The sequence below is a fragment of the Salegentibacter lacus genome (assembly GCF_020164555.1).
Classification (GTDB): Bacteria; Bacteroidota; Bacteroidia; order Flavobacteriales; family Flavobacteriaceae; genus Salegentibacter; species Salegentibacter lacus.
Map to the genome: position 1 here is coordinate 1 of NZ_JAIQZB010000017.1, position 57,671 is coordinate 57,671.

Sequence of the window (57,671 nt, forward strand, 5' to 3'; positions counted from 1 at the left end):
TCATTCAGTGCTTTGAAACCCAGTAGGGCTATAACCAATACTAGCAGGGGGATAGAAAGAAATCGGTATTCCTAAATTCTGAGTATTATACCACCCATCTACTACTTGTAGTTGCTCGGATGGATACAAGATGCCGATGGTGAGCTAGATTTAGATGGAGAAATAGAGGCTATTACCACTTCAGAAATAGATCTTTTAGGCTTTTCTGTAGGTGCAAATTCAGAAGTAAATTTTGATATTTTATTGGTTGGATTACTGGATCTATAAAATGCCAAAAACTTAATTATTAAAACCAACTTTGGGTGGTTTTTTTGTTCTATTCAAATTTCTAAAATTTCGATTATAACTTGTGGTTAGTCTCTTTCCAGATAGTTTCATTAATCAAAAGCTGATTAATGTCAGGTTTACTTTCTTTTAGGAATAACTTAAAAGCTGTTTTCTTTTATTAACTTTATTTTTGCCGAACAATTTACATACTATGAACAAAGGAATTTATATCGCTACGCTGGAATCCCACAGCGGAAAATCTATGATCTCATTAGGCTTAATGAGGACACTTTTAGGGAAAATGGTTAAAGTAGGCTATTTCAGGCCCATTATAAACGATGTTCCAAAAGGCGAAAAAGATAATCATATTGATACTGTTTTAAGTTATTTTGATTTAAAAATCCCTTATGAAGATACTTTTGCATTTACCCGAAGTGAGGTAATTCAGAAAACGAATGATGGGAAATCGGGGGAGATTATTGATACCATAATAACCAAGTATAAAAAGCTGGAAGAGGATTTTGATTTTATCCTGGTAGAAGGCAGTGATTTTTCTGGTGATGGTAGTGTTTTTGAGTTTGATGTAAATGTGGTTATCGCTAAAAATTTAGGAATTCCGGTTATAATTGTGGTTAGCGGTCAGTTTAAGACCTGGGAAGAATTATTAGGAAACCAGCAAATGGCTTATCGTGCTTTTAGAGATAAAGAAGTTCAGGTTATTGCTATGGTTAGTAACAAAATCCAGGAAGAGAATCTGGAGCCTGCTACGAAGAATATGCGAGGATTTCTACCGCAGGAAGTTGATGTATTTGCAATTCCGTTAATCGATACGCTTAATAACCCTACTTTAAAAGAAATACTAAAGGCCCTGGATGGAACGGTTTTGTTTGGTCACGATTTTCTGGATAATCAAACCGGAAATTTTGGAGTGGGCGCAATGCAGCTTAGAAATTATCTAACAACTCTAAAGCATGAAAGTTTAGTAATTACTCCCGGTGATCGTGCCGATATTATTTTGGGTGCATTACAAGCTAATATTTCGAGTAATTATCCAAGAATTTCAGGAATTATTCTAACTGGTGGCTTAAGACCGGAAGAATCAATTTTAAAGTTAATTGAAGGTTTATCTGATATCGTTCCAATTATTTCAGTTCAGGAAGGAACTTTTGTAGTTACCAATAAAGTAGGCGCCATAAAGTCTAATATTTATGCCGATAGTATTCAGAAAATACAAACCACCATCAGTATTTTTGAACGCTACGTATCTTTTGATCCGCTGGTAGAAAAACTAACAAATTATAAACCGCAGGGTAGAACTCCCAGAATGTTTCAGTATGATTTAGTGAAACGCGCCAGACAAAGTAAAAAACATATAGTTTTACCGGAAGGAACTGATGAGCGTATCCTTTCAGCAGCAAAACGGCTTATAGATATGGACCTGGTAGATTTAACTTTGTTAGGCGATTTCAATACGATTCAGAAAACCGTGGCTAAGATTGCGCTAGATCTTGATTTTTCGAAAGTAAATATTATAGATCCTGTTAACTCTCCAAATTTTCAGGATTATGCAGAAACTTTTTATGAATTAAGAAAGCATAAGGGTGTGAATATGGATATGGCGAAAGACCGTATGAGTGATGTTTCTTACTACGGAACAATGATGATCTATAAAGGTCACGCAGACGGAATGGTATCTGGAGCGGCACATACCACCCAGCATACAATTTTACCAGCACTGCAATTCATAAAAACAAAACCAAATGTTTCAGTTGTTTCTTCTGTATTCTTTATGTGTTTAGAGGATAGGGTTTCAGTATTTGGAGATTGCGCAATTAATCCTAATCCTACTGCAGAAGAATTGGCAGAAATCACCATTTCTTCTGCTGAAAGTGCTTCAGCATTCGGTATTGATCCAAAGATTGCTATGCTTTCTTATTCATCGGGAACTTCCGGAAAAGGAGAAGATGTAGATAGGGTAAGAGAGGCCACTGAAATAGTTAAAAAACGTAGACCAGATCTTAAAATTGAAGGTCCAATTCAATATGATGCTGCTGTAGATATTAGTATTGGGAAAAGTAAGTTGCCCGATTCTGAAGTAGCAGGCCAGGCCAATGTTTTAATTTTCCCCGATTTAAATACAGGTAACAATACTTATAAAGCTGTGCAACGTGAAACCGGAGCTTTGGCCATAGGACCAATGCTTCAAGGCTTAAATAAGCCGGTAAACGACCTGAGTCGCGGATGTACTGTAGCAGATGTTTATAACACTGTAATTTTAACCGCCATACAAGCACAAGGAATTTAATTTAGAATGAAACCAGTAAGATGCTGGACTCAAAAATAAACAGATGAAGAATATTTTAATTATAAATTCAGGAAGTTCGTCTCTAAAATTTCAATTAATAAAAATGCCTTCAGAAGAAGTTTTAGCTTCGGGAATGGTAGAGCGTATAGGATTGGAAGGCTCAAAACTTCATTATAAAACAGAAAACGATTCAATTTCTGAAGAGCTTTCAGCAAAAGATCACGCCATAGCATTAAAAGCTATCACCGATCTTTTAATGGATTCTGAAAAAGGCGTTATTAAAAACGCTGAAGAAATACCTGCTATCGGGCACAGGGTTGTACACGGCGGGGATAGTTTTTCTAAAACCATAGTGATAGACGAAAAGGTAAAGGCGAAAATTAAAGAATATTTTTCCCTGGCACCATTACACAATCCGCCAAATTTAAAAGGTATTGAGGTAGCAGAAGACCTTTTTCCAAAAGCCACACAGGTTGCAGTTTTTGATACTGCATTTCATAGAAGTATCCCCGAAAAGGCTTCACAGTATGCAATTCCTACAGAATTTTTTGAAAAGCATCATATCCAGTTGTACGGATTTCACGGAACAAGTCATAAATATGTGACCGAAAGAGCAATTGAATATCTACAAAAAGAGAATTCTAAAATAATAAGTATTCACCTGGGAAATGGGTGTAGTATTACGGCTGTAAAAGATGGGAAAAGTGTAGACCATTCCCTTGGTTTTGGGCCTGTTAACGGACTTATTATGGGAACCAGGAGTGGAGATATAGACCAGTCGGTTATTTTTTATCTGGTGGAACAATTGGGATATTCAGCCCAGGAAGTAAGTGATATTTTGCATAATAAAAGCGGTATGTATGGGCTTACCGGTTATAGTGATCTTAGGGATATTGAAGAACAGGCCGAAAAGGGAAATAGGCAGTGCCAGTTGGCATTGGAAATGAATGCCTACCGAATTAAAAAATATATAGGAGCTTATACAGCTGCGATGAATGGGGTGGATGCGCTTGTGTTTACTGCTGGAATAGGTGAAAACAGCGACGTTATTCGAAGTCTGGTTTGTAAGGATATGGATTTCTTCGGAATAAAACTGAATGAAGAAAAAAACAAACAACGCCTGAAAGAATTGAGAACTATAAATGCTGAAGATTCTCAAGTCCGCGTGTTGGTTATTCCTACAAATGAAGAATTAGAAATTGCACAGCAAACTTATAAATTGAAAATATAATAAGGGGAAAGTAAAGTCTTAAATAAGATATTTACTTACCAGGTTTAATTTTTCCTGTAAAGCTTTAGATTGATGTTTGTGACTCAATAAAGTGTTTCTCAAACTTCCGTCTGTTAATAATTGAAGTGTTTGATACAGCTGTTTGAAAAACCGATTTTCCATTTCGGTGCAAATTTGTCCCGATTTAGGGTTCGTATTCATACTTAAATTTTGGTGCATTTTCAACACTTCTTTTTTACATTTTAATAGAAGATCTTCCAGATATTCCTGGTCTTTTGCATCTAAAATATGCCTGTCTAAATCATCCTTCAATGCTTTTTTATGATTGTATAATGATTTAAACAATTTCTTTAAAAAGATTTTTTTAGTCGTTAAAATACAGTGTTTATAGTATATCGCCGAAGTGTAATTAGCAATATAATATTTTTCCAGATGGTCTACTTCAGAAGGTTTCCTCAACATCATTTTCCCGCTTTCATTTTTAATACATTCCTTAATTGGAAGTATTAATTATTTGTAAGAAATTTACAGGAAAACTGGAAAAATACCTGTTAAATAAGATTAAACAATTATTAAAAATTACTTAATGTAATTGATTCGTTTTGAGATTTTAATTCAATTATATTAAATAGATATTATTGGGCTAGCGCTCTTAGTTAAATTAAAAAATAATAGCTGCCCCGGAAGTTTATTCCGGGGCAACTATTATTAAAATCATTTTAACTGGCTTTAATTTGCTCAACGAAATCTGAAAATACTTTTTTATGAAGTTCAAGATCCAAATCGGGGGATACAGATACACGGGCAATATAATCTTTGTCGTCTTCTTTGGTCGTTCCTTGCGTAGATGTTGCAGGTATCGTCCAGTAACATCCTTTTAACTGCCCATAACTCACACAATACTTACTTTCATTCGGGATATTACTAATCATCATATCGATCAGTTTTTGATTTAATGCTCGTTTATAAGCCTCTCTTTCTTCATCTGTATTTCCTTTCGTAGGAAGATCTAATGAAAAAACAGATGGTGTAAAGCCCTGTTCAGCTAATTCTTCTGATACAAAATTGATTTTCGCCGTTGGTAAAGTCTCTTTGATATAGTTTACAAATTCACGTGTGTTTTTATAAGCATCTTTAATCCTTTGATTCATAGAAGGCAATTGCTCTGCTAAAATTTGAACTTGAAGATCTGTAGCTTCGTTATCACAAATTATCAGGTGTTTTTCTATTTTATCTAACAAAGCTTCAGCTTTATCATTAGTTACACAGTAACCGGCAGTACATTTTCCGCCACTTGGAAATTTTGATCCACTAACATAAGAAATGGTCCTGATATCTGAGAGTATGCCATCATCAGCTAAGAATTGTACGTTAGGACAAAATGTTTGATCTAAAATAAATACGGGATCAATTGCAGTTTCACCGGTTGTAGTTTTACGCACTTTACTTAAAACCTCTTTTAATTTTAAAAGATCCGGAACTTCCACCCTGGGATTGGTCGGGATTTCCGCAATAATGTAAGGAACAGCATCATTTTTAGCAATTTCCTCTAATACAGAGTCAATACTTTGAACCATATCGTTATCGCCGTCAACAAGTAAATCGACTATTTCAACATTATCAATACAAGCAGCTACCCGCCGGGCCTGGTCGTTTGTTCCGCCATAACAATTTGGAGGCACAACAATTTTGATAGCCTTTCCTGGATGTTTTTCAAGAGCATCGTCTATGAGCCCCATCATGATCGCATATTGAACAGATAGCCCACAAGAACCAAGTAGCGCTGTTGTATCTGTGCCTGTAATCTTTTTAATTGAATCAATTACAATTGCTTTGTTTGTTTCAACATCAGATTTCTTTTGATTAGAAACTGATTTTCCTGTTAACTGCTGCAAGGCAGAAAAACAATCGGCCGGTGTCATTGCAATGGTCTCTCTTCTTCGCACGTGTTGTATACCGGAAACGTAACTCTCGTTTTCATTCCCATTTACTATTAAAACACTTCCCAAGTCAGGATGTATACTAACAAAAAAGTCGATATTAGGATTAAGATCAATTTTGCCAATTTCGTCTTCTTGGGAAATAAAAACAGTACTGCCGTCAAATTCAGAAATCCCTTCAGTATTCTCAATCTGCTTCAATTGAAAATTATAACCGTAAACACGTTTTATTGCATCTGCATCAAAATAATCGGGTAGTTCCCCGGTATATACGATTTGAGTCTTTTTATTGTCGAATAAATTCTTTCGTAGAACGGCTAAAGCAGGAATCGTCCTTGATGAAAAACTAATAACATTATCTGGTTCCAGGTCATTTAGTTTAGCTATTGCCCATTCCAGGATCGAGGATAAAGGATGACCTAATCGAATATAGTCGAAAGCCGTTGGTAATTTACTAAGTGGTGATGTTTCAGAATTGTTAGCTGCAAACAAGCTTTCAAACTGCTCTAAAAACTCAGTTTTAGCTAATTTTTCATTATAAATATCTAATCGATGGGTTGTTAGTTTCAACCAATCTGTTGGCATATTTTGTAATATATCATCAATATAATTTAGCACTTTATCGTCCTTCATAATCTTTACTTTTAGATAGGTCGGCAATATAAATTAATTAGATTTATTTTATAATTTTTCCGTTCGTTTTGTTGAATTCCATTATAGCTTTTGGTTATTGAAAAGTTGTGGAGGAACGAGTATCATTATTATTACATAGAGGAATTTTCAGGCTTGGATATATTGCCGTGCTGCCTTGTTTTAATTGAAGATGTAGCAGAACAAAAAACGGGGGATAAGATATTATCACCTATTGCTTTTAAAATATCTAATTATTTCGGAAAGCTTAATCTTACAATAGTAATAGGGGAGCGATAACACCAACTCTTAATTCATTTCTGTTATAGTTGGCTGCTCCCAGTGTTTCTTTGGCATAAGTTGAATAATCATAATACCGGCCAATATAAGCTAAGAAAAACCGAATGTCAATGTCTTTAAACGGACTGTAATAAATGGTTGGGATTATTCCATAACTGGTTCTCATGTGGTCATTATCGGTTTCCATATTGTCATAGGCGCTGCTAGTCATCAGGGTTAGTAAGCCTTTGAATTTTGGGCTGAAGCGATGTTCTGCTCTTAACCAGTTTTCGATATACCTAACATTTTCAGCCAAAGTACCGTCAGCGAGAAGATTGGTCATAATACCCTTGGTATCCACCTGTTCATAACTGTAATGAAAATCGTACATTAGGGTGAAATCCCGGTTTTGGTATTTATGGCCTAAGGTAAAAAAATAGGTTCCTCTGTTTTTTACTTCATTGCCATAACTAAGGCTATAAATGGTTTCTAGTTTTCCATCAAAAAAGTTTCCACGCCAATTTCCAACAACGGAAACCGGCCAGATAGGTTCCTGGATATTTTCTGCAATCACATCGCCGTAAAGATCCTCATAAAGCATAGTACGCGAATTTAATACCTGCAAGCCAAATACGTGGTTTTCAAAAGCCTGATAAGTGATTCCGGCTCCTGTGACAAATGCCAGGGCATTGCCATAAATATCATTATATTCCAAAACATACAGAGGGCTGAACTCATATTCATAACCTCCATAAAACGGATTCATTTTTCCAAGTCTAATATTAAGTAACGGACTCGCTTTAACATCTATATAGGCAATTTCGATATTGTTGCCCAGTTGGTCCAGGCTTTGCACATTCCCGCCTTTATTAAAACGGTGTCTAAACCGAAAATCCACTTTTTCGTGTAATTTGCCCGAAATTCCAAGGGCTGTAAATCCATTTTGAAACTGCATCCCGTTGTAATACTGGTCTCCGCCTCTAAATTTATATGCTCTAAACTCCATACGCATATCGAAGGTGAAATTTATATTTTTTAGGAGCTTTTTCTGGTCTACGGAAATTAAAGGTTCAGCCAGACTGTCGTTTTGTTGTGAAAATCCCAATAAGGAGATCAATAAAAACACGCTTATTAAAAATGACTTTATCATAAAATTTAAGATTTAAATTTTAGTGGAATTGTTCGCAGAAACGTAATCAATTAAAGCGTTTGGTTTAATAAGTAAACTTTATTTCTACAGTATCCTTCTAAATTTACTGAAATTAATTAAAATTAGAATAATTTTTAGAGAAGCTATTGCAGGAAAGTGCGTGTTTTAAGCCATTTTCAGAAGTTTTTGGCTACAATTTATAGTATTAATTCACCTTTTAATTCATAATGTTCGGCAGTCTTATCATACCTTTTTAAAAGTGGTTTTGCATTTTCCGGAATATAGGCTTGTTCATAATTTTTTCCGGCAAAGATCTTTACAGAATCCATTGAATCAAATTGAAGCGTTAGAAAGAATTCTACTTCATCAATTTTGTTCTTTGCAGCGATATTAACTTTTTCCAGCCCATCAACTCCGTTCTTTTTTACTGTAGGGAATACTTCATTAACTAACAGATCTTCATAAGCAGAAGCATTTTCTAAGGTAGTCCAGCCTTTCCAGGTTCTGATAATTTTTAATTTTTTATTCATTATGGTTTGATTGTGTTGTTTTCCGTTCCTGGTCCTAAAAATATTAATTCTTAAAGTGAAATGCGCTAGGAACTTTAAACCATGTTCTAATATGGTGGTTTAGTGCTTTTTCACAACATAAGTCTTTGTTAACTTATCATATAAGTTCTGATTCTTTTCGTCCCATAAGATCCAAATATTTGGAATTATTAAATAACCCGACAAATTTTTAAGAGCTTCTCTTAAGGCTCCTTCGTCGTACTTTTTAAAATCCTCGCCGTTTTCTACGGAAATAACTTTAAGTCCAAAAATCTTGTGACCAATATTCCCTATAAAGAGAGGATAGAAGATAGCTCCTAAGATTAAACTTTGAATTATTCCAAAAAGCATATCTGTTAAATCTGCATCAGAGTTTAAAACTTCAGAAATAGGAGTTCCTAAGACTGTGTAGATTAATATGAAAGCCATTAAAATAATTATGGATCTTACAATTGCAGCTACTAATCTGTCGCCTTTGGAAGCTAGCTCGTATCCGTGAACTCTTTTCATTTCTATTTTCAATTAAGATGATTTGCCGGTTTAACTGTTTTTTAATTATAATGTTAAATTAGATTTTCTCGAAAACACTCATTATTTTTCTTAATGCGACTTAAGTTAAATTTTAAAAATTTTCTTAGACTTTTCCATTCAGCCTTAATTACACTTTTGGAAATTTCTGTGATTTTTTCAATCTGTTTGTCTATAAGATTACCATCCAGTTTATTTAAGTCTTCTCGATGTAGTTGTATTGAAATTTTCTGTATTATCTCCTCTATTTTTTTATGATCTTTTTCTTCAGAATTCAGTTATAAGAATATTCTTTGTGCTAGAACATCTGATCTCATATGAGACTCAATATAGTCGGAATAATATTTTTTTGAAACAGTATAAATTTCCTCCTCGCTTTTTCCTTTGCTTTCGACTATTTGACGTTCTAAAATCATAGAGCAATGAGCGATTTCTGTTGTATAACTGCTAATATCACTTCTTAGATTTTATATCCATTTTATTCTTGAACTAGAAATTATATTACTTTTTACTTGATATAATGCAATTAAACTAGCGACTAATGCTAAAAAAATTGTGATAGCATTTGTCCAAATTTGAGAATAACCGGAACTTGCTGTCAGTTCTAGTGTATGTTGAAAATGATAAATTGAATCTTCTATTTTCAAAGTATCGGATACTATTGAATCTTGAGGTATTTTCATATTTTACTTATGCGCCACGGTGTTATATCCCGCGAAATATAAAGCTTTAATCAGAAATATTTCAGGATAATAGCAGGTTTAGACCCTTTTAGCAATAATTTGATAACTACCTAAAAAGATCCTTATACTCCACAAAGAAAGCTTCCATTTGTTCCATATTATCATTCAGGAATTTCATCGCTTCCGGCCATTGGTTTCGGTTATGGATACTCACATTGTTTAACTGAACATAAACCCGGGAGATTAATTTTCCTTCAGGAAGTTCGTATTCTTCATCAAATTCAGCTTCAGGTAAATATTCCGAAGTCAGGATTTTTTTCAGTGAAAGCAGCTTTTGAAAGTAATAGGCTCGAATCAGTGGGTCTTCATCTAAAACATCTATGGAAACCTGGGCAAATTTTCGGTTAAACGTGAATTTTAACTGTAGCTCTTTTATACCGGTATCATAAAGCAGCCATTTTCTACGAAAAACGATTCCAAAACTTGTCCAGAACTGCTGTCTTAATTTTTTGCTTTCGGCTTTGCTAAACATATTAAATAAAATAAGCCAGTAAAATTCCGCCGACAATCACCGCCAGCTTAGAAATGTTGAATTTATGATTCTTTGAAGCTTCGAATAGGATAGTGGTAGAAACGTGCAGAAAAATACCAATCACCAGCGCGTTGATGTAAATTGAAATGTCCTGAAGCAAACTGAACTGCGATTTAAAGAAACTACCAAGTGGCGTCATTAAAGCGAAAACCGCCAGAAATAATACGACTTTAAGTTTACTCAAATTAGAATGAATAAGAAAGACCGAAAGTATGGTCGCTACCGGAATTTTATGAATCACAACGCCGTGGAGAATATGATCGCCTTCATCCATTGGGAAACCCTCCAGGAAAGCGTGAATGCTTAAACTTATTAATAATAAAATCGGGAATTTATTCATCCCCTCCTGTTGATGTAAATGCCCGTGCTCAATCCCTTTTGAAACAAATTCAAGCATAATTTGCAGCAATAAACCAAGCATAATGAAAATGCCAACTTCCTCGGTTCCGTTTAAATAAACTTCGGGTAGCAATTCAAATATGGTAACTGCGAGGAGATACGCACCACTAAAACTAAGCAGCAATTTAAAACCGGTGGAGGAGGAGGGTTTTAAGAAAACAGCAATAAGGTAACCGCCAATTACAGAAATTAAGGGTAAAATATAGATCATTAATTAAGGTCAAAATAATTAGTAAACTTCCCCGGGACACACCTCAAGGCCTTGCCCGAAGCTAATCGGGATTAAAAAATAAATAAGCGACACTGGTGACGGCTATTTAAAATCTCATTAATCGAGTTAAAAAACTAAGTCGTAAATGCATCGGTTATATTTCAGCATCCCCAGCCGGCAATACCATTATTCAGCAAAATTACCCTATTTTTGTGGACTATAAAAAACCGATATGGAAAATAATTTTAAAATGATTGCCAAGACCATGTATGGTTTTGAGCCAGTTTTGGCCAAAGAATTAATGGCACTTGGCGCTATGGATGTAAAAGAAGGAACAAGGAACGTGAGTTTTGTGGGCGATCTCGGCTTTATGTATAAGGCCAATCTTTGCCTGAGAACCGCAATTAAAATCCTGAAACCATATCAAAGTTTTAAAATATTTTCTGAAGAAGATCTTTACAAGCAAATCTACGAATTACCTTGGGAAAACTTTATGGATGTGGACGATACCCTGGCTATTGATGCTACGGTACATTCTGAAACTTTTACGCATTCCCAGTATATTTCCCTTAAAACCAAAGATGCCATTGTGGACAGGTTTCGGGATAAGTTTGATAAGAGACCAAATGTAGATCTTGATTTTCCAACCTTGAGAGTCAATATTCATATTGAAAAGAATTTTTGCAATGTTTCTTTTGATTCCTCGGGGCAGTCTTTGCACAAACGTGATTATAAAACCGCAACCAATATCGCACCAATAAACGAAGTTTTAGCTGCTGGAATGTTATTGCTTTCAGGTTGGGACGGGCAATGCGATTTTCTGGATCCTATGTGTGGTAGTGGTACCATTTTAATTGAAGCCGCAATGATTGCCTGCAATATTCCGCCAAATTTAAACCGAAAGGAATTCGCTTTTGAACGTTGGAAGGACTGGGACGAAGATCTATTTGAAAAAATTGAAGTTTCTGTGCTGAAAAAAGTAAGGGAATTTCATTTTAGTATTAAAGGTTATGATACCGCTCCATCTGCAGTGCATAAAGCCATTGATAATATTGAAAATGCCAATCTTACTGAATTTATAAAAGTAAAAAGGCAGGATTTCTTTGAATCTGAAAAAGAAGGAGAAAGGCATTTACATATGTTATTCAATCCGCCTTACGGGGAACGTTTGGAAATCGATATGCCAAAATTCTATAAATCAATTGGAGACACGCTGAAGCAGGCCTACCCGGGAACCGATGCCTGGTTTATTACTTCTAATCTTGAAGCCATAAAACACGTTGGTTTAAGGCCATCCAGAAAAATAAAACTTTACAACGGTGCCCTGGAATCTAAATTGCTGAAGTACCAGATCTATCAGGGATCAAAAAAGGCGAAGTATCAGGAGTAAAATTTTGATCTGTATTCTCGCAGTTTGAGAGCTGAAGAACTTTTAAACTGCGGGAAAACTACTTTTTTATTTCTTATAAAAAGGAATCAAATAACTAATAGTGTAGCCATAACCAACCCCAATATTGCTGTCGTCGTAAGTTCGGTTAAAACCGGGAATAGCGAGATTATCGAAATTATTCGGAGTGGTTTGGAATAATCTTCTTTTTAACTGAACATTAAACGAGAGAAATAGATTATTAAGTACTTCAACCTTAATCCCTGCAATTAACTCTACCCAACTAGCAGTTAAGCCGGAATATTCAATAGTTTCAGAGCTTATATCAGGTTCAAAAAAAGGATTTGTGGTATAAATCTGGTATTCCTCAAGATCTTGAGTGAAAGTTGAAAATCCATAACGCGCACCTATAAAAATCAGGTTTTCCATTCCTGTCCAGTTTTCATAGGCATTATAATCGGCGCCGAGTTTTATATAACTTCCACGAGACGTTAGGCTAATATTATCTTCAGTATAACCAATACTTTCATTCCCTAATTCTGCGGCAGCGTAATAATTTTTATAAACTCTGTAATCTCCTAAAATCTCAAAACCCGAATAATCATCCTGAAAAGCAGTTCTTAAAAGTTTGCTTATATCAGCACCTACCCGAAGCCCGAATTTTTCACGATTGGCCAGACTATCCTGTATTTCTGTTTGTTGTACCGCCGTTTCCTGGCTCAGCAATGGCCCGGCAAGAAACAGGAAAAGTATACTAAAAATATATGTTGATATGTGATTCTGTATCATCTTCAATATTGGGTTCTTCTATAATATAAGAATCTATCCATTCGCCGTCTTCCCCGCCTTCAATAGTTAATTTTAGACTATTATAAATTACTTTATAAGCACAGGCACGATTTACATAAACTTCCTCGGTTCCATAGGTAAAGGTTAAAGTATCGGTATCTGGCGTGAATTCAGGATCTTCTTCGTCTACTTCAGCATCGAAAAGCGTGAAAGTATAGGTTGTAGTATTTTGATTAGTCCTTAATGGAATTTGAATGGAATCTCTATTTATTCTTTGATATAAAGTCTTAACAGAATCGTTTACTATAGACCTTACACTTAAATTGGTAGGTCTTTTGAAGCTTTCACGATCATCAACATCATAAAAACTCAATATCAGCATAGGCGTGGTTGGAGTGCTTTCAGGACAGATATCGTCACGTTGGCAACCCAGAAGGAGCAAAAGCAAACCAAGCAGTGGAATAGACCTTTTTAAAAAACTTTTATTCATTTATTTTCTTTCTAAGCAAACAACATTTTCTACGTGGTGAGTTTGTGGGAACATATCTACGGGCTGTACTTTGGTAACCTTATAAAATTCATCCAGCATAGAGAGATCGCGGGCTTGTGTGGCCGAGTTACAACTCACGTAAACAATGCGCTTTGGCAATATACCAATTATTTGAGCAATTACATCTTTGTGCATTCCGTCCCGTGGCGGATCAGTAATTATAACGTCTGGCTGGCCGTGATTATTGATAAATTCTTCAGAAAAAACTTTTTTCATATCGCCTACAAAAAACTCGGCATTTTCAATCTGGTTGCGTTCGGCATTTTCTTTGGCGTCAATAATGGCTTCCGGAACAACTTCAACCCCAATTACTTTTTTTGCCTTTTTCGCAACAAATTGAGCGATGGTTCCGGTTCCTGTATAAAGATCGTAAACAATTTCGTCTCCTTTTAAATTGGCAAAGTCACGGGTTATTTTATATAATTCGTAAGCCTGGGCAGAATTGGTTTGATAAAAAGACTTTGCGTTTATTTTAAACTGAAGTCCTTCCATTTGTTCAAAAATATGGTCACGCCCTTTATAACAAATCACCTCCTGATCGTAAATAGTGTCGTTTCCTTTTTCGTTAATTACATATTGAAGCGAAGTGATCTCAGGAAACATTTCGGCCACCGCATCCAATAGCAATTCCCGCTTCTCCTTGTTTTCGTGAAAAAACTGGATTAATATCATAATTTCACCGGTAGAAGAGGTACGAATCATTAAAGTTCTTAATAAACCTTCCTGTTTGCGGGCATTGAAAAAGCTTAAACCGTTAGCTGTACCAAATTCTTTTACAAAATTTCTAATGGCATTGCTGGGATCCTCCTGTAAGTGACACTTCTTTATATCAAGGATCTTATCCCACATTCCCGGAATATGAAAACCGAGGGCATTTTTATCGTCGAAATCTTTTCCACTGTTTATTTCATCAGGAGTGAGCCAACGGCTATCGCTGAAGGAAAATTCCATTTTATTACGGTAAAAGTAAATTTCTTTACTTCCTAAAATAGGAGTAACCTCGGGCAGTTCAACTTTACCTACCCGAATAAGATTATTTAAAACCTCATCTTGTTTGTATTCCAGTTGATATTCGTAACCCATATTTTGCCATTTGCAACCTCCGCAGGTTCCAAAATGCTGGCAAACCGGTTCTACACGTTTATCTGAAAATTTTTGAAATTGAATAGCAGTTCCCTGGTAGTAAGATTTTCGTTGTTTGGTGGTTTTTATGTCGGCTACATCACCGGGTACCACATTATCAATAAATATTACACGGCCATCTGGCGATTTCCCAATTCCTTTTCCTTTTCCGCCGGCACCGGTAACTTCTACGGCTTCAAATACCTTGTTTTTATTCCTTCTTCCCATAGCGCAAAAATAGAATAATTGTAAAGATTTATTCCCTGTGTTCCTAAAAATTCCGACAAACATTTAGTAATTTGCGAAAACTGAATTATTTGGATGATTTCTCTCCAAAAGTGCCTTACAGGCTTGCAAAGAAGGAATTATAAAAGTTAACAGATAAAAAACATTCAAATGCCATTAGCAGAAATTAAATCTTCAGAAGAAGCAATTAAACTGGAAGACAAACATGGAGCGCATAATTACCATCCGCTACCTGCAGTTTTAAGCAAAGGGGAGGGAGTTCACGTTTGGGATGTGGAAGGAAATAAATATTACGATTTTCTTTCGGCTTATTCCGCTGTAAACCAGGGGCACTGCCATCCAAAAATTGTAAATGCTATGTATGAGCAGGCTTCTAAGTTAGCGCTAACTTCAAGGGCTTTCCATAATGATATATTGGGAGCTTATGAGCAATATGCTACCGAGTATTTTAAATTTGATAAAATACTGCCTATGAACACAGGGGCAGAAGCCGTGGAAACCGCGATTAAAATCGCTAGAAAATGGGCTTATGAGAAAAAAGGAGTTAAAGAAACCGATGCTCAAATAATTGTTTGTGAAAATAATTTTCACGGAAGAACAACCACCATCATTTCGTTTTCCAACGATGAAGGAGCCAGAAAGAACTTTGGACCTTATACCCCAGGATTTATAAAAATAGCTTACGATGACATTGACGCGTTAGAAAGAACTATAAAAGACAACGACAATATCGCCGGTTTTCTGGTAGAACCTATTCAAGGTGAGGCTGGAGTTTACACCCCTGCCAGCGATTATATGATGAAAGCTAAAGAAATCTGTAATAAAAATAATGTTCTTTTTATGGCAGATGAGATACAAACAGGTATCGCCAGAACCGGAGCATTACTTGCGGTTTGTGGAGACTGTACATGCGAAGGCCATTGTGAGCGTCAGGAAACCTATAGTAGACCAGATTTGCTTATTTTAGGAAAAGCACTTTCTGGAGGAAATTATCCTGTTTCTGCTGTATTAGCAGACGATGAGATTATGAATGTTATTCAGCCCGGGCAACACGGTTCTACTTTTGGGGGAAACCCTGTAGCCGCTGCAACTGCGGTAGCTGCACTAGACGTAGTTAAGGACGAGAATCTTGCACAAAATGCCCGAAAACTGGGTAATTTGTTTAGAAGACTTATGAACGATTATATAAAGGACTCCAATATTGTTGAACTGGTAAGAGGTCGCGGACTTTTAAATGCAATTGTGATTAATGATTCAGAAGATAGCTCAACAGCCTGGGATATTTGTATGGCATTAAAAGAGAACGGACTTTTAGCCAAACCGACCCACGGTAATATTATTCGTTTTGCACCGCCGTTAGTGATGAACGAAGAGCAAATTAGAGATTGTGTAGATATTATTACTACTACTCTAAAGCAATTTGAGAAGTAAATTTTATTTTCAAAATACATTAACTAAAAAAGCCAGCTATTTCTAGCTGGCTTTTTGCTTTTTAAGGGAAAAACAAATTATTGATTTTGTTCAATTTCTCTTAAAATTTCTTCCTGCATTTCGTAGATTCCTTCAAAACCTCCATACATAATAAGCATTACAATAGAGCTAATTAAACTAATGGCACTCAATACAAGACCAATAATAGCAAGGATTTTTCCAGTTTTTACATTTTGATAACCGGTGTATAATTCAGGTTCGGCGTTGTAGATCTCGGTGGCGCGTTTGGCCATTACAAGAGCTATAATTCCGAAAATAATTCCCAGAACACCATAACAGCAGCATCCTATAATAGAGAGGATCCCGAAAATTAAAATTAAAGTTGAATTTGGTAGTTGTTGTCTTTCCATAAAGATTGGTTTATTGGGTTAGTTGTAAGTAATTATTCATTTTTATTAAATAGCTAATCAGCATTACTGCCCCGCTCAAAATAATAAGCGCGATTTTTATCTGAAAATCATACCTGAATTTTACAAATAGATTTACAATTAGAAAAGCGAGTAAAATTAAGATGGGATAGATTCCCGGAAACATATAAAAAGCCTGACTAAATTCTGCTTTAAATACAAGTAATAAGGCACGTTGTCCACCACAACCAAAACAATCTACTCCAAAGAGGCTTTTGTTAAGACACGGCAACATAAAATCTTCCATAACTAATTTTTAATGCTAATCTTACTGGTGAATTCTATATTGTCAGAAGAGATTAGTTTCAGGATATAGATGGCGTCCTGCAATCCCGAAGTGGGTACGGTATAGTTAACACTTCCTACTGGCATTGTTTTATTATATATCATTTGTCCGTTAAGATCATATAACAATATTTGTTTTAAATCAGATTGCACCATCTGTATCTCCAATTGCGCCTTTAGATTATTTTGAACAACCAAGGCTTCAGGAATTAAAAATTCTAATTCTTCTTCTGGCAGTTCAGATTGCAAATTATCTTCTTTTTCTTGAATAAAACTAATAAAAAATCGGTTACTATAGTTTCCTTTTGGTAAATCTATTGATAAAACACCTTCATCTAAACGATTATAGGAATCTATTTCGGCGTCAAAAAGATAAATGTTTTCTGTCTCAAATTGCCTGAAATCATTCAGGTTGAAAGTCAAATGAGAATCTTCAGATAAATTAATCAGCAACGGAATTTTATCATTCTTTCTAAACGGTCTAACCTGAATATTATAAAACGCTTCTTCAATATTCCAGCCTACATCATTTTCCAGAACCCCATAAACCTTAGCATCCATCGCCCAATCGGCATCTTTAGAAGAATCTTCCCGAAAAGCTAAAAGCAAGGGGCGGGTGTAAAGATCATTAAATGCTACATTGAGTTTTAGTAACGGGATCTCACTTCTTTGCTGATTTTTAAATTCTGAAGTTTGAGAATTCTCTTTCTGAAATCTCCGTTGGGAATTTTTAAAATGGATGAAACCGTTGTTTCTGCCTCTTACCATAAAACCTTGGGCAATGGGAGAATATTCGCGAGCAATTTCACTGCCGGTTTCCCCGGAATTTCCGGTTTCTTCTCCGCCTCCATTATAAGTTTTAAAAACTGCAGGAGCATAAGCATTAGCACCGGGAGAATAAGAGCCATAACCGCCTTCATAGTCTTTTAGATCGTGTGAGTTACCATTGGTTCTGGAATCCCAGAAATAAGCAATTCCTGTACTAACCGGATTTTCCAGTAAAAAACTTTGTAAATGCAGCGCTGAAGGATAGGGGTTGCCCACTAAAACGTTTTGGTCTTCATTAATTGGGACTTTAATTTCACCATCATTAGGTAAACCTCTAAAATCGTAGCGTTGCTGGTTACCGGGGTTATTTTCTACACCATTAATAAGCCTGTGGTCGGTACCATTTACACCTTTCATGCTAAAGCCTTCTCCGGGTTCAACATCAAAATTAACGCCTACATATTGCCAATCAGAATATTCGGTGCCGGAATATTTATAGATCCATCGACGGGAAATTTTTAAAGGATTGGAACTGCCTTCTAAGCCGCCTGTAACTTGAACGGGGTTGCTGTTGGTTTTGCTTTTTGGTTGAAAAATCATTGAACCGAATTGATTCGGACTAATATTGTCTTTTACCGGAAGCGCCCAATAATTATAATCGAAAGCGTTTGAGGTGCCTTCCTGAAAAACTGAGATAAATCCGTTCCCCGAATTTAGATTTGTGCTTTTTTCTCCTTGCAGTAATTGTGATTCTTTTCGAAGATAAATGCTCGCTTCCGTTTCAGGAGAGTTGTTTTTTTTCAGGTTAATTTCATCTTCAACATACAAAAAGCGATCACTAAGATAAATATACGAATCTCCGGTTATGGAGGGCGAAATGTGCAATTGTGCATTTCCGTAGTAAAAAGAGAAAATAAAAGCTAAGAAGTATATTTGCCTCATAATTCCTGTAACTTTGCAGAAAATACAAGAACCGTTATTTTAAGCATTTTATAAATAAGGGATAACAGGTAAAAAAATGAATAATTCTCAGGTAATAAATACAATTTTAATAGTAGTAGGTGGTGCACTTTTAATCTATGCGATTGCAGTTGAAAATGCTCACGCCTATTTTAAAATTGGGGGACTCATAGTAATTATGCTCGGTCTTTACCGGGCTACAAATTTTTGGGTAGCTACCAAAGACGATCACAAGGAAGACGAAAATAACGAATAATGGAGCTTAAAAAAGGGGATAAAGTCGCGGTTTTAGATGATGTGCTGGAAGGTTATGTAATAAAAACCGAAGCCGGCACCGTTTATATTGAAACTACCGATGGTTTTGAAATGGAATTTTCTGAAGAGGAATTAGTGAAAATTGAAACTCCTATTGAAGCATTGTCTGATGATGTTGATTTTGAAAAAGTTTTAGCTGAAAAAAAGCTGCCTCCAAAACCAAAGTCACAACGAATAAAACCTAAAGAAAGAAATCTGCCTCCAATGGAAGTAGATTTGCACATTGAAAAACTTACCGCTTCCTCCCGCGGAATGAGCAATTATGATATGCTTAACCTCCAAATGGAAACCGCCAAAAGACAAATAGAATTCGCAATGAGAAAACGAATTCAAAAAATTGTGTTTATTCACGGGGTAGGCGAGGGCGTACTCAAAGCCGAGTTGGATTTTTTACTGGGCCGATACGATAACCTTAAATTTTATGATGCCGATTACCAAAAATATGGTCTTGGCGCTACCGAAGTCTATTTCTTTCAAAATACTTAATCTACTGTATTAATTTTCCTCTTCATCATTTTCTTCTTCCTCTTCGTTTTCCTGTTGCAGGTTAGTAAATTGCTGAAAAGGAATTCTTGTTACATCTAACCTTCCCAGTACATAGGAGTCAAAACGGATATCTTCACCACTTCCATCTTGTCGAATTAAATTGAAATCTTTAATCTCAATGGTAGACCTATAACTTCTTGTAATATGATGATCTAACTGAAGATCGTGTTCAAAATTAGGCAAAGAAACTCCTTCATTTAAATAATTAGGGAGCCCATCTACTTCAGCCGTTGGTATGGGACTTAAGAAATCATCGCTATTTTCGTCAATAGCTCGTTGTACATCCTCGGGATCAATTTCGTGGCGCGTTAAAACCCCATCATTATCGTCATCAGGATCAAGATAATCGGGTATTCCATCTTCATCTGTATCTAAATAACCTTCTGCTGTTGTAGGATCTTCTGGACTGGCATTTTTTTCAGTTGCTGTTGGTACATTATCATTGTCATCATCAATATCTAAATAATCCGGGATACCATCGCCATCAGTATCCAGGTGATTGCCATCGGGATCATAACCTTCTTCACCATTTAATACGCCGTCCCCATCGGCATCGGCATCCAGCCTTATATCATTAAACCTAGTTCTGATTATCACAACTCCACCGGCAGAAACATACTCCTCTAAAACCCTTGGTTCACCGGGTGGAACTCCCTGACAAAAATATTCTCTACCGTTAACTTCACTGTCATAAATTCTGTATACCAGGCGATTATCCTCTCCAGATAGATTAATCTCTATATCCTCGCTAACATCTAATGTTAAGATTGCTTGCGTAAGCGTATCGTTTAAACTATTATCTTTTAATTCCAGAGACATAGATTCGTAAACATCTTCATTATTTACAGCCCAAAGCACTTTTTTATCATCTATTTCACACAAGGTTAGGTCACTATTCTCCAAATCGAAACTGGTCACGGTAATATCCCCGTCGTCACAGGAATAAAGGGCAAAAGAGAAAAATAAAGCGGCAAGAATCTTTTTCATAATATGGTAATATATTCTAAGTGAAACAAAAATAGCGGAATTCAGGATTTTTAGGGCAGGTTCTTTTAAATAATTTTATTTCGCTTAATTTTGCGGCGATGAAAAATGTATACCTCGATTCTGCCGCAACCACGCAAATGCGTGAAGAAGTTATAAACCGAATGACCTCTGTAATGAAAGAGGTTTATGGAAACCCTTCATCTACCCATTCTTTTGGGAGATCTGCCAAGTCGCTAATAGAGCAGGCCCGTAAAACCGTTGCCGGTTATTTAAACGTAAAAGCTTCAGAAATAGTGTTTACTTCTGGCGGGACCGAAGCCGATAACCTGGCTTTAAATTCTGCCGTTCGCGATCTTGGGGTAAAGCGCATAATAACTTCAAAAATAGAGCACCACGCAGTTTTGTATACCGTAGAGCAGCTTCAGGATTGTTTTGATGTTGAGGTAGTTTATGTTGATCTGGATTCCTGCGGAAATGTAAAAGAGGCTCATTTGGAGGAATTACTGAAAACTTCCAATAAAAAGACACTGGTTAGCCTGATGCACGTAAACAACGAAATCGGGAATAAACTGGATATTAAAAAAGTTGGGAAGCTGTGTGAAGAACACGGTGCACTATTTCATTCAGATTGTGTACAGTCGGTAGGGCATTACAACCTTGATTTTAGTGAAATGCCCGTAGATTTTACTGCGGTAAGCGCCCATAAATTCCACGGACCAAAAGGTGTTGGCTTTGCTTTTGTCAGAAAAAACAGCGGTCTAAAACCACTTATTTTTGGAGGAGAACAGGAGCGTGGCCATCGTGCCGGAACCGAAGGCGTACATAATATTGTAGGCCTGGAAGAGGCATTAAAACTTTCATTAGATAATTTAGAGGAAGAAAAAGCTTATATCGCCGATTTGAAAGCTCACTTCATCAAAAAATTAAAAGCGGAAATCCCCGGTGTAAAATTTAACGGCGATTGTGTCGATTTAGAAAAAAGCACATACACCTTAATCAACGTATGTTTGCCGGTACCCGCAGATAAAGCTCTGATGCTGTTATTTCAACTGGATTTAAAAGGAATTGCCTGTTCCAAAGGCAGCGCCTGCCAGAGTGGAAGCGATAAAGGTTCTCACGTTCTAAATGCATTTCTAGAAGAAGAAGATCTTAAAAAACCATCGGTGCGTTTTTCATTTTCAAGATATAACACCAAAGAAGAATTAGATTATGTGGTGAATACCCTTAAAGAGTTTATTGAATCTTAAAAATATTTTTTCGAAGCTGACCTGAGTCATATTTTATAGTTTTTAAGAGCTGTTTCTTTGTACAGAAATACTCCCGTTTGGGGGAAAATATAAAGATATGGCTGAGAAACACGAATATCAGGTAGACCTTACCTGGAAAGAAGACCGTAAAGGAGAAGTTAGCTCTCCCGAATTAACCGATACTATTGAAACTGCAACTCCACCGGATTTTCCTAAAGGAATGCCAAACATCTGGTCTCCCGAACATTTTCTTGTTGCCGCGGTAGAAAGTTGTTTAATGACCACCTTCCTGGCAATTGCCGAAAACTCTAAACTGGATTTTATCAGTTTCAAATCTAAAGCGATTGGAAAACTAGATAAGGTAGAGGGAAAATTTCAAATGACAGAGATCGTTCTAAAACCGGTACTGGAAATCGCCGATGAGAATAATGCTGAAAAAGCAAAACGCATCATAGAAAAAAGCGAAAAAGCCTGTTTGATCTCTAATTCGATAAAAAGTAAAATTATCCTGGAATCTGAGATTGTAATTGTTTCTGAAGAAAAGGTGTAGGAGAATATTTAATAATCAGCTTGTTATCGTCACTCTGAATTTATTTTAGGGTCTAAGTTGTTGATTTTCTTAACCTCCTTACAATGATCTTCTCCTCGTCATCGCGAGCGGATGAACGAAGTGCGGCGATCTGTTTTAATGAATTCCTGTATAAAAATTATCAACAAAACAATGTTTTCCTAAAACAATAATTGTTGGTATCTTTGCAGCCCTAAAAATCGTTTAACTTCTACAGAAACAGGCAGGTGTATGAATAATAAGAAGGTCGCATTTTATACCTTGGGTTGCAAGCTCAATTTTTCAGAAACTTCTACCATTGCAAGATCTTTTAAAGAGGAAGGTTTTGAACGTGTAGAATTCACTGAAGAAGCCGATATATATGTGATCAATACCTGTTCGGTTACAGAAAATGCCGATAAACGATTTAAAACCATCGTAAAACAAGCGCAAAAAGTTAACGAAGATGCTTTTGTGATTGCCGTAGGCTGTTATGCGCAATTAAAACCGGAAGAACTCGCCGATGTTAATGGCGTGGACCTGGTTTTGGGAGCTACTGAAAAATTCAAGATCACCGATTACCTTAACGATCTTACTAAAAACGATCTAGGTGAAGTACATTCTTGTGAAATTGATGAAGCCGATTTCTACGTGGGCGCTTATTCAATAGGAGACAGAACCCGTGCCTTTCTAAAAGTTCAGGATGGTTGCGATTATAAATGTACCTATTGTACAATTCCGCTGGCACGTGGGATTTCTCGAAGTGATAAACTTGAAAATGTATTAACCAATGCTGCAGAAATTTCAGCAAAAGGAATTAAGGAAATCGTTCTTACCGGGGTAAATATTGGCGACTACGGAAAAGGGGAATTCGGCAATAAAAAACATGAACATACTTTTCTCGATCTGGTAAAAGCTTTAGATGAGGTAAATGGTATTGAAAGGTTAAGGATTTCTTCTATAGAACCAAATTTGTTAAAAAATGAAACTATTGATTTTGTAGCTCAAAGCAATACGTTTGTTCCTCACTTTCATATTCCTTTACAAAGTGGCAGTGACGATTTGCTTAAATTGATGAAACGGCGCTATATGAGTTCACTTTATACCGATAGGGTTAAGCAAATCAAAGAGGTAATGCCAAACGCATGTATTGGGGTAGATGTTATTGTCGGTTTCCCCGGGGAAACTGAAGAACGTTTCCTGGAAACCTATAATTATTTAAACGAACTGGATATTTCCTATCTGCACGTCTTTACTTATTCTGAAAGAGATAATACTCCAGCAGCAGAAATGGAAGGCGTTGTCTCTACTAAAATAAGAAAGAAAAGAAGCAAAATGCTCCGCGGACTTTCAGCTAAAAAGAGAAGGGCTTTTTATGAAAGTCAGTTAGGGAATGTATGCACCGTTCTTTTTGAAGGTGAAAACAAAGAAGGCTATATCCATGGGTTTACAGAAAACTACGTAAAGGTAAAAGCGCCATGGGATCCTGGATTGGTAAATACACTGCATCAAATTGAATTAATATCAATAGATGAAGATGGTTTGGTTAGGTTTGAATTTGTTTCAGAAAAAATAGCGGTTTAAATATTGATCCCAACCGGCAGCAGGTCTTTGTATTTTCTTCGGTTTTTGCGCATAAATTTAGCAACATCTGGGCTGGTGGGCATTACACGCGTATTTCGCTCTTTAATTTCTTCTAAAACAGCTTCAATAAAAATATCCATATAGCCATCTTCTTTAAGAGCTTCGGGCATAAAAACTTTGGTTAAAAATATTTTTCGCTCCTGTTGCGCATATTCTATGGTGGCAAGCTGTTGATTTATGGTAGTTTCAAATTGTCTTAAGAACTCATTATCGGTAATTATAATTTCTTCGGCATTCATCATTTCTCTTTTTTCTGTTATGAACCATTATTACAGCATATATAATCGCTAAGCGCGATAACAATTAACTGATAAAATTTTGTTTGGATGGTTAGTGTAAAGGTAGGTAAATAAAGCCTTTAAAGTTGAATTATTAACAGCAAACAATAAAATTACAGGCTTTAAGAAATTCTCCATTATTTTTAATCTTTCGGTTGTGAAAGCCAAATAAATAGCAGTAATTTTGAGACGTAAACTACTCTGGAATAAGCTTCCGGAGTATTTAAATGAATTATTCGATAAAAAATCGTAATACTTCAAAACTCACTTCTTACGTAAATTTAAGGCATTAAGCCCTTGTTGAGTGTTATATACTTGTTAAAATGACTGAAGAAAACCAGTTGATTCACGTTTATTTTATGCCGGGAATGGCTGCTAATTATTCTATTTTTGAATTTATAAAACTCCCCGAAGATCGGTTTAAAATGCATTTTTTAGAATGGATTATTCCTAAGAAGGATGAAAGTCTAAAAAATTACGCCGGGCGCATGAATAAATATATTGAACATGACAATGCGGTATTAATTGGGGTTTCTTTTGGCGGGATTATTGTGCAGGAAATGGCTAAGAGCCTTAATCTTAAAAGGCTTATTATAATTTCCAGTGTAAAGTGTAGAGAAGAGTTACCAAGACGAATGCGTTTTGCGGCCAAAACAGGTTTATTTAAGCTTATTCCCACCAGCCTGCTGGATTATGTAGATCATTTTGAAAAGATTGCGGTTGGCGATTTTATTAAAAAAAGGGCAAAGCTTTACAGGCAATACCTTTCGGTTAGGAATCAGCGTTATTTAGATTGGTCCATAAAAAATATGGTTTTATGGAATTGTGCTAAGGCCCAGAAAGGCATTGTTCATATTCACGGGGATAAAGATGAGATTTTCCCTATTAAATATATTTCAGAATGTATTACTGTAAAAGGCGGTACTCATATAATGATTTTGAATCGTTATCGTTGGTTTAATAAATACCTTCCTGAAATAATCCTTTCAGGAAATATTGAAAATAAAAATAAATTAATATGAAAATTTTAAAATCTGCCCTGGTAATAGTAGGGCTTTTTACCATTCTGTTTGTAAGTATACAGGCAGCTCAACAGTCTCCTGAGACAGGGAGCGAAAATCAGGTTGAATCTGCAGAGGCTAATCAAAAAGACCGACCAGTAAAAGACTATAATATCTACGCACTCCCAATGCCCGAAAATATAAACTTTGCCGGGGAAGAAGTGCCTATGAACGATCCCGATATTCACGAGAGAATGGATAGGGAATTACTGGTAAATACCTATTGGCAATCTAATGCTTTGCTTTTAATAAAGCGGGCAAATAAATATTTCCCGATTATTGAACCAATTCTTGAAGAAGAAGGTGTTCCAGATGATTTTAAATACCTGGCCGTAATTGAAAGTGGCTTAACCCAGGCGGTTTCTCCTGCCGGAGCCAAAGGTTTTTGGCAGATTATGGAAGGCACCGGAAAAGACTACGGTTTGGAAATTAATGGCAACGTAGACGAACGTTACCACATCGAAAAATCAACCAGGGTAGCAGCTGATTATTTAAAAAAATCAAAAGAAAAATTCGGTACCTGGACGATGGCTGCAGCAGCTTACAATGCCGGAAACAGAGGAGTTGAAAGACAATTAGACCGTCAAAAAGTAGATAATTATTACGAATTGCTACTTGGAGAAGAAACCGGAAGATATATGTTTAGAATCCTGGCGTTAAAAGAAATTTTAAGCAATCCAGAAAAATATGGATTCAATTTTGAAGAAAAACACCTTTATACACACATTCCAACCAAAACAGTTAAGGTTGATACCGTGGTGAACGATTTTGCTGATTTTGCGAAGCATTTCGATATTAATTACAAAATATTAAAAATTCATAATCCCTGGCTTAGGGAAGCGCATTTAAACAACGCCTCGCGAAGAGAATATGAAATCAAGATTCCTGAAGAAGATACTTATACTGCTGTGAAATAAATGGATTACCTCCTGGATAATATTTGGTGGATCTTGTTATCTGCCAATTTTCTAATCGTTCTTATAACGGCCGGTTATGAATTAATGCATTTTAGGGAGCCTGTGAAAAGCATTTCCCTGATTTTCGCATTATTCGTGTTGCCGGTTGTTGGGCTTTTAGTGTATTACTTTTTTGCACAGGAATTCAGAAAAAGCAAATTATTTAACCGAAAAAAACTCTACGACCAGAAAATCATTAAGGATTGGGAAGACAAACTCTTGCTTAATGAGAAAGATTTAATTGACATAGATCGGCATTGTATTGAGCAAAAGATTAAACTGGTTCGTTTACTTCAGAATAATCAGAAAAAGCCGGTCACTTTTCTAAATAAAGTCAGGGTCCTTATAAATGGCGAAAATAAGTTCTCAGCCTTATTTGAAGATATTAATAAGGCCAAGCATCATATTCATATAGAATATTACATTTTTAATAGTGGTAGAATAGGAAACCGACTTATTTTATTGCTCTGTGAGAAGGCAGAAGAAGGTGTGAAGGTTCGCGTGAGTTATGACTATGTGGCTAGCAGACTTTCGTCTAAAGCCGTTAAGAAAATGAAATCTTGTGGAATTGAGGTTTATCCTTTTATGCCGGTTTGGTTTCCAAACCTAACCCGTAAATTAAATTACAGGAATCACCGAAAAATGGCGATCATAGATGGCAGCATTGGATTTATTGGGGGGATTAATATCTGCGATGAATATGTAAACTTTGAGGAAAACCCTAAAGAAAAGCTCTTCTGGCGGGATACGCACCTTAGAATTGAAGGCCACGCGGTAAAATCGTTACAGGCGCAATTTCTGCTGAATTTCAATTTTATCAGCGGGAAGCATCTAACAATTGAAGATAGTTTTTTTCCGAAGATAGATATCCCCGAAACAACAGCGGTACAAATAGCTGCCAGTGGTCCCGATACCGATTGGCAGAATATTATGGAAGCCATTCTAACCGCCATAAATACAGCCGACAAATATATCTATATCACAACCCCATATTTTATTCCGAACAACCAGATACTTACTGCGCTTTGTATGGCAAGTAGAATAGGGGTGGAGGTTAAAATTATTATTCCTGAAAAAGGAGACTCGGTGATCGCCCGTTATGCTACCAATTCTTATATCGAAAAATTACTGGAATCTGGAGTTCAGGTTTTTCATTATCATAAGGGTATGGTGCACGCCAAAACTATGGTGGTAGATGGTGTATTGACTAGTGTTGGTTCCTGTAATCTTGATAATCGTAGTTTTGATATCAACTTTGAAATCAATGCATTTTTATATGACGAGGAAGTTGCTACTGAAATGACTGAAGTCTACAATAATGATCTTAAAGAAACTACCGTATTAACTTTAAATGAATGGATGCAAAGGCCGGCTTTAGAAAAAATTAGAGAAGCACTTGCCAGGCTCTGGGCACCGTTGCTTTAATTATTCAGGAGAAATCACACTCAAGTTTATAGGTTCTTGCTTTGTAGAATTTTCTATAAGATTATCTGTGATAGCCGAATTTATTGCCTCGTAATTGAGTTCAAAAGATTCTTTTTTTGAAATATTGAAGGGATGAAAAACACTCCTTTGTATGTCCATAATTTCACGATCCCCCGCAATTAAATAGCAAGTTGGTAAACCTAAAGAATGTTTCAGGTTTTCTACTACATATGCATGATTGTTTCTGGTTTCATCTACATATAACACATTAATATGTGAATTGAATTGTTTAGAAAGTTTCCTGGCGGTTTCTTTTTTATCCCAAAACAGGATTACAAATTCAATTTTATCCCGGTACTTATCGGCGAGTTCGTTAAGCGCAGGTATTTCTCCTTTGCCAGGAATACACCAGGAGGCGTAGGTTAATAGGTAAACCGGTTTTTTGTAATTGTATAATGCAACTTCTTTTCCTTTAAGATTTAAAAATTTAAAGTTATCTATATATGTACCTTTAAGTTTGGTTTCTACGAAAGTATCAAATAATCTGTCAGCTTCTTTAAATTGTCGGTGTCTATAAGCGTCTTTAGCTTCTTGGTTGTATTTAGGTAAGTGCATAACAAGTGCGTCAGAGAAATAAAGCTTATCGCTTTTCTCTGGCTGGGCTTGAATATTTGAGCCTAAAATAATAAAAAAGAGGAGTAAAAGTCTCTTCATGTACCTTGATAATTTGGGTAAAACAAAGATACTTTGTAAGAAACAAGCACTGAAATATTATCGCTAAAGGGTCAATATTTCGGCTAAAAGTTATGGAATATTTAAGAAAAGCAGAAATTAACTAAAATTATCTAAAAATTAGATTTTTTTCAATTGTTGCTTCATCATCTTGATCTGATCTTTCATCATTCCGTGTTTGTCCAGCTTTTTAGCTTCAGCGAGTAAATTAGTAGCTTCTCTTTTTCGGCGTTTGGTCATCGCGATTCCGGCAAGGTTAAGTTTGGCCATTGCCAGATCCTGATCCATTGCGAGACCTAATTTAATGGCGCGTTTAAAGAATTTTTCGGCCTGGGTTATATTGGTTTGAGAAACCATCAACCCGTGCAGGTACCAGTAATAGCCCTGTTGCTTCTGTGTAAGTGCAGTTTCCGGATTCTTAATTCGGTCTAACCATTTTTTTGCACCGGGAAAATCCTGCTTTCTAAGCCTTAGAAAAGCGAGCAATATCATTTCATTTTTAAAATACAGGAATACAAAAATTAAGGAAAGTAGAACGAACATAATGCCATTTCCAATGTTTCCTTCTATAAATTGCCAGATGGCAAGCCCTAAAATGGCTCCTGCTAAAACTAATTTGATATTCTTGTTAAACATAAATGCTTTTATTTTAGAAGCGGCAAAGGTAAGAAAAACAATTAAAAATAATTTAAATTAGCTCTTGTAATAGTTAAAAAGCTTTGTATATTTGCACGCAGTTTTACAGAGAGCTATAAAAACGATTATTCAGAAGATTTAAAGATATTTAAAATGAAAAGAACGTTTCAACCATCCAAGAGAAAAAGAAAAAACAAGCACGGTTTTCGAGAAAGAATGGCTAGTGCAAACGGAAGAAAAGTCCTCGCCAGAAGAAGGGCTAAAGGAAGAAAGAAAATATCAGTCTCTTCTGAAAACAGACATAAGCACTAATGAGAATTAGGTTTTAAAATATTTAAAGGTGTTACTTTCTTAGTAACGCCTTTTTTTATATCCAATCGCTTCCTTACTTTTATGTTTCATATACTATAATCCTCTTAAAATGCCCAAAAACAACAACCTTAAAAGTATCCTGATTATTGGCTCTGGACCTATTATTATAGGACAGGCCTGCGAATTCGATTATGCTGGAACACAATCTTTGCGCTCTTTACGCGAAGATGGGATAGAAACCATCCTGCTTAATTCCAATCCGGCAACGATAATGACAGATCCGTCAATGGCAGATCACGTTTACCTGAAACCTTTAACCACAAAATCTATTGTGGAAATTTTAAAAGATCATCCAAATATAGATGCGGTTTTACCAACAATGGGAGGGCAAACTGCTTTAAATCTCTGTATTGAAGCCGATGAAAAAGGAATCTGGGAAGATTTCGGAATAAAATTAATTGGGGTAGATATTGACGCAATCAACATTACCGAAGATCGTGAGAAGTTTAAACAACTTATGGGACGAATTGGAATTCCTGTAGCACCGGCAAAAACGGTGACTTCCTATCTTCAGGGAAAAGAGGTTGCCCAGGAATTTGGTTTTCCATTAGTAATTCGTGCTTCTTTTACTTTAGGTGGAAGTGGTGCTTCATTTGTACACGGCCCCGAAGATTTTGATGAAATGCTTACTTATGGGCTGGAAGCTTCTCCAATTCACGAAGTGCTAATCGATAAAGCGCTTTTGGGTTGGAAGGAATATGAACTTGAACTTCTAAGAGATAAGAACGATAATGTAGTAATTATTTGTTCTATAGAAAATATGGATCCGATGGGCATCCACACCGGAGATTCTATTACGGTAGCTCCGGCTATGACCTTAAGCGACACTGCTTACCAGCGTATGCGTGATATGGCAATAAAAATGATGCGTAGCATTGGAGATTTTGCCGGGGGGTGTAACGTGCAGTTTGCCGTAAGCCCGGACGAAAAAGAAGACATTATCGCCGTAGAGATCAACCCAAGGGTTTCAAGGTCTTCAGCTTTGGCGTCTAAAGCTACCGGATATCCAATTGCAAAAATAGCTACTAAACTGGCTATTGGTTATAATTTAGATGAGCTGGAAAACCAGATCACTAAATCTACTTCAGCTTTATTTGAGCCTACTTTAGATTACGTAATTGTAAAAATTCCTCGTTGGAATTTCGATAAATTCGAAGGTGCAGATCGCACCTTAGGCCTTCAAATGAAATCTGTAGGTGAAGTGATGGGTATTGGACGTTCCTTCCAGGAAGCGCTTCATAAAGCCACCCAGTCACTTGAGATTAAGAGAAACGGACTTGGAGCCGACGGAAAAAGTTACACCAAGTACGACGAAATTATAGAAAAACTTACCTACCCCAGCTGGGACCGCGTTTTTGTGATTTACGATGCGATACAGGCGGGAATTCCGCTTAGCCGCATTCACGAGATCACGAAAATAGATATGTGGTTCTTAAGGCAATATGAAGAGCTTTACGCTTTAGATGTTGAGATTTCTAAATATGATAAAGAGTCTTTACCTAAAGATCTATTGCTGGAAGCCAAACAAAAAGGTTTTGCTGATAGACAAATAGCTCATATGCTTGATTGTTTGGAAAGTGAGGTTTATAATAAACGTGTAGAATTAGGCGTAAATAGAGTTTACAAATTAGTAGATACCTGTGCCGCCGAATTTAAAGCCGAGACACCTTATTACTATTCCACTTTCGAAGCCGATATCGAAACTCCAGACGGAAAGCGTTATGTAGATAACGAAAGCAAGGTGAGTGATAGAAAGAAGATTGTGGTTCTTGGTTCCGGTCCAAACCGTATTGGGCAGGGAATTGAGTTTGATTATAGCTGTGTGCATGGTGTTTTAGCCGCCTCAGAATGTGGTTATGAAACCATAATGATTAACTGTAACCCTGAAACTGTTTCAACCGATTTTGATGTTGCTGATAAACTTTATTTCGAACCGGTTTTCTGGGAACATATTTATGATATCATCCGTCACGAAAATCCTGAAGGGGTAATCGTTCAACTTGGTGGACAAACTGCGTTGAAGTTAGCCGAAAAGTTAGATCGCTATGGAATAAAAATTATGGGAACCAGTTTTGAAGCTTTGGATCTTGCAGAAGATCGTGGAAGTTTTTCAAAATTACTTCAGGCTAACGATATTCCTTATCCTGAATTTGGAACTGCTGAAACTGCAGATGAAGCCCTGGCACTTGCAGATGAACTTGATTTCCCAATTTTGGTAAGACCTTCTTATGTATTAGGTGGGCAGGGGATGAAGATCGTGATTAATAAAGATGAGCTGGAAGAAACGGTAGTAGACTTGCTTAGAAAAATCCCGAATAATAAATTATTGCTGGACCATTATTTAGATGGTGCCATTGAAGCTGAAGCAGATGCAATTTGCGACGGGGAAGATGTTCACATTATAGGAATAATGGAACATATTGAACCTTGCGGAATCCACTCTGGAGATTCTAATGCATTGCTACCTCCTTTTAACCTTGGGGACCTGGTAATGGAGCAAATTAAAGACCATACCCGAAAAATAGCTTTAGCCTTGAATACAGTTGGTTTAATAAATATTCAGTTTGCGATTAAAGATGATATGGTCTATATCATTGAAGCCAATCCAAGAGCGTCCAGAACGGTTCCATTTATCGCGAAAGCTTATAAAGAACCTTATGTGAATTATGCTACCAAAGTGATGCTTGGTGAAAAGAAAATCAAAGATTTCAAATTTAATCCTCAGTTAGAAGGTTATGCGATAAAACAACCAGTATTTTCTTTCAATAAATTTCATAAAGTGAACAAGCAACTTGGACCGGAAATGAAAAGTACCGGGGAAAGTATTCTCTTTATTGATAGTTTAAGAGATGATGCCTTTTACGACCTGTATAGCAGAAGGAAAATGTATTTGAGCAAATAAGAATTGAATTTAAAAGAGCGAGGTTTTAGGAAAACACTGGTTTCGTCAAGCTGAATTTGTTTCAGCTTCTAACAGGTTTTAGACTATCAATATCTTAGATTCTGAAATAAATTCAGAATGACGATTTATCTTACTTTTTCAGACAGCCTAATAAACTAAAAATCCTGCAAGGTTTTTAAACCTCGCAGGATTTTAATTATAATTAATGAAAGAACTTGTACTCATAATTGGTGGAATTTACGGCACATTGGCCGTGGTTTTCGGTGCTTTTGGAGCGCACGCCCTAAAGAAACGTTTTACTGAAGATCAGCTAAAAAGTTTTGAAACTGGCGTAAAATACCAGATGTATCATGCAATTATGCTCATAATTTCAGGAATAGTCTTTCCCTTTATGGAGACCTCACAGCAACTTGTTGCCTGGTTTTTTATTATAGGAATTTTTCTGTTTTCTTTCAGTATTTATGGTTTGACCTTAAGTGCTTCTGCAGGAAAGAAAATAAGGATTTTAGGCCCTATCACGCCACTTGGCGGACTTCTATTTATTCTTGGTTGGATTTTCTTCACCATAAATATTGCTGAAATCGCGCAGTATCTATAACGCCTCTCCTGAAGTTTCTATGCGAATTACACGTTTTCTATATTTTTCAGCATAATAAGCGATCAACAATAATTGCAACGAATGATAGATCATAATGGGCAGCAATAAAAGCCCGGTGTTTGCTGAATTTCCAAAGATTACTTTTACCATTACAGAGCCGTGTACCAGGGATTTTTTAGTTCCGCAGAACTGCGCTGTAATCTTGTCTTTTAAGTTGAATCCTAAGAAATTGCAAATTAGTCCAAGTCCAAAATATACTACGAAAAATAACAAAACTACTATTCCCGTTAGCTTAAGTAAATCATCTGTTTCTACGCTGCTAAATATATTGGATGTGAACGAATTACTAAAGCTGGAGTAAACAATTAGTATAATAGTAGTTTTGTCTAATAAGCCTAATTTCTTGCTATGTTTTCTAGCGAAATCTCCAAGAAATTTTTGTAGAAATAATCCCAATATTAAGGGAATAATTATTTGCCAGCATAACTTTATAAGTACATCCAGAAATTCAAAATCAGCGCTTCCACTCAGGAAGAAACTTAACCAAATGGGTGTGGCAAATATCCCGATTAAACCAGAAAGACTGGCGTTAAAAATAGCGGTAGGTAAATTCCCTTTGGCCAGTGAAACCATAACGATTGAAGACGAAACGGTGGAGGGTAGTGTACCCAGGAAAAACAGGGCGATCCAAAGATCTGAACCTGTCCCTGCTTCAAAAAGCGGTAAACACAGAAGCGCCAATAACGGAAATACTATAAATGTGGTTAACTGAATTACGATATGAACTTTGTAATTCAGAAGACCCAATTTAAATTCAGCGGGAGATAATTTTAATCCGTAGAAAAAGAAAATAAAACCAATCCCAATATCGGTAATGGTTTTTAAAGGGAAAAGTACAATCCCTTCCGGAAAAAAATAGGCGATGATTATCGCTACAAAAATCGCCGCTATAAATCCGTTAAATTTCAAACTGATGCCTTAAATTTCGATTTTTACCTTATATTTTTCCAATAAGTGCACATATTCTTCCGAAGAAAAATCGGTCTCGTGAAACTCTTTTTTACGATTCAGCTTCATCTTATTACGTTTTATACTTTTCGCAAATCGGCGTATATCGTGTTCGTTAGTTAGAATTAACCCGGGGACCTGCAATGATTTTCCGTCCTCGGTTTTAGCTACCATTGTGAAATAGGAAGAATTGCAATGTTTTACCTCTCCGGTCCTAATATTTTCGGCCTCTACACGAATTCCAATTACCATAGAACTATTGCCAACGTAATTTACGGAAGCTTTCATAGTTACCAGTTCGCCAATTTCTATAGGTTTTAGAAAATCTACGGTATCCACACTCGCGGTCACACAATAGGCACCTGAATGTTTGGAGGCGCAGGCAAATGCAATGCGGTCCATTAGGGAGAGTACGTAGCCCCCGTGAATTTTCCCGTTGAAATTTGAATGGGAAGGCAGCATTAATTCTGAAATATCTACCTGTGAGTCTTTTACGTGTTTAAATTGAGTCATAAATTATCGGTCTCTAAAGTGAGGGGATTCAGCTTCTTCTACTTCGGTTATAAAATATTTAGTATCGCCCCAAAAGAAAAAAGTTGCATAACGTTCTACATATTTAAGCCTAACGTAATTGCCTTCGTTCTCCTGTAGCGCTTCAATCGATTCCTGATTGCTGTCTAAAACTGAGAATTGAAAGATTTGGGCACCACTAATACCCTGGCTCATTTCTCCTTCCCAGGTTTTTGAAATCACACCTTTTTTACTGAATTTGATTAGCTCGCCACTTCTTGTACCTTCACTATAGGGTACAAAATAAATAAAGGCAAACCAGGCTATAAACAGGAGTACAATGCCTCCCAAAATGCCAAAAAGTGTTTTTCTCATATTCTTTTAATTATAAATTTTATGAATAAATTCTTCTACTTTAGAAGGTTCCAGCCAGCGGGTAACAATTACCAAGTTTTCTTTACGATCTACAATAATAAAATTTCCGCCGAAACCTGCCGCATAAAATATGTCTTTATCTCTATTTTTCCATTGTCTGGGCCCATCGACATTTAACCACCACATATATCCATAATTTGGATTGGTAGCTGAAGGCTGGACCGCTTCTTCAATAAGATCTTCTGAAATTAATTGTTCTCTATTCCAATTACCGTTATTCATAAATAACAAGCCAAAACGCGCCATATCTTCGGTATTGATAAACATTCCGCCTCCGGAATGCCCACCACCGCTAACCGATTGCATTTTGAACCCGTCTATGGTAGCCCAGGAATTCTCATAACCTAACCAACGCCAGCTGGATGAGGCGTTGATTGGATCCATAATTTCTTCTTTTAAAACTGTGGGGAGTGGTTTTCTAAAAACGTTTAATAATGAATAGGCAAGTACATTCACTCGAACATCGTTGTATTTAAAATGCGTTCCGGGTTCGTGAAGTTCTCGATTTCTCCAATCGTCTATGGTTTCTTCCTGCGATGGCCTGTCGGCCCAATCGTAAGAACCCCAGAGTTCCCCACTCCAATCTGAGTTTTGCTCAAGCAAGTGTTTCCAGGTGATTTTTGAATTGTGTTCGCCTTCAAAAGTATCGTCCCAAACGTAATTCACTACCCGATCTTCCAAATCGGCAATCAGATTTTTATCAAAAGCTAGTAGAGCCGTTGTAGATAGAAAGCTCTTAGTAACGCTAAACGTCATATCTACGCGTTTGGTATCACCCCATTTAGCTACGAGATAACCATCTTTTAAAATCATCCCTGCCGGGCCACCACGTCTTTTTGTAGGGCCTAATATTTCGTGATAAGGTTCGTGCTGAAATCCTTTTAAAATTGCCTGTCGTAAATCTTTGGATTCTGAATATTCATTGGCTTCAGCAAACTGAACCGCTTCAGAAAAATCTAAACTAAAAGTAGCTGGATCTTTTTCTTCCCAGTTTCCGCTTTCGGGAAAATAAATCTCCTGTGCAGAAAAATTCAGTATAAAAAAGCTGAACAATAACAGACTGAAAAGCGATTTTGTAGTTATTTTCATGTTAAGTAATAGTTTGATTTTATTCAATCTCTTCTTCATCTATAGCTGAAAGCATTTTAGGATCTATTTGTTTACTGGCTTTCGCGCCCAGTTTTTTGAGTTTTTCTACCCGGCGAAGTAGATTACCTTTTCCGGTAAGCTTTTTCATCGCTCCTTCATAGGAATTCTGAACTGTTCCCAACTGCCTTCCGATTTTGGTAAGCTCTTCGGTCAATGCGGTAAACGAATCGTACAAAGCACCTGCCTGAGTGGCGATAGCAATGGCATTTTGCTTTTGTTTCTCGTTTTGCCACATACTGTCTATGGTTTTGAGTACGGCAAGCAGGGTAGTGGGCGTAACGATTATAATATTTTTATCAAAAGCTTCAGAATACAATCCAGGATATTCGTTTGAAGCTACGGCAAAAGCAGCTTCAATAGGGATAAAAAGCAAGACAAAATCCGGGCTTTCCATCTGGTATAATTGATGATAATTTTTGCTGCCGAGTTCGTTTACCCGATTTCTAATGGCCGTAAGATGATTTTTTAAATGTTGTTTCCTGTCGGTTTCTTCGGTTTCATTGCTGTAGCGCTCGTAGGCATTAAGAGAAACTTTAGAATCTACAATCATCTTTTTATCGCCGGGAAGATTAATCACCACATCGGGTAAAACCCGTTTTCCATCGGCATTGGTGAAACTTTGCTGTACCGTATATTCGCTGCCTTTTTGCAGTCCGCTGCGTTCCAGGACCCGCTCCAGGATCATTTCGCCCCAGTTCCCCTGCGTTTTAGTGTCACCTTTTAGCGCTTTAGTAAGGTTGGTGGCTTCCTTGCTCATTTGTTCGTTAAGCTCTTTTAACCCTATAATTTGCTGCCGGAGCATCGCGTGGCGGTCTATACTTTCTTTATTTCCCTCTTCGATGCGTTTTTCAAAATGAAGAATTTTTTCCTGCAAAGGATTTAATATATTCTGAATGTTTTCTTTATTCTGAAGCGTGAATTTCTCAGATTTTTGCTCTAGAATTTTATTGGCGAGGTTTTCAAATTCTTTTTCAAATTTCTTCTGAAGTTGTTCAACTTCATTCTTTTGCTCTTTATTTCTTTTTTCTAAGTTTTTAAATTCGGCATTTCTACGGGTGAGTTCAGTATTTAAAAAATCTTTTTCTCTACGTATTTCTTCTCGTTCGTTTTCTAGTTTTTCAGCCTGTAGTTTAGCGGTATTTTTATAATCTGATAATTCAGATTTATAATTCTCTAAATTGCTGTTTAGTTGAATCTTAAGATCTTCGTTTGTAAGTAATAATTGATTGTTTTTTTCCTCAAGAATAGCCTCTTTATTTTTATTTTTTAATCCTGAAATAAGTTTTCCGAAGTAAAGTCCGAGCAGTAAAGCGGCAAAAATTAAAGCAATAAGTAAGTAATCGTTCATTGGGAAACAGGAGTTTTCTCAAAGATACTTATTTGCCCGAATTGTTTTAAAATTTCGGACTTAGATTAGCAGGGATTTAAATTATTCTTTGGCTTCAAAATACTGATAACCGTCTATAATATCCAGATAAACACCGTCAAAGTCGGCATTAGTTATTTTGGTTAGATACGCGTTTTCGCTTCCATATATTATTTTTTTCCAATCCTCGTTCCAGTATTCTACCTTAAAATTTCCTTCCCAATAGGGATTCTCTTCTACAAGCCAGTTTGGATAATTAGAACTCCACTTATCTTTCCAGTAGAAACGGTAATTTTCAGCTTCACCAATAGACATATAAGCAATTACTAATCGGTCTCCACCGTTTTTCTTCTTTTTCAACTGCTTAATTTCTTCAGAGGTGAATGTTTCGTTGTTAAAAAATAGATCCATTACAATTAGGTCGTAATTAGTAAAGGAAAGTTCAGCAATTAGGTCTTGCTTATTAGAATATTCAGCGTAGTTAATCAGATATAAGAAGTTCTGTGCTTCAGTAAGTACATTTATGTCTTTGCTGTTTTCATTAAAAACCGAATATACAGGAATTCTATCCAGCCCTCGGCTTGACGCAGCAAAAGAAATGTAATTGTTCTCTTCATTTAGCTGATACGAGTTCTTCATTAGTTGAGGATTGTAGCAATAATCTGTAACAAGTACTTGTTTTCCATATTCTTTTGCGAGATCAAGGTATTCTCTCAAATATGTATTGTCAGCTTTTGGTGTGATTTGGTTGAACTTAGGATAACCATAAAAAAGATCTTCCTGGGCTACCGCGTCTATAGCATTTAAATAATCTAATGCAGGAGTTTTATGAGAATTGCACTTTTTTGAAACCAGCTGAACGCCATTTTGGGGTATAATAATAAAATTAGGATCATCAGCTTTTGTAGCTTCACTTAGCTCAATTACAAACTGCTGCATTTCGTGACGGTAATCTATATTTACTATCGGTTCCTGTGCCTTATGTTCAAAGCAGGAAAGTAATAAGCAACATAGCATATAGGTGCTTATTTTAAAGAAGTTCATAGTAGCGGTAAATTTCCTACAAATGTAAGTGAAATTACATTACATAAATTGTCATTAAAAAGAATCATTCTTTATAAGATAAAATCCTACAGGCCTGAATATTTATCAAATTAACGAGCAAATTTAAATTTAAGTTTTGTATTCAAAATTTATGATATAGAAGTTGCCAAGTGAATGATTTTAACATATTTTTGGCACAAAGCGTTTTAATGGCTAAACCATCTGTATTGCTTATTTTGGAAGGTACCTACCCTTTTAATGGAGGCGGCGTCTCTACCTGGGCGCATACTTTATGCAACAGGGTTAGTAATGTAGATTTTAAATTGTATTCTATAAATGCTTCTTTCGAGAAGGAATTTAAGTATAAACTAAGCGATAATATTAGCGAAGTAATACAAGTTCCTCTTTGGACTCCAGATGAGCCTTATGACTATATAAGTTACGGGGAGGAATATTACAAAACGGTAGCTAAAAAGGAATGGACTAATGATGAGGTAGTTGCCCAAAAGTTTATTCCTATTTTTAGAGGTTTACTGGAATTTATTTATAGCGACGACAGGGATATTGAGGACCTTGATATAATTTTTCACCAACTGTGGTTTTATTTTGAAGATTACGATTATAAAGAAACCATTAGAAATGAGCAGGTTTGGTTAACTTATCGAGATACCCTTGCAGAATTTATTATCGGGGAACGTAACCCTGATGCTTCTTTAATAGATATCACCATTGGTTTACGCTGGATTTACAGATTTTTGATCCCTCTTGCCATTGTAAATATTCCCAGGGTAGATGTATCCCATTTAACTCTTAGCGGATTTCCCGTAATCCCGGCGCTTATTGCGCATTATAAGTACGGGACGCCTATTATATTAACGGAGCACGGAGTTTTTATAAGAGAAAGGTTACTGGCCATTAATAATTCAGAATACCCGTATTTTCTAAAGAATTTACTTATTCGGTTTTCTGAAGCCATTGCCCGTTTGGTTTATCATAAGGCCGAGGTAATTATTTCGGTAAATAAATTCAATCAAAAATGGGAAAAATGGTATGGTGCCGATCCGGAGAAATTTAGAATAATTTATAACGGTATTGATCCTAATGTATTTAAACCTGGTCCAAAACCGGCGCACCTAAAAGATATTCCTACAGTAGTAGCCTTGGCAAGGATATTCGAATTAAAAGATATTCTTACTATGATTAGATCTTGCGCCGTAGTTAAGAGAACCATTGCCAACGTGCAATACCTGGTTTATGGTGATGATGATGCCGTGCCTGAATATACCAAAGAATGTCTTGATCTTATCGCAGAATTAGATTTACAAAACAATTTTAAGTTGATGGGAACAAGGAGTAATCCGCAGGACGTTTTTCTAGAGGGAGATATTTCCATCTTAACTTCTATTTCTGAAGGATTTCCTTATACAGTTATTGAATCTATGGGTTGCGGTATCCCCGTGGTCTCTACCGATGTGGGCGGAGTAAAAGAAGCGCTTGATGATAGCTGTGGTTTTACCTGCAAACCAAAGGATGCCGAAGAGATTGGTAAAAATGTGCTTAAATTGCTTTTAAATGAAAATTTAAGAAAAACTATGGGGAAAAATGCCAGGGAAAGAGTCTTAGGTAATTTTACCTTATCTAAATTTATAGGAGAATATGAAGCAATTTATGAAGAGATTGTAAAAACAGGCAAAGTAGAAAAAAAGCTTACCAAGATTGAAGATTTTTCCTGAAAATGAATAAAGATCAAATTAAAGCTATTGCTAAACTTGTGGTTGCGGTTAAAGAGCGTAACGGTAAACCTGTGAATGTTTTTGTAGTTGCTGCCACAATAGAATCTTTTGGAATTAGGGAAGTAGATGTAAAAGAAGATTATGGATTTGAAAGTATAATGCATCTTTCAAACTATATTTATAAAGCTTACGATGCCATAACCCTGGCAAATCTTAAAAATAATAACCAGCGTATTGCCGAGGCAAAAACCTATAAAAGGCTGGCTCTAACCGAATATATTACTACAAAAAATACTAAACGCTTTCTTGTAGATTACAGTTCTGGGCTTTTTCATTTATTTCCGGTTTTTCTCCAGGTGTTTGCTATAATATTATTTGGATTTTCTTTATGGACCTACTCACACTTTAATAACCTGCAATCTACCTCGGTAGTGCTTGGGGTGATTATTGGATTTATTACCAGTGCGGGCTTTGTACAGGTTATAGGGAAACAAGTATCGTACTATTGGTATAACAAAGATTACCATATGGCCAGGTATTCTACCATACAAATTATAAAAAACGGGACTATTGCTATATTAGGTTTTTTCGTATTTTCGGTAATTATCAATTTTGTTATTCCACTCTACAGCTTTCTATTTGTGGTGATTACTTTTGTTTATGCCCTGTTTATAGGGTTTCTCCTCTTAGTTTTAGCGCCCTTATACGCCTTAAAACAAAGATGGATGCTTTCTTTAAGCGTTTTTGTAGGTACTGCTTTGGCACTTTTCCTTCATTTTTATACTGATTTGCATCCGTATTTTATTCATTGGATTGGTATTCTAGTTGCTTCTTTAATTTCAGTAGGTTATATCTATACTTTCTTTTATTATAAACTAAAAAATAACACAGCGGTAAAAAAGAAGCCTAAAGTAATGCTTTCGTTATATCGAAATTTTAATTACTTCTTATACGGAACGTTTATTTTTCTTTTTGTTTTCCTGGACAGGATTGTTGCGTGGTCTTCTACTTTAAACAGAGATATTCCCTATATAATATATTACGAAAAAGATTATGAGATAGGAATGGATCTCGCTATTCTAATTTTCTTTTTATTAGGTGGGGTAATGGAATATGCAATTCATTCCTACATACGGCACATGGATTTTCATCAATTACAAACAAATTATTCAGATTTTCAGAGTTTCAACGATAAAATGAAAAGGATGTACTTTAAACATTTACGTCTCTTTGCACTTAGTGCCTCTGGTATTGCTGTATTATTATATCTTATCGTTACACAACCCTGGGGATATACCTCTGGTTTTGATGAAATTCTTAGTCCTTTGAGCATAAAAGTTTGTATTCTTGGAAGTATTGGCTATTTATTTCTTAGCCTGGGGATGCTTAATGTATTGTATCTTTATACGTTAGGGCAACATAGAAAACCACTTATTGCTATTATAAGCGCTTTTTTAGTCAATTTTATAATTGGGGTTCTTTTAAGTAGATGGGTCTCCTATGAATACAGCGTTATTGGAATGCTGGTAGGCTCCTTACTATTTGCAACGCTCACCACACGGGAAACATACAGTTTCTTTAAAAATCTGGATTATTACTATTATGCATCTTATTAAAATACTTATGATAACAGGCGCAATTTGTTTAAATACTGCCCAGTCGGTCGCCCAAAAACTTACTCAGGAAAAGCAGGTGCTTTTCACTTATGGCGATTTTTATCCGGCAGAGGTTTCAGGCTATGAAATTCTGGTTATAGAAAGTGCACATTTTGATAGTGAAGATATCGCTGTTTTAAAACAAAACAACAATACGGTTTTAGCCTACATAAGTCTTGGAGAAGTAAATGAAGCTGCAGCCCACTTTCCCGTATTAAAAGATTTCACCTTCGGAAAAAATGAAATATGGAATAGCCATATTTTGGATATTGAAAATGAAGAAACACGGGAAGCGCTAATGGCCATTTTTGATTACAATATGAAAAAAGGACTGGACGGAATGTTTTTAGATAATATTGATAATTATACAGAATTTGGGCCTACTCCAGAGAAGAAGGAGGCATTAATTGATTTTTTAAAGGTTTTAAATATAGTTTATCCCAATATTTATTTAATGCAAAATGCCGGAGTTTCGATTATAAAAGATACTCATCCTTATATAGAATCGGTAGCAAAAGAAAGCATAGCTACAGATTTTAATTTTTTATACAGCAAATATCAATTGAGAGATGAAGAAGTATTTAAACAGCTTTTAGAGGAACTTAATGAAGTTTACAAGAAATATGAAGTCCCGGTTGTTTTAATTGAATATGCTGAGACACCAGAATTAAAAAAAGCTATTAAACAAAGATTAGAGCAGACCAATTGGCCCTATTTTATTGGGAAAATAGACTTACAAGATATTCCTGATTAAGGTTGAAATTTTTTATATGTTTTTAGAACCCTACCTATTAACCGGCCCCTTGAGGATCATTCTGTTGTTTGTATTAATTTTATTAATACATCGCATAATTTCTACCAGGATTTCGGCACAAACAGCCTTAAACTTCCTGGTTCCAACCATTACACTGGTTATGGCTGCCGTGTTGCTCGGTGGTTTTATATTGATTCTAGCCAATATTTTTGATCTCTTCGTTATAATAAGTATTGTAATTGCCCTGACTATTTTAACCTTTATGAACCTTAATTTTAATCATTCGATAAAAGGTCAGCTACGCAAAATTTACACCCGAATTATTTTATATGTTACCATAAAACTTGAAAGAGGCCAGAATTTTCTGGATAGAGATAATATTATTAAACCAACATATAAACATCCAGAACACGGACTTTCCCAATACAATAAAAACTGGCAATTAGCCATAGGGCTTTTGTTACCGGTAGTAACATATATTTCCCGAAGTTCACTTTTTCAAGAGGACATTTATACACTTTCTCCGGCCTGGTTCAGTAAACTGGATTTTATAAACGGTATATCTTCTAAAACTTGGTTTTTTCAATCTGGGGAAATGATGGGAGATTATTTACTTATAAATCTATACGCTAAATTAACTCACATTACCAACGCACAAGCTTTGCAATCTTTTGGACTCTTAGAATCGGCTTTGCTTTCCTTAATAATTTATTGGATAGTTTTTAAAATTTCAAGAAAACACGCTCCCGGTATATTCGCAGGTTTAAGTTTTGCGCTTTTTTATGCCTTTCTGCCTATAAATATAGAGTTGCTTGCCGAGCACAAATCGGTTTTTACCGCGCTTATTATTGCTTTGCCTACTATGTTTTTCTGTATTTATCCTCAAAGTTTTCGGTTTAATAAAAAGGCTAAATTTAATTGGTTAATTGCGTTGTTTAGTGCTATTCTATTGTTAGACTTATTTGTTGGCATTCTACTTGTATTTCCTTATTTAATCATACTTTTCTTTTTTAAGCTTAAAGATAATTTAAGGCAAATCACACAAATCTTTCTAGCCTATTTTTCTTCTGTAGCTTTTATAGGAGTAATTTATGGTGTTGCTGCATTTATCACTAAAGAGGATTTCGGCGAATTTATTTCATCTAATTTCTACTCTTTTGATACTTACACCTATAATCCACATTTAGTTGCTCCATTAAAAGACCTTATGTATTATTACCAGATAGCAGCTTTGGCTTTTTTGATTATTACGGTGTACAGCTATATTAAAAAACCAAAAAAATGGTTAGCCAGTATTGTCTTTCTTATTTTTATAAACGTTTTATTCGGAGTTTACCGGTTAGACAAAGTTTTGGTTGACCTGGATGTTTTAAGTCAGGTGCTTTGCATATTCATTCCCATATTCTTTGGTATTGTTCTTAACGTAATAGTTAATCTGTTTTCCATTTTTAATTTTTCGTCCCGGGTAGGAACACGTCTGGAAGTAGGAATAGGTGCTTCAGTAATTGCGGCACTTACATTCTTGACTTTTCCGCCTGTTGCGACTTTAAATTTTGAAGAAAGTAAAACAGAAAATATGATTTTTGAGGCTTACTCAAAAATACAATCAGATAATTTACCTTATTCGTATGCGGTTGTGAATGCTTTACCATACTTCAGTTTTAGTAAGAACAGTCATTATTATTATAACTACGATTATTTTAATAATACCTACATAGAGCGAGATAGAAGATTCAATAGGTATAAAGACAACTTACAATACCTGCAGAATAACCCCGATATTATTTTACCCGAAACAATGTATGTCTTTGTCTATGAGGATAAAAAGGAAAGCAAGGTAGCTATGCAAAAAATAATTAGCAAACAAAGAGATTTAACTATTGAAAGAATTGAACTTTTAGAATTAAAAGGAAGAAATGTTGGAGTGTATTATGAAGATAAAAATTTAAAAGTCTACCAGATTGAGAACAGGGAGCGTGCTAGTAATATTAATCAACTATTATTTTGATGAAAATATACTTATCAATCCGAGTATTAAAAGCAATTTTTATAGCGTTTTTCCTATTTGTAACAGGTTGCGCGAAAGATATAGATGAGGAAAAGATAGAAGCAGATAATCCAAGGGTGGAGTATGACCAAATGAGTAGTACTCCTTTGGTAACTTATCTCCAGGAGCCTGGAAATGATTTAAGCATTCAGAATAGTAGGCATATTAGAAAAGCGCTTAATTACGCTAAAATTCCTTACAATGAAATAAATAGATTTGATTTTAATGAGAAACCTGAAGTAGCTAATTCTGCAAAGGTAATTGTAGTTTATGATCTTGAACGATTGAATAAATTGGCAATGAATTATCTAATTGATTTTGTTGCAAAAGGCGGCCATATATTTATTCCTTCGGTAGGCACTAATAAAAATTATGGATTTTTAGCGGGAGTAAAGGGAGATGCAGGCTTTCAAATTGATACTGCAGCACAGGGGTTTTTATTCCAGTCAAATTTTCTTCCGGCATTAAAAGGAAAAAAATATAGAAATGGAAATAAACATTTTGGCCTGCAAGCCGATAACTTCAAAGATGATATTGAGATTATAGCCACTTCAATTTCTGTAGAAGATTATCCTTTGATAATAAGAAATAAAATAGGCAATGGTTCGGTAATTTCATTTAATACAGACCAGTATTCAGAAAAACGGGAGAGAGGATTATTCTTTGCTGCAATTTTGCAGGGTTTAGAGGGTGTGCCTTACCCCATAGCAAATGTATCAAGTATCATGTTAGACGATTTCCCGGCGCCGCTTTATAACGTGAAAATGGAGCCGATACAATCAGAAATGAATATTAGTCAGGCACGTTTTTATACGGAAGTTTGGTGGAAAGATATGCTTAAACTAGCCAGGGAAGAAGGACTGGAGTATTCAGCTTATGTTTGTTTTGATTATTCTAATCGTACATCGCCGCCGTTTAATTTTCCAGAATGGGAACAGTCTGTCTTAACAGGTTCGAATGGTGCCAATGCAGCAGATAAACTAATGGTAGAGTTTGATAATTCTATTCATGAAGTAGCTTTACACGGTTACAATCACGCTTCTCTTACAATTGAAGAATGGCCCAATAAAAACTATATGGGCTTAAGTCTTCAAGCGGTAAAAAAACGCTGGTCGGCGCTGGGTTATGGTGAATTACCAGTTTCTTATGTACCACCATCTAATACTATAGATAGTATTGGCTTTGTTGCCTTAGAAGAGAATATACCCAAAATTATATACAATGCCAGTATTTACCTGGGAAATTTTGAAGACGGTGGAGATAGAGAATTTGATAGTGAACCTTATAATAACCATTTTTTTAATTTTCCACGAATCACCAGCGGCTTTGCTTTGACTTCTACCAGGCAATTCAATCAGCAATCTTTATATCTCTATACGGGCTTATGGACGCATTTTATTCACCCGGATGATATTTACCAGATTCCCGGGGAGGAGCCCCTGGAAAGTGCGGGTGATTATACTTTAAGGAATATAAACTCTTATGGTTGGAAAGTTTCAGAAGATGGGTCTCCGGGTTTATTTCCAAGGTTTCGTCAGTACATTAAAGATGTAAAGAAAACCTTTCCTTTGATTCGATTTTTAAAAGTTTCAGAAGCAGCAAAAATTACTCAAAACTGGAGGGAAATACCTTATAATTTTACTGAAAATGATAGTGAAGTTGAAGTTGCTGCAAGTATTCAAAATAGCGAGAACCAAAACTTCTGGTTCGCCTATATTTCAGAAAAAAATACTGTTGAGGCTGAAGATTACCTGAAAAGTAAGCAACTTAAATTTACCAAAACTCCTTTTTTAGAGGGGTTTCTTTTCAATATTCAAACCCAGGAAAAAACATTAAGCTTACCGAAGTTTGATAATAAATATTCTGAAAATTTACTAGGCGGACTAATGGAAAATTATGAATCTTATCTTTTGGTAGAAGCTTCACAAGAACTTGGTGATATTGAAAAAGAAATAAATGATTTAAAATCTAAAATTTCTCAAAGTAACCAATTTGAACGTGAGGATTGGACGAATCTATTTCAGTATTTAGGTTGGGAAAGTCGGCAAAATGAGATCTGGCCTTTGCTGGAAAAAAAATACAGCCAGGATAAATCTTCAGTTTACGTAAATCTTTCATCAGAATTCACAAGTCAAAGCGATTATTCAGATCTTGAAACCAGAAAGCGCTGGATGCTTAGACAAATAGAGTTGCGTCCCGAAAATGTAAAACTTAGAAGAAATTTTATAGCTTATTTTGGAAATGATACCGATGTGCAGTTAAGTAGAGAAGAATTACTGAAACTTATAGAAAACACTGAGGTAGATGAAGAGCGTTTTGCCTATTTCTTACTGCTTAACGATAAACATCCTGAAGCAGCTTTTAATTTGGTAAAGGATATAGAACCTTGTCGGGAAGATTTTAGCCTGGCGGCTTCTACAATATCTTGGGTATTTGCCGATGCTAAAGAGTATGAAAAGGCAATTTCCTGGTCTAAATGCAGTGAAGACATTCCTGAAAGTGCCATAGTTGACTGGCGGGTGCAATCAGGGGAATATGAATTTTTAGAAGAAAAGAATTTTCCACTTTATATAGAATATCTTATTGCCGATAAGGATAAAAGAGCCGCACAGGAATTATTGGAAATAGAACCTTGCCGCGAAGACTTAAAACATTTGGCAACAACAATCGCCTATACTTATGGCGGCCAGGGAAGTTATAGAAAAGCCCTGGAATGGTCTTCCTGCGCTTCGGGTTTCCCTTTAGTTGAACGAATGCAATGGTTATACTCTCTGGAGAATTTCAGCGAAGTAGAGCGTTTGTATGCAAATTATTCTAAAAAGGCTAATCCAAAAGAAAAGGAAGCTATTCAGGTTTTTATGACTGAATATTATTTAGGACGTAGCGAAATGCTTAAAGCCTGGGAGCTCGCTTCAGAATTGCCAAATTCAATCAATAAAGAACGCATAAGAACACAACTAAATAGTAGCGTTGTTTATCTTAATACTGAACAAAAAAGATTTTTATTAAAAGAATATCCATCTTTCTTTTATCCAGAGGTCGCTTCTAAAATAAAGCAAAATCTAAGGTTAACTGAAGGTGATTTTTTACAAATTGGCAGTAATATTATTAGTGATAGGTTAGATCCAACGTCTGTGGGTATAGAAGCCGTGTATGGTACTCGAGATCAGAAGTACAATCAACATCAATTTGGGCTAAATCGTTATAATGCCTATGCAATTCCGTTCCAGGGCGAATTGGAGAGTAATGAAGACATGGAGTTATACGGCTTGGTTTACAGGTTTAAAACCAGGGAAAGAATTGAAAAATTTAATTATGGTTTGGGAACACGGCTGGAATTTAATGAAGCAGGGAAAGCCTATCTTCATTTAGAAGCTTCAGCTTCTATCGCAAAAGACAGCTTGTATAGCTCCTTTCAATTTTTTAGAAAACCGGCAATTACCGGCCCGGCTTATACTCTGGATATTTATCAAACACAATTAAATGTATATGAAGAACTTCGGTTTAAAAAGAAATTTCAGGCTGTTTTTTATTTAGAAGGAAACCATTATAACGACGAAGATATAATGGATGTGCAGGCCCTTACCAGTTTATCTATGGATTTTAAACTGAATAAAATGGCCAAATTTAGACCTTATACCGAATTTTCAGGAATGTTGGGTAATTCTAATAGATCTAGCGGCTTTCCATATTGGACTTTAGATGAAAGATTTTATGGCGGTTTAGGAATGGCTTATGAATATGTAAATGAAAATAATTTATGGAAGATTAACCTTGACGCCGGATATTTTCTGGATACGTTTTCCGATGAATTTCAAAGGTATCGTGGGAGTGTGGTATGGCCAATCACGAAGTATCTCCATCTTAATACGCAAGCCGAATTCTATACCCTTAAAAACTTTTATTCCAACAACTTCACTTTTGGCTTAAAATACTTTTTGAAAGATAATTAAGGATTAATTTTAAATGAAGCTGAAGCTTTATCAAAAACGATTAACCCTTCCGGAAAAACAGTAGAAAATGCTCCTGATTCCAGTAGTTCTTTAGGAGAACCGGTGGTAACTTTATTGTTTTGCATCAAAATAATCTTATCACAAAGCTGAATTGCCAGGTTAATTTCGTGCGAGGCAAAAACAATGGCTTTATTTGTTTTCCGGGTGAGTTTTTTGAGCAATTTCAGTACGTAGGCTTTATGATATAGATCTAAATGCGTGGTGGGTTCATCTAAAATAACCAGTGGCGTATTTTGGGCAATGGCACGGGCAATTAACACTTTTTGAAGCTGGCCATCACTTAACTCGTAGCATTTTTTGTGCTGCAAATCTTCAATCCCTACATTCTGCAAAGATTTTTTGATTTGGCGTAAATCGTTTTTACTTAATCTCCCAATCCAATTGGTATAGGGTTGTCGGCCAAGCGCTACCAGTTCAAAAACGCTTAAATTTTTGGAAATAGGTTGTTCGGTGAGCACGAGACTCACTAAAGAAGCAAGTTCTAAAGAATCTATATCCTGAATTTGCTCATTTTTAACCAATACTTTTCCCTTCAGCGCATCCTGAACTCCGCTTAAAGTTCTTAAAAATGTAGATTTTCCGACTCCGTTAACGCCAATAACAGCAACCAATTCCCCTTCGTTTACTTCAATATTAATCGCTTCAGTAATAATGGTTTTTTCGGTTTTATTACTGTAACCAATATCAAGATCAATGGTTTTAAGGATGCTATGTTTTTCAGTATGGTTCAACTTCAGAATAAAAATTTGCGTTTACGCACTAAAAGCCAAATTACTACCGGTGCGCCAATTAGCGAAGTTATAGCATTTATAGGTAAAGTATATTCCTGTCCCGGCATTTGTGCGGCGATATCACAAATAAGCATTAAAGCTGCACCGCCCAAAATAACGGCAGGAACTAAAATACTGTGGTTATTTACAGGAATTATTTGCCGAATCAAATGCGGAACGGCTAAACCTACAAAAGCAATTGGCCCGGCAAAAGCGGTTATGCTTCCTGCAAGTAAACTGGTAGCAATTATTATAATAAGTCGGTTTTTTTGAATACTTACACCCAGGCTTTTGGCATATTGTTCGCCCAGTAATAAGGTGTTGAGGTTTTTTATACAGGAAACCGCTAAAATTATTCCCACAAACCAAAACATTGCCAGAATTCCAACTTCATTCCAGGAGAGATCGCCCAAACTTCCAAAAGACCAGAATACATATTGCTGAAGTTGGGCTGCCGGACTAAAATATGAAAGCACGCTTACCACTGCAGCGGTTAAACTTGCAAACATTAAACCTATAATTAGAATAGCCATAGTATCGCGAAGTCGAAGCGAAGCAAGCATGACGGCGATAAGCACCAGTAAACTCCCTAAGCTGGAAGCAATAACCAAACTCCATTTTGAAAGTAAAATACCGGCAAAAGCGCCCCCAAAGACCGAAGCTCCCATAATAACAATTGCCACACCCAAACTGGCACCACTGCTCAAGCCTAAAACATAGGGTCCAGCAAGGGGATTGCGAAATAGGGTTTGCATTAAAAGCCCGCTAATGGCAAGTCCGGAGCCGGTTATGATTGCTGTGATTGCTTTGGGTAACCGGTATTCCACAATTATATATCGCCAGGTTTCTTTAGAAACTTCTAAATTAAAAATTGACGCAAAAACATCTTTAAATGGAATATTTACTGAGCCCAAACTGATGTTTAAAAAACCCAGAAAGATTACCCCAAAAAAAAGGAGTAGAAGTGGAAGTACATATTTTTGGGACTGCAACAAGGCCGGTGATTTATTTCGATGTAAATATCTGAAATAAAATGAGGAGATAAAATTAAAGAAGAAGGATAATACAATATTAGCCTATATCTATTACAATGGACAAATTTCTATTTGAGTTCAAATTCCAAGCAGAAGATTAATCTTTCAACGCCTTAAAAAATGTGGTTTGGTAATCTGATAGTAAATCGGGATGAAAAATTGAAACTAAATCTTTCAGGACCAAATCCGGGCGTTGAGGGCCAAGTTCAAAGTATAGTACACCACCGGTTTCTCCTTTGGTTAGGCTTACGCTGTAAACATTTTTATTCTGTACGGCTTCAAATTGCTGGTAATGTTGAGATTCTTTTAAAAGCTGTGTATAAGAAGTATATTGTCCCGCGCTTATCCAAAAATCGGAATCCTGGGCTTTGTCAAGTACATTTTCAAAAGATAAAGCCATACTACCGTTACCTTCTGTATCGGCATAAATATAATTAGCATTAGCATCTTTTATAAATTGGGCCTGCCAGGAATTTCCGTACGGTAAATACCACTGGTCTTTGTACATTGCTCCGCTTAGAACTTTCGGAGTCTTTTCTGCCGATTTTGCTAATTCTTTCGCCTTAGTATAATCGGTTTCTATTTCATTAAAAATTTTTTCAGCTTCATCTAATTTATCGTAAAATACGCCGAAGAATTTAATCCATTCGGCTTTTCCCAAAGGAGTTTTTTCAGTCCAATCGCCGTTGTACATAACGGGAATTCCAGTTTTCTGAATAGTTTCAAATGTTTTATTATTTCCGTCTATGGCAAAACCAATCACTAATTGAGGATCAAGATTTATAAGCACTTCGGTGTTGATGTTTTCGTTCTTCCCTAATTCCTTAATTTTTCCTGAATTAATTAGTTTTCTGGTTTTTTCTGAAGAAATATAATCAAGACCGGGAAATCCTTTTAGGCTGGTTTCTTCATTTAAAGCTTCTAACGCCGGAATATGTGTAGTAGAAGTCACCACCATTTTCTCTATCGGAATTTTTACTTTTTGATCGTAGTTTAAATCTTCTGGGATCTCAGTATTTTTTCTCGTAAGAAGGTAAGTAAAAGTCTTTTCAGCATCCGGCCAGGGTGTTTCTATATCTAAAATATAATAATCTCCGAAATCACTGATACTAAAATTGTTAGCATAGCTTAAATCAATGGATTTTTCAGGTTGAGCAGAAACTGTATTTTGATTGTTTTGCTCGTTTTTGCAGGCGGTAAATACTAAAAACAGGAGTAAGAAATTAAGCCTTTTTACAGTCTTTATTTTCATTTTTTAATTGGTTAAATGAAATTGAATTAAAGTGATTTTATTTAAAACAGGAATTCTCAAAAGTAAGATTATTTAGAATTTTATCGTTGCAACTCAGATAAATGTTTAATTTCGCATTGAAATTTTTGGTTCGGATGTGATTTTTTCATGCCGATTAAAAGGGAATCAGGAAGAAGTAGGAAATTAGAAATATTTCATTTCATATTTCAAACTTTGCAAAGCCTGAGCTGTTCCCGCAACTGTAAGCTTAGTTCCGATTTTTACATCGGAATGCTTGTTGTTATCACTTCAAAAACCACTGTTCCTTTTTAGGGATGGGAAGGTAAACAACAAGACGCGAGCCAGGAGACCTGCCAGAATATAACCAATAAATTCTTAGACTTTCGGGATAAAAGTCAGAGGGCAGATGAAAAAAACGCACTTTTATACTATATTCCTTGGCCTGCTTTGTGGCTTGCCGGTACTTGCTCAAAACGACACATTAAACGTTTTGGACGAGGTATTTTTGACCGATACCAAGTTGAAAGATTTTTCTACCGGCCAGCAGGTTACTGTTTTAAATGATTCAATTTTAAAGAAAAACGGGGCGCTGCTAACTTCAGCCTTAAATTTTAATACTAATATCTATTTTAAAGAAAATGGCCTGGGGATGGTTTCCTCACCTTCTTTTCGAGGCACGAGCGCTTCACAAACTGCAGTTTTATGGAATGGGATTAATATTAATTCACAGTTTAATGGCCAAACCGATTTCAACACACTAAACGCTGCCGGATACGATAATATTAGTGTTCGCGGTGGGGGAGGAAGTGTAGTTTACGGTACCGGAGCTATTGGTGGAACTGTGCATTTAAATACGAATCTTGATTTTAGCGAAAAGACGAAGCAGGATATCTTTTTGAAATATGGAAGTTTTAATACTCTGGATGCCCGGTATAAAGTAAAAACTTCAGGAAATAAATGGAGTTTAAGTGTTGCTGCGGCCCGGAATTCTTCAGATAATGACTATGAATGGCCCATTGAAGGTAAAAAGAACGAAAACGGTGAATTTTATAACAACAATCTAAACCTGGGTTTTGCTTACCGATTAAATGAAAAAAGCACTTTAAAATTTTACAGTGAAATTTTTGACGGGGAAAGGCATTTCTCACTTATTCGTCCTTCGGAAACCAAAACAAAATATCAGAATTTTGATACCCGAAACCTACTGGAATGGGTAAGTGAATTTGGAGATTTTGTCTCGGTGGCCCGGCTGGCACTTCTGGATGAGAACTACCGGTATTACGCGAATATAGCTACTGAAAACTATTCTTCAGGAGATGCACAAACCTTTATTGGTAAATACGATTTGAATTATTCGGTATCAAAAACCCTGGAACTTAATTCCGTATTAACAAATACCTATACCGATGGCAACGGCTCTGGAATTACAGAGAATACCCGAAACATCTTTTCTTCGGCAGTATTAATGAAACACAGGCCGTTTCAGAAATTTCAATACGAATTGGGAATTAGAAAAGAAATAACCGATAATTATGAGAGTCCATTGTTATTTTCTGCAGGCACACATTATAAATTTAACGATTTCTATAGCTTAAAGATGAATATTTCCAGGAATTTTAGAATTCCTACCTACAATGACTTATACTGGGCGGGAGCAGGAAATCCAGAGCTTAACCCCGAAACTTCCAATCAGGTAGAACTGGGAAATCATTTTAAACATAAAGACTTCAAATTTAGCCTTACCGGATATTATATTCAAATTGATGATATGATTCGGTGGTTGCCATCCGAAACTGGAATGTGGCGCCCCAGGAACGAAGAAAGTGTGGAAACTTATGGTATTGAAGTGCTAACCGGTTGGCAGAAACAAATTTTTAAAGGCCATCAAATAAGCGCTTCAGGTACCTATGCCTATACGGTTTCTGAAAATATGAATACCGGTTACCAGCTTATTTATGTTCCCTTTCACAAGGCTACAGGGTCACTCACTTATGCTTTCAAAGATTTCAGCATAGATTATCAGTTGCTTTACAATGGGGAAGTTTATACCAGATCTGATAATAATTCCCGCTATAATATGGATGCCTATTTAGTTTCAAACCTTGGGTTGTCATATAATTTTGGCAAGAAAAATACTTATAAAATTGGTGCAAGAGTGCTTAATTTTTTTGATGAAGAATACCGAAGTGTAGAAGACCGGTGGATGCCCGGCAGAAATTTTAATATATACCTAAACCTTAATTTTTAACCAGCATGATGCTGGAGGCAAAATAGATAACAACCAAATTATTTAAATCCCTCTATTTGCTCAGCTTATTGCTAAATTTTAAAACCAATGAAAAGAATCAGTAAACTATTAACTATGGCCATTTTGAGTGGCTTCTTTTTGAATTCATGTAGCAGCGATGATGATATTGTTGATCCAATTGAAGAACCACAACCAGAGCAAGCTTACTCTGATGGGTTTTTTGTTCTAAATGAAGGCGGTTCCGGTGGCGGTTCGGTTACTTTTATAGATAATGATTTACAAAATGTTGAAAATGAAATTTATCAGCAGGTAAATGCAGAAGATGATCCTGGACAATATATACAGTCAATTTTCTTTAATGAAGACTTAGCTTATATTGTTTCTAATGGATCAAATATGATAACCATAGTTGATCGTTATACTTTTGAATATGTAGATAGGATTGATAGTGGCCTATTATCTCCAAGATATGGAGTTATTGAAAATGGAAAAATTTATGTAACCAATCAGGGTAATTATGAAGCTCCCGGAATAACCGAATTTGACGATTTTATAGCAATAATTGATTTGGAAACTCTGGAAATTGAACAAACTATAGAAACAAATACCGTGCTTGAGTATATTCATGAAGAAGATGGATTAATCTATGTGCAAAAGGCTGCATTTGGGACGGGTAATGAAATAGCGGTGATTGATTCTAATTCAGATGAAATTATCACCACGATTGGTACTGAAGAAACTCTAAATTCTTTTGAAATTGAGGACGGAGTGCTTTACGCCTTAAGTTCTAATAAATTAGAGAAAATTGATTTAGCCACCGGAGAACTTTTAGTTGAATTTGAGATTAATTCTGACGCCGGAAACGCAGGTAATCTTGAATTTGAAAATGATATGATTTACTATACCATAGGTAATTCCGTATTTATGATGGAAGAAAGCGCTGATACGGTACCAGAGGAAGCTTTATTTTCTTATACTTCCAATTCAGATTATGGGGTAATGTATGGTTTTGAAGTAGAAAATGACAGAATTTATATCGCTGATGGTGGAGACTTTGCTTCCAACAGTTTTGTGGAAATTTATACTACCAGTGGAGAATTAATTGAAAATATAGAAGTGGGAGTAGGGCCTAATGGTTTCTATTTTAACGACTAAAAATTGTTTTTCTGTTTGTTTAAATTTGAATAAAAAAGCCCCATTTCAATTAAGAAACGGGGCTTTTGCATTTAATATGGTTTTAAAATTATTTCTTGAATTCAGCAGCTTTTTTTCTGATTTCTTCTGGAATTTCGTCAACATACATTCTTTGATAATCTACATCAGTATCACCACGTTCTCCAATTTTAGTAAATCTGGAATCGTGAGAAACTGCCGGGATTGCCATTCTGTTACCAGTAATATCGGCTAAAGCAGCAGCAAGTAATGGCTCTTCAGGATCACCTAATGGCAAGAGGTTTACAATATCTTCTTCAGCTTCAATATCAGGAATTAGACCTTCCTCGTAATAAGCATCTTCATTCGCATTCTTAGATTCATAAATAAGTGGTTGTATTACGTATTTATGATTAGGGTTGCGGTTTTGACGTGTGAAGTTAGGAGAATCATATAAAGGGGCAGCAGCCTGGAATTTTCCAACTGTACCTTCTCCAACGTGTATAACATCTATGTAAGGAGCCAAGCCATTCATCACCAACTCGCTGGCTGAGGCTGTATATCTCGTACCAATAATGTAAACCTTGGTTAGCCCAAGGCTGTTGATCATTTCTTCGGTTCTAATTTTATCATTGAACCTGTCTACCAATTCTTCTTGTGTAAACTGGCTTTGCAAAAGATCGTTCCAGGTTTGTTTAGAAAAAATTTCACCTTCAAACTGCCCAGTAATCATACTGGAAAGATCTACCGCACTTTCTACAGAACCACCACCATTATATCTAAGATCTAAAACCAATTCGTCTACACCTGCAGCTTGCAATTCTCCAAAAGCAGCATTTAATTCACCATCAAAATCTGCAGTAAAACTATTGTACATGATGTAGCCTACATTTACACCATCTACTTCTAAAACTTTAGATAGAAGAACAGGATTTTCGGTGATTTCTATTCTATTTAGCGCTATAACTTCATCGGTATTACTAATAGTGTTTGTCTCATTATTAATTTGAGCTACACTTATTTCATAGCCATCTCTTCCTAAAAGAGATTGATAATTATCAAGGGTCATTGTTTCACCATCAATATCGGTAAAAAGCACACCTCGTGTAACTCCGGCTTCGTCTGCAGGGCTTCCGGGAATTACGTACCGAACATAGGCCAACACACCATTATCTCCAATTCTTACCAAACCGTAGTCCATACCGGTTGTAGTGCTAATTCCACTCTGGCTGTTTTCTAAAATAGTATAATCGTCTACTATAAAACTAAAGCGATCTTTAGGTGCAGGAACTTTGAGTCCGTTTCTAAAAAGATCTTCGGGAGAGTCAAAACCAGCCAACCATTCCTCCTTATCGGTTTCAGAATCAAAATAATTCTGTCCTAATTCAGGAACATCAGCTTCATATACATAATAGATGCTCATGGCATCATATAAATAATTCTCAATTTCTAAATTAGGAGTTTCGTCTGGATCCTTACCTCCTGGTTCCACTGGAAAACGTTCATCGTCATCGTCTTTAGAACAGGAGCTTAAAATCCCGGCAGATAAGAATAAAAGTAAAATAAGTTTATTAATCTTCATAAATGTTAAGTTTGTTTTAGATTGCTAAAAATACCCACAATAAATTAAATTCAAAATCCTTTTGTAACAATTATTACCGCTAATCGTTTTAAAGGTAAGAAGGTTATTAAACCAACTATCAATGAAACAACAAGCCTTCCTGGACAAAATAAACCCGGTTAAAGATAAAATGTACCGGCTCGCATTGCGAATGCTTATTTCTAAAGAAGCAGCCGAAGATGCTACCCAGGAAGTAATCTTTAAACTATGGGCTCGGAAAGATAAAATCAAGGATTATACCAATGTTGAAGCTTTTGCAATGACAACTACAAAAAATTACTGTTTAGATGAATTAAAAGCTAAAAAGAACAATAATTTAAGAATTGTTCATCAGAATTATGAAAACAATTCAATTTCGCTTCAAAAGGGATTGGAAGTTAAAGATGAAATGCACTGGATAGAGAAAATTGTAAGCCAGCTGCCCGAACAACAAAAAATTGTTTTTCAGCTAAGAGATATTGAGCAATTGGAATTTGAAGAAATTATTGAAATTACAAAGATGAAACCAACGGCCATTAGGGTAGCATTATCCAGAGCAAGAAAGAAAATTCGGGAAAGCTTAACAAACAAGCATAATTATGGAATCACAAAAAATTAAAGAATTACTGGAAAAATATGATGCCGGGGAAACATCTTTGACTGACGAAAAAGCACTTCGGGAATATTTCCAAAATAATGAAGTGACGGATAATTTAAAAACATATCAGTTATTATTTGCATATTCTGAAAAAACCGGTGCGCAAAAAATGGAACGGGAAGTAGAAATGCCTGCATCAAAACAAGGTAATAGGTATCTCTGGACTGCGATTGCAGCAAGTATAATTTTAGTAGTCGGACTTTTCTTTTTTCAGAATAAACCTATGGAA

Annotated in this window: 53 protein-coding genes and 1 riboswitch (1 of these 54 running past the window's edge); of the genes, 25 read left to right on the forward strand and 28 right to left on the reverse strand. The window is 35.9% G+C overall.

The window, feature by feature from the left end; genetic code table 11:
- Positions 1–111 precede the first annotated feature (111 nt).
- From LB465_RS13610 to LB465_RS13620, 3 genes are all read left to right on the forward strand, one after another.
- A complete protein-coding gene (locus LB465_RS13610; RefSeq protein WP_224470418.1) occupies positions 112–267 on the forward strand; it encodes a hypothetical protein in 156 nt (51 codons plus the stop codon).
- Between the two features lie 211 nt (positions 268–478).
- Positions 479–2,572, forward strand: a complete 2,094-nt coding sequence (gene pta / locus LB465_RS13615; protein ID WP_224470419.1) for a phosphate acetyltransferase — start codon at positions 479–481, stop codon at positions 2,570–2,572.
- Between the two features lie 43 nt (positions 2,573–2,615).
- Complete coding sequence (locus LB465_RS13620; protein ID WP_224470420.1) at positions 2,616–3,803, forward strand: acetate/propionate family kinase; 1,188 nt, start codon at positions 2,616–2,618, stop codon at positions 3,801–3,803.
- 18 nt (positions 3,804–3,821) lie between these two features.
- Here LB465_RS13620 and LB465_RS13625 read toward each other — a convergent pair whose 3' ends face one another.
- From LB465_RS13625 to LB465_RS13660, 8 genes are all read right to left on the reverse strand, one after another.
- Positions 3,822–4,268 carry a hypothetical protein gene (locus tag LB465_RS13625; protein ID WP_224470421.1) on the reverse strand — a complete coding sequence of 149 codons (447 nt, stop codon included), beginning with the start codon at positions 4,266–4,268 and terminating at the stop codon, positions 3,822–3,824.
- A gap of 254 nt (positions 4,269–4,522) precedes the next feature.
- Positions 4,523–6,376, reverse strand: coding sequence for a PLP-dependent aminotransferase family protein (locus tag LB465_RS13630; RefSeq protein ID WP_224470422.1), 1,854 nt, complete (start codon positions 6,374–6,376; stop codon positions 4,523–4,525).
- A 271-nt stretch (positions 6,377–6,647) separates the two neighbouring features.
- A complete protein-coding gene (locus tag LB465_RS13635) occupies positions 6,648–7,802 on the reverse strand; it encodes a porin (protein ID WP_224470423.1) in 1,155 nt (384 codons plus the stop codon).
- Between the two features lie 197 nt (positions 7,803–7,999).
- Entirely contained in the window at positions 8,000–8,332 is a 333-nt protein-coding gene (locus LB465_RS13640) for an antibiotic biosynthesis monooxygenase (RefSeq protein ID WP_224470424.1), read from the reverse strand.
- A 99-nt stretch (positions 8,333–8,431) separates the two neighbouring features.
- Positions 8,432–8,872 (reverse strand): RDD family protein, encoded by a 441-nt coding sequence (locus LB465_RS13645; protein WP_224470425.1) that lies wholly within the window; start codon positions 8,870–8,872, stop codon positions 8,432–8,434.
- A 473-nt stretch (positions 8,873–9,345) separates the two neighbouring features.
- On the reverse strand, positions 9,346–9,561 hold the full coding sequence (locus LB465_RS13650; RefSeq protein WP_224470426.1) for a hypothetical protein: 216 nt from the start codon (positions 9,559–9,561) through the stop codon (positions 9,346–9,348).
- 106 nt (positions 9,562–9,667) lie between these two features.
- Positions 9,668–10,093: a DUF4268 domain-containing protein gene (locus LB465_RS13655; protein ID WP_224470427.1), complete on the reverse strand. Its 426-nt coding sequence runs from the start codon at positions 10,091–10,093 to the stop codon at positions 9,668–9,670.
- A gap of 1 nt (position 10,094) precedes the next feature.
- A complete protein-coding gene (locus LB465_RS13660; protein ID WP_224470428.1) occupies positions 10,095–10,763 on the reverse strand; it encodes a ZIP family metal transporter in 669 nt (222 codons plus the stop codon).
- A gap of 232 nt (positions 10,764–10,995) precedes the next feature.
- Here LB465_RS13660 and LB465_RS13665 point away from each other — a divergent pair, with 232 nt between their 5' ends.
- Positions 10,996–12,153, forward strand: a complete 1,158-nt coding sequence (locus tag LB465_RS13665; protein ID WP_224470429.1) for a THUMP domain-containing class I SAM-dependent RNA methyltransferase — start codon at positions 10,996–10,998, stop codon at positions 12,151–12,153.
- A 66-nt stretch (positions 12,154–12,219) separates the two neighbouring features.
- On the opposite strand, the gene LB465_RS13670 is transcribed toward LB465_RS13665, so the two are convergent.
- The 3 genes from LB465_RS13670 to rlmD are packed head-to-tail and all read right to left on the reverse strand — an operon-like array spanning position 12,220 to position 14,839.
- Positions 12,220–12,939, reverse strand: coding sequence for a DUF6048 family protein (locus tag LB465_RS13670; protein WP_224470430.1), 720 nt, complete (start codon positions 12,937–12,939; stop codon positions 12,220–12,222).
- A complete protein-coding gene (locus LB465_RS13675; protein ID WP_224470431.1) occupies positions 12,905–13,429 on the reverse strand; it encodes a DUF6452 family protein in 525 nt (174 codons plus the stop codon). Before LB465_RS13675 ends, LB465_RS13670 begins: the two co-directional genes overlap by 35 nt.
- On the reverse strand, positions 13,430–14,839 hold the full coding sequence (gene rlmD / locus LB465_RS13680) for a 23S rRNA (uracil(1939)-C(5))-methyltransferase RlmD (protein WP_224470512.1): 1,410 nt from the start codon (positions 14,837–14,839) through the stop codon (positions 13,430–13,432).
- Between the two features lie 168 nt (positions 14,840–15,007).
- Between rlmD and rocD the strand changes: the two genes are divergently transcribed.
- Positions 15,008–16,288, forward strand: a complete 1,281-nt coding sequence (gene rocD / locus LB465_RS13685; protein WP_224470432.1) for an ornithine--oxo-acid transaminase — start codon at positions 15,008–15,010, stop codon at positions 16,286–16,288.
- A 77-nt stretch (positions 16,289–16,365) separates the two neighbouring features.
- Here the strand turns inward: rocD and LB465_RS13690 are convergent, their stop codons facing one another.
- Genes LB465_RS13690 through LB465_RS13700 form a run of 3 tightly spaced genes read right to left on the reverse strand, consistent with a single transcriptional unit; the run spans position 16,366 to position 18,750 of the window.
- Positions 16,366–16,698, reverse strand: coding sequence for a CCC motif membrane protein (locus tag LB465_RS13690; RefSeq protein ID WP_070053152.1), 333 nt, complete (start codon positions 16,696–16,698; stop codon positions 16,366–16,368).
- 10 nt (positions 16,699–16,708) lie between these two features.
- On the reverse strand, positions 16,709–17,002 hold the full coding sequence (locus LB465_RS13695) for a DUF2752 domain-containing protein (RefSeq protein WP_224470433.1): 294 nt from the start codon (positions 17,000–17,002) through the stop codon (positions 16,709–16,711).
- Positions 17,003–17,004: 2 nt separating this feature from the next.
- Positions 17,005–18,750: a T9SS type A sorting domain-containing protein gene (locus LB465_RS13700; RefSeq protein ID WP_224470434.1), complete on the reverse strand. Its 1,746-nt coding sequence runs from the start codon at positions 18,748–18,750 to the stop codon at positions 17,005–17,007.
- Between the two features lie 76 nt (positions 18,751–18,826).
- On the opposite strand from LB465_RS13700, the gene LB465_RS13705 reads away from it, so the two are divergent.
- Both LB465_RS13705 and LB465_RS13710 read left to right on the forward strand, forming a co-directional pair.
- Positions 18,827–19,024: a hypothetical protein gene (locus tag LB465_RS13705; RefSeq protein ID WP_224470435.1), complete on the forward strand. Its 198-nt coding sequence runs from the start codon at positions 18,827–18,829 to the stop codon at positions 19,022–19,024.
- Positions 19,024–19,569, forward strand: a complete 546-nt coding sequence (locus LB465_RS13710; RefSeq protein ID WP_224470436.1) for a Smr/MutS family protein — start codon at positions 19,024–19,026, stop codon at positions 19,567–19,569. Before LB465_RS13705 ends, LB465_RS13710 begins: the two co-directional genes overlap by 1 nt.
- Positions 19,570–19,578: 9 nt before the next feature.
- Here LB465_RS13710 and LB465_RS13715 read toward each other — a convergent pair whose 3' ends face one another.
- Positions 19,579–20,616, reverse strand: coding sequence for a hypothetical protein (locus LB465_RS13715; protein ID WP_224470437.1), 1,038 nt, complete (start codon positions 20,614–20,616; stop codon positions 19,579–19,581).
- A 98-nt stretch (positions 20,617–20,714) separates the two neighbouring features.
- Between LB465_RS13715 and LB465_RS13720 the strand changes: the two genes are divergently transcribed.
- From LB465_RS13720 to mtaB, 3 genes are all read left to right on the forward strand, one after another.
- Positions 20,715–21,863, forward strand: a complete 1,149-nt coding sequence (locus tag LB465_RS13720; RefSeq protein WP_224470438.1) for a cysteine desulfurase family protein — start codon at positions 20,715–20,717, stop codon at positions 21,861–21,863.
- A 97-nt stretch (positions 21,864–21,960) separates the two neighbouring features.
- Positions 21,961–22,413: an OsmC family protein gene (locus LB465_RS13725; protein ID WP_224470439.1), complete on the forward strand. Its 453-nt coding sequence runs from the start codon at positions 21,961–21,963 to the stop codon at positions 22,411–22,413.
- Positions 22,414–22,662: 249 nt separating this feature from the next.
- Positions 22,663–23,994, forward strand: a complete 1,332-nt coding sequence (gene mtaB / locus LB465_RS13730; RefSeq protein ID WP_224470440.1) for a tRNA (N(6)-L-threonylcarbamoyladenosine(37)-C(2))-methylthiotransferase MtaB — start codon at positions 22,663–22,665, stop codon at positions 23,992–23,994.
- Here mtaB and LB465_RS13735 read toward each other — a convergent pair.
- A complete protein-coding gene (locus LB465_RS13735) occupies positions 23,991–24,293 on the reverse strand; it encodes an N-acetyltransferase (protein ID WP_224470514.1) in 303 nt (100 codons plus the stop codon). The genes mtaB and LB465_RS13735 overlap by 4 nt on opposite strands.
- A gap of 362 nt (positions 24,294–24,655) precedes the next feature.
- On the opposite strand from LB465_RS13735, the gene LB465_RS13740 reads away from it, so the two are divergent.
- The 3 genes from LB465_RS13740 to cls are packed head-to-tail and all read left to right on the forward strand — an operon-like array spanning position 24,656 to position 27,774.
- Positions 24,656–25,354, forward strand: a complete 699-nt coding sequence (locus LB465_RS13740; protein WP_224470441.1) for an alpha/beta fold hydrolase — start codon at positions 24,656–24,658, stop codon at positions 25,352–25,354.
- Positions 25,351–26,310 carry a lytic transglycosylase domain-containing protein gene (locus LB465_RS13745; protein ID WP_224470442.1) on the forward strand — a complete coding sequence of 320 codons (960 nt, stop codon included), beginning with the start codon at positions 25,351–25,353 and terminating at the stop codon, positions 26,308–26,310. The genes LB465_RS13740 and LB465_RS13745 overlap by 4 nt, the downstream gene beginning before the upstream one ends.
- Entirely contained in the window at positions 26,311–27,774 is a 1,464-nt protein-coding gene (gene cls, locus LB465_RS13750; RefSeq protein WP_224470443.1) for a cardiolipin synthase, read from the forward strand.
- Here the strand turns inward: cls and LB465_RS13755 are convergent, their stop codons facing one another.
- Both LB465_RS13755 and LB465_RS13760 read right to left on the reverse strand, forming a co-directional pair.
- Positions 27,775–28,488, reverse strand: coding sequence for a TlpA family protein disulfide reductase (locus tag LB465_RS13755; protein ID WP_224470444.1), 714 nt, complete (start codon positions 28,486–28,488; stop codon positions 27,775–27,777). It lies immediately after the preceding gene.
- A 138-nt stretch (positions 28,489–28,626) separates the two neighbouring features.
- Positions 28,627–29,142, reverse strand: coding sequence for a tetratricopeptide repeat protein (locus LB465_RS13760; protein ID WP_224470445.1), 516 nt, complete (start codon positions 29,140–29,142; stop codon positions 28,627–28,629).
- Positions 29,143–29,295: 153 nt separating this feature from the next.
- Between LB465_RS13760 and rpmH the strand changes: the two genes are divergently transcribed.
- The 3 genes from rpmH (at position 29,296) to LB465_RS13775 (ending at position 33,014) form a co-directional block, all read left to right on the forward strand.
- Positions 29,296–29,454 (forward strand): 50S ribosomal protein L34, encoded by a 159-nt coding sequence (gene rpmH / locus LB465_RS13765; RefSeq protein WP_075327124.1) that lies wholly within the window; start codon positions 29,296–29,298, stop codon positions 29,452–29,454.
- 109 nt (positions 29,455–29,563) lie between these two features.
- Positions 29,564–32,416: a carbamoyl-phosphate synthase large subunit gene (carB, locus tag LB465_RS13770; RefSeq protein WP_224470446.1), complete on the forward strand. Its 2,853-nt coding sequence runs from the start codon at positions 29,564–29,566 to the stop codon at positions 32,414–32,416.
- Between the two features lie 205 nt (positions 32,417–32,621).
- A complete protein-coding gene (locus LB465_RS13775) occupies positions 32,622–33,014 on the forward strand; it encodes a DUF423 domain-containing protein (protein WP_224470447.1) in 393 nt (130 codons plus the stop codon).
- Here the strand turns inward: LB465_RS13775 and LB465_RS13780 are convergent.
- The 6 genes from LB465_RS13780 to LB465_RS13805 all read right to left on the reverse strand — a co-directional run bounded on the left by LB465_RS13780 (position 33,009) and on the right by LB465_RS13805 (position 38,526).
- Positions 33,009–33,983, reverse strand: a complete 975-nt coding sequence (locus LB465_RS13780; RefSeq protein WP_224470448.1) for a bile acid:sodium symporter family protein — start codon at positions 33,981–33,983, stop codon at positions 33,009–33,011. The two genes, LB465_RS13775 and LB465_RS13780, sit on opposite strands and share 6 nt — an antisense overlap.
- A gap of 9 nt (positions 33,984–33,992) precedes the next feature.
- A complete protein-coding gene (locus LB465_RS13785; RefSeq protein ID WP_224470449.1) occupies positions 33,993–34,535 on the reverse strand; it encodes an acyl-CoA thioesterase in 543 nt (180 codons plus the stop codon).
- A 3-nt stretch (positions 34,536–34,538) separates the two neighbouring features.
- Positions 34,539–34,907: a 6-phosphogluconate dehydrogenase gene (locus LB465_RS13790; protein WP_224470450.1), complete on the reverse strand. Its 369-nt coding sequence runs from the start codon at positions 34,905–34,907 to the stop codon at positions 34,539–34,541.
- Positions 34,908–34,913: 6 nt separating this feature from the next.
- Positions 34,914–36,056, reverse strand: coding sequence for a serine hydrolase domain-containing protein (locus LB465_RS13795; protein ID WP_224470451.1), 1,143 nt, complete (start codon positions 36,054–36,056; stop codon positions 34,914–34,916).
- A 19-nt stretch (positions 36,057–36,075) separates the two neighbouring features.
- Positions 36,076–37,464: a DNA recombination protein RmuC gene (gene rmuC, locus LB465_RS13800; RefSeq protein ID WP_224470452.1), complete on the reverse strand. Its 1,389-nt coding sequence runs from the start codon at positions 37,462–37,464 to the stop codon at positions 36,076–36,078.
- Positions 37,465–37,545: 81 nt separating this feature from the next.
- On the reverse strand, positions 37,546–38,526 hold the full coding sequence (locus LB465_RS13805; RefSeq protein ID WP_224470453.1) for an endo alpha-1,4 polygalactosaminidase: 981 nt from the start codon (positions 38,524–38,526) through the stop codon (positions 37,546–37,548).
- Positions 38,527–38,735: 209 nt separating this feature from the next.
- On the opposite strand from LB465_RS13805, the gene pelF reads away from it, so the two are divergent.
- The 5 genes from pelF to LB465_RS13830 are packed head-to-tail and all read left to right on the forward strand — an operon-like array spanning position 38,736 to position 48,668.
- Positions 38,736–40,259: a GT4 family glycosyltransferase PelF gene (gene pelF, locus LB465_RS13810; protein ID WP_224470454.1), complete on the forward strand. Its 1,524-nt coding sequence runs from the start codon at positions 38,736–38,738 to the stop codon at positions 40,257–40,259.
- A gap of 2 nt (positions 40,260–40,261) precedes the next feature.
- Positions 40,262–41,875 carry a hypothetical protein gene (locus LB465_RS13815; RefSeq protein ID WP_224470455.1) on the forward strand — a complete coding sequence of 538 codons (1,614 nt, stop codon included), beginning with the start codon at positions 40,262–40,264 and terminating at the stop codon, positions 41,873–41,875.
- Positions 41,876–41,882: 7 nt separating this feature from the next.
- Positions 41,883–42,668 (forward strand): endo alpha-1,4 polygalactosaminidase, encoded by a 786-nt coding sequence (locus LB465_RS13820; protein WP_224470456.1) that lies wholly within the window; start codon positions 41,883–41,885, stop codon positions 42,666–42,668.
- Positions 42,669–42,684: 16 nt separating this feature from the next.
- A complete protein-coding gene (locus LB465_RS13825; RefSeq protein ID WP_224470457.1) occupies positions 42,685–44,676 on the forward strand; it encodes a hypothetical protein in 1,992 nt (663 codons plus the stop codon).
- Entirely contained in the window at positions 44,676–48,668 is a 3,993-nt protein-coding gene (locus LB465_RS13830; RefSeq protein ID WP_224470458.1) for a DUF2194 domain-containing protein, read from the forward strand. Before LB465_RS13825 ends, LB465_RS13830 begins: the two co-directional genes overlap by 1 nt.
- On the opposite strand, the gene LB465_RS13835 is transcribed toward LB465_RS13830, so the two are convergent.
- The 3 genes from LB465_RS13835 to LB465_RS13845 all read right to left on the reverse strand — a co-directional run bounded on the left by LB465_RS13835 (position 48,665) and on the right by LB465_RS13845 (position 51,784).
- Complete coding sequence (locus LB465_RS13835; protein WP_224470459.1) at positions 48,665–49,459, reverse strand: ABC transporter ATP-binding protein; 795 nt, start codon at positions 49,457–49,459, stop codon at positions 48,665–48,667. The genes LB465_RS13830 and LB465_RS13835 overlap by 4 nt on opposite strands.
- Before the next feature lie 2 nt (positions 49,460–49,461).
- Entirely contained in the window at positions 49,462–50,493 is a 1,032-nt protein-coding gene (locus tag LB465_RS13840) for a FecCD family ABC transporter permease (RefSeq protein WP_394370940.1), read from the reverse strand.
- A 136-nt stretch (positions 50,494–50,629) separates the two neighbouring features.
- Complete coding sequence (locus LB465_RS13845) at positions 50,630–51,784, reverse strand: ABC transporter substrate-binding protein (protein WP_224470460.1); 1,155 nt, start codon at positions 51,782–51,784, stop codon at positions 50,630–50,632.
- Between the two features lie 109 nt (positions 51,785–51,893).
- Positions 51,894–52,156: riboswitch (cobalamin riboswitch) on the forward strand.
- A gap of 34 nt (positions 52,157–52,190) precedes the next feature.
- On the opposite strand from LB465_RS13845, the gene LB465_RS13850 reads away from it, so the two are divergent.
- Both LB465_RS13850 and LB465_RS13855 read left to right on the forward strand, forming a co-directional pair.
- Positions 52,191–54,032: a TonB-dependent receptor plug domain-containing protein gene (locus LB465_RS13850; RefSeq protein ID WP_224470461.1), complete on the forward strand. Its 1,842-nt coding sequence runs from the start codon at positions 52,191–52,193 to the stop codon at positions 54,030–54,032.
- 87 nt (positions 54,033–54,119) lie between these two features.
- Positions 54,120–55,187 carry a YncE family protein gene (locus tag LB465_RS13855; RefSeq protein ID WP_224470462.1) on the forward strand — a complete coding sequence of 356 codons (1,068 nt, stop codon included), beginning with the start codon at positions 54,120–54,122 and terminating at the stop codon, positions 55,185–55,187.
- Between the two features lie 88 nt (positions 55,188–55,275).
- Here LB465_RS13855 and LB465_RS13860 read toward each other — a convergent pair whose 3' ends face one another.
- A complete protein-coding gene (locus LB465_RS13860) occupies positions 55,276–56,766 on the reverse strand; it encodes a S41 family peptidase (RefSeq protein WP_224470463.1) in 1,491 nt (496 codons plus the stop codon).
- A 121-nt stretch (positions 56,767–56,887) separates the two neighbouring features.
- Here LB465_RS13860 and LB465_RS13865 point away from each other — a divergent pair, with 121 nt between their 5' ends.
- Together LB465_RS13865 and LB465_RS13870 are read left to right on the forward strand one after the other, a co-directional pair.
- Positions 56,888–57,403, forward strand: coding sequence for an RNA polymerase sigma factor (locus LB465_RS13865; protein WP_224470464.1), 516 nt, complete (start codon positions 56,888–56,890; stop codon positions 57,401–57,403).
- A protein-coding gene (locus LB465_RS13870) for a hypothetical protein (RefSeq protein WP_224470465.1) crosses the window boundary here: on the forward strand, positions 57,384–57,671 show its 5' portion. The gene runs 165 nt beyond the window's last position; only the first 288 of its 453 coding nucleotides appear in the window; its start codon is at positions 57,384–57,386; its stop codon lies beyond the right edge, outside the window. Before LB465_RS13865 ends, LB465_RS13870 begins: the two co-directional genes overlap by 20 nt.

What these genes read in the sequence shown, in the direction of transcription:
- LB465_RS13815 (WP_224470455.1), top strand. Translation starts at nt 40,262, where the DNA reads ATGAATAAAGATCAAATTAAAGCTATTGCTAAACTTGTGGTTGCGGTT.
- LB465_RS13620 (WP_224470420.1), top strand. Translation starts at nt 2,616, where the DNA reads ATGAAGAATATTTTAATTATAAATTCAGGAAGTTCGTCTCTAAAATTT.
- LB465_RS13850 (WP_224470461.1), top strand. Translation starts at nt 52,191, where the DNA reads ATGAAAAAAACGCACTTTTATACTATATTCCTTGGCCTGCTTTGTGGC.
- LB465_RS13760 (WP_224470445.1), bottom strand. Translation starts at nt 29,142, where the DNA reads ATGTTTAACAAGAATATCAAATTAGTTTTAGCAGGAGCCATTTTAGGG.
- LB465_RS13700 (WP_224470434.1), bottom strand. Translation starts at nt 18,750, where the DNA reads ATGAGGCAAATATACTTCTTAGCTTTTATTTTCTCTTTTTACTACGGA.
- LB465_RS13635 (WP_224470423.1), bottom strand. Translation starts at nt 7,802, where the DNA reads ATGATAAAGTCATTTTTAATAAGCGTGTTTTTATTGATCTCCTTATTG.
- LB465_RS13855 (WP_224470462.1), top strand. Translation starts at nt 54,120, where the DNA reads ATGAAAAGAATCAGTAAACTATTAACTATGGCCATTTTGAGTGGCTTC.
- LB465_RS13790 (WP_224470450.1), bottom strand. Translation starts at nt 34,907, where the DNA reads ATGAGAAAAACACTTTTTGGCATTTTGGGAGGCATTGTACTCCTGTTT.
- pelF (WP_224470454.1), top strand. Translation starts at nt 38,736, where the DNA reads ATGGCTAAACCATCTGTATTGCTTATTTTGGAAGGTACCTACCCTTTT.
- LB465_RS13745 (WP_224470442.1), top strand. Translation starts at nt 25,351, where the DNA reads ATGAAAATTTTAAAATCTGCCCTGGTAATAGTAGGGCTTTTTACCATT.
- LB465_RS13805 (WP_224470453.1), bottom strand. Translation starts at nt 38,526, where the DNA reads ATGAACTTCTTTAAAATAAGCACCTATATGCTATGTTGCTTATTACTT.
- LB465_RS13725 (WP_224470439.1), top strand. Translation starts at nt 21,961, where the DNA reads ATGGCTGAGAAACACGAATATCAGGTAGACCTTACCTGGAAAGAAGAC.
- LB465_RS13710 (WP_224470436.1), top strand. Translation starts at nt 19,024, where the DNA reads ATGGAGCTTAAAAAAGGGGATAAAGTCGCGGTTTTAGATGATGTGCTG.
- LB465_RS13650 (WP_224470426.1), bottom strand. Translation starts at nt 9,561, where the DNA reads ATGAAAATACCTCAAGATTCAATAGTATCCGATACTTTGAAAATAGAA.
- LB465_RS13695 (WP_224470433.1), bottom strand. Translation starts at nt 17,002, where the DNA reads ATGGAAGATTTTATGTTGCCGTGTCTTAACAAAAGCCTCTTTGGAGTA.
- LB465_RS13860 (WP_224470463.1), bottom strand. Translation starts at nt 56,766, where the DNA reads ATGAAGATTAATAAACTTATTTTACTTTTATTCTTATCTGCCGGGATT.
- LB465_RS13830 (WP_224470458.1), top strand. Translation starts at nt 44,676, where the DNA reads ATGAAAATATACTTATCAATCCGAGTATTAAAAGCAATTTTTATAGCG.
- LB465_RS13735 (WP_224470514.1), bottom strand. Translation starts at nt 24,293, where the DNA reads ATGAATGCCGAAGAAATTATAATTACCGATAATGAGTTCTTAAGACAA.
- LB465_RS13640 (WP_224470424.1), bottom strand. Translation starts at nt 8,332, where the DNA reads ATGAATAAAAAATTAAAAATTATCAGAACCTGGAAAGGCTGGACTACC.
- pta (WP_224470419.1), top strand. Translation starts at nt 479, where the DNA reads ATGAACAAAGGAATTTATATCGCTACGCTGGAATCCCACAGCGGAAAA.
- LB465_RS13785 (WP_224470449.1), bottom strand. Translation starts at nt 34,535, where the DNA reads ATGACTCAATTTAAACACGTAAAAGACTCACAGGTAGATATTTCAGAA.
- LB465_RS13660 (WP_224470428.1), bottom strand. Translation starts at nt 10,763, where the DNA reads ATGATCTATATTTTACCCTTAATTTCTGTAATTGGCGGTTACCTTATT.
- mtaB (WP_224470440.1), top strand. Translation starts at nt 22,663, where the DNA reads ATGAATAATAAGAAGGTCGCATTTTATACCTTGGGTTGCAAGCTCAAT.
- LB465_RS13825 (WP_224470457.1), top strand. Translation starts at nt 42,685, where the DNA reads ATGTTTTTAGAACCCTACCTATTAACCGGCCCCTTGAGGATCATTCTG.
- rmuC (WP_224470452.1), bottom strand. Translation starts at nt 37,464, where the DNA reads ATGAACGATTACTTACTTATTGCTTTAATTTTTGCCGCTTTACTGCTC.
- LB465_RS13845 (WP_224470460.1), bottom strand. Translation starts at nt 51,784, where the DNA reads ATGAAAATAAAGACTGTAAAAAGGCTTAATTTCTTACTCCTGTTTTTA.
- LB465_RS13690 (WP_070053152.1), bottom strand. Translation starts at nt 16,698, where the DNA reads ATGGAAAGACAACAACTACCAAATTCAACTTTAATTTTAATTTTCGGG.
- LB465_RS13705 (WP_224470435.1), top strand. Translation starts at nt 18,827, where the DNA reads ATGAATAATTCTCAGGTAATAAATACAATTTTAATAGTAGTAGGTGGT.
- LB465_RS13720 (WP_224470438.1), top strand. Translation starts at nt 20,715, where the DNA reads ATGAAAAATGTATACCTCGATTCTGCCGCAACCACGCAAATGCGTGAA.
- LB465_RS13755 (WP_224470444.1), bottom strand. Translation starts at nt 28,488, where the DNA reads ATGAAGAGACTTTTACTCCTCTTTTTTATTATTTTAGGCTCAAATATT.
- LB465_RS13820 (WP_224470456.1), top strand. Translation starts at nt 41,883, where the DNA reads ATGATAACAGGCGCAATTTGTTTAAATACTGCCCAGTCGGTCGCCCAA.
- LB465_RS13740 (WP_224470441.1), top strand. Translation starts at nt 24,656, where the DNA reads ATGACTGAAGAAAACCAGTTGATTCACGTTTATTTTATGCCGGGAATG.
- LB465_RS13715 (WP_224470437.1), bottom strand. Translation starts at nt 20,616, where the DNA reads ATGAAAAAGATTCTTGCCGCTTTATTTTTCTCTTTTGCCCTTTATTCC.
- LB465_RS13670 (WP_224470430.1), bottom strand. Translation starts at nt 12,939, where the DNA reads ATGATACAGAATCACATATCAACATATATTTTTAGTATACTTTTCCTG.
- LB465_RS13775 (WP_224470447.1), top strand. Translation starts at nt 32,622, where the DNA reads ATGAAAGAACTTGTACTCATAATTGGTGGAATTTACGGCACATTGGCC.
- rocD (WP_224470432.1), top strand. Translation starts at nt 15,008, where the DNA reads ATGCCATTAGCAGAAATTAAATCTTCAGAAGAAGCAATTAAACTGGAA.
- LB465_RS13865 (WP_224470464.1), top strand. Translation starts at nt 56,888, where the DNA reads ATGAAACAACAAGCCTTCCTGGACAAAATAAACCCGGTTAAAGATAAA.
- rpmH (WP_075327124.1), top strand. Translation starts at nt 29,296, where the DNA reads ATGAAAAGAACGTTTCAACCATCCAAGAGAAAAAGAAAAAACAAGCAC.
- carB (WP_224470446.1), top strand. Translation starts at nt 29,564, where the DNA reads ATGCCCAAAAACAACAACCTTAAAAGTATCCTGATTATTGGCTCTGGA.
- cls (WP_224470443.1), top strand. Translation starts at nt 26,311, where the DNA reads ATGGATTACCTCCTGGATAATATTTGGTGGATCTTGTTATCTGCCAAT.
- LB465_RS13630 (WP_224470422.1), bottom strand. Translation starts at nt 6,376, where the DNA reads ATGAAGGACGATAAAGTGCTAAATTATATTGATGATATATTACAAAAT.
- LB465_RS13675 (WP_224470431.1), bottom strand. Translation starts at nt 13,429, where the DNA reads ATGAATAAAAGTTTTTTAAAAAGGTCTATTCCACTGCTTGGTTTGCTT.
- LB465_RS13625 (WP_224470421.1), bottom strand. Translation starts at nt 4,268, where the DNA reads ATGATGTTGAGGAAACCTTCTGAAGTAGACCATCTGGAAAAATATTAT.
- LB465_RS13655 (WP_224470427.1), bottom strand. Translation starts at nt 10,093, where the DNA reads ATGTTTAGCAAAGCCGAAAGCAAAAAATTAAGACAGCAGTTCTGGACA.
- rlmD (WP_224470512.1), bottom strand. Translation starts at nt 14,839, where the DNA reads ATGGGAAGAAGGAATAAAAACAAGGTATTTGAAGCCGTAGAAGTTACC.
- LB465_RS13665 (WP_224470429.1), top strand. Translation starts at nt 10,996, where the DNA reads ATGGAAAATAATTTTAAAATGATTGCCAAGACCATGTATGGTTTTGAG.
- LB465_RS13795 (WP_224470451.1), bottom strand. Translation starts at nt 36,056, where the DNA reads ATGAAAATAACTACAAAATCGCTTTTCAGTCTGTTATTGTTCAGCTTT.